Origin of the sequence: Flavobacterium sp. 22659 (genome assembly GCF_052044235.1) — a bacterium.
Taxonomy (GTDB): domain Bacteria; phylum Bacteroidota; class Bacteroidia; order Flavobacteriales; family Flavobacteriaceae; genus Flavobacterium; species Flavobacterium johnsoniae.
In genome coordinates, this window is record NZ_JBQEMU010000020.1 from 1 (window position 1) to 57,671 (window position 57,671).

At 36.5% G+C, this 57,671-nt stretch carries 58 protein-coding genes (1 of these 58 running past the window's edge); 28 read left to right on the plus strand and 30 right to left on the minus strand.

What is annotated here, in order from left to right:
• The 3 genes from ACTJIW_RS17990 to hemA form a co-directional block, all read left to right on the plus strand.
• Positions 1 to 442: hypothetical protein (locus ACTJIW_RS17990; RefSeq protein ID WP_440718462.1), on the plus strand; the 442-nt coding region annotated here is incomplete at its 5' end.
• 20 nt (positions 443 to 462) lie between these two features.
• A complete protein-coding gene (locus ACTJIW_RS17995) occupies positions 463 to 1,053 on the plus strand; it encodes a hypothetical protein (RefSeq protein ID WP_095955078.1) in 591 nt (196 codons plus the stop codon).
• 220 nt (positions 1,054 to 1,273) lie between these two features.
• Positions 1,274 to 2,578 (plus strand): glutamyl-tRNA reductase, encoded by a 1,305-nt coding sequence (hemA, locus tag ACTJIW_RS18000; RefSeq protein ID WP_440718464.1) that lies wholly within the window; start codon positions 1,274 to 1,276, stop codon positions 2,576 to 2,578.
• A gap of 382 nt (positions 2,579 to 2,960) precedes the next feature.
• Here the strand turns inward: hemA and ACTJIW_RS18005 are convergent, their stop codons facing one another.
• Positions 2,961 to 3,218, minus strand: coding sequence for a hypothetical protein (locus tag ACTJIW_RS18005; protein ID WP_123875748.1), 258 nt, complete (start codon positions 3,216 to 3,218; stop codon positions 2,961 to 2,963).
• Between the two features lie 81 nt (positions 3,219 to 3,299).
• Between ACTJIW_RS18005 and ACTJIW_RS18010 the strand changes: the two genes are divergently transcribed.
• The gene (locus ACTJIW_RS18010; protein WP_012025730.1) at positions 3,300 to 3,752 is read left to right on the plus strand and encodes an Hsp20/alpha crystallin family protein; all 453 of its coding nucleotides are present in this window, start codon (positions 3,300 to 3,302) and stop codon (positions 3,750 to 3,752) included.
• A gap of 295 nt (positions 3,753 to 4,047) precedes the next feature.
• On the opposite strand, the gene ACTJIW_RS18015 is transcribed toward ACTJIW_RS18010, so the two are convergent.
• The 5 genes from ACTJIW_RS18015 to ACTJIW_RS18035 form a co-directional block, all read right to left on the minus strand.
• Positions 4,048 to 4,599, minus strand: a complete 552-nt coding sequence (locus ACTJIW_RS18015) for a zinc ribbon domain-containing protein (RefSeq protein WP_012025729.1) — start codon at positions 4,597 to 4,599, stop codon at positions 4,048 to 4,050.
• Between the two features lie 493 nt (positions 4,600 to 5,092).
• Positions 5,093 to 5,911, minus strand: coding sequence for a helix-turn-helix domain-containing protein (locus tag ACTJIW_RS18020; RefSeq protein WP_012025728.1), 819 nt, complete (start codon positions 5,909 to 5,911; stop codon positions 5,093 to 5,095).
• A gap of 30 nt (positions 5,912 to 5,941) precedes the next feature.
• Positions 5,942 to 6,937, minus strand: coding sequence for an SDR family NAD(P)-dependent oxidoreductase (locus tag ACTJIW_RS18025; RefSeq protein WP_440716294.1), 996 nt, complete (start codon positions 6,935 to 6,937; stop codon positions 5,942 to 5,944).
• A gap of 465 nt (positions 6,938 to 7,402) precedes the next feature.
• Positions 7,403 to 7,795: a YidH family protein gene (locus tag ACTJIW_RS18030; RefSeq protein WP_440716295.1), complete on the minus strand. Its 393-nt coding sequence runs from the start codon at positions 7,793 to 7,795 to the stop codon at positions 7,403 to 7,405.
• A gap of 673 nt (positions 7,796 to 8,468) precedes the next feature.
• Positions 8,469 to 9,443: an alpha/beta fold hydrolase gene (locus ACTJIW_RS18035; RefSeq protein ID WP_440716296.1), complete on the minus strand. Its 975-nt coding sequence runs from the start codon at positions 9,441 to 9,443 to the stop codon at positions 8,469 to 8,471.
• 89 nt (positions 9,444 to 9,532) lie between these two features.
• Here ACTJIW_RS18035 and ACTJIW_RS18040 point away from each other — a divergent pair, with 89 nt between their 5' ends.
• Complete coding sequence (locus ACTJIW_RS18040; RefSeq protein ID WP_440716297.1) at positions 9,533 to 10,390, plus strand: LysR family transcriptional regulator; 858 nt, start codon at positions 9,533 to 9,535, stop codon at positions 10,388 to 10,390.
• 255 nt (positions 10,391 to 10,645) lie between these two features.
• Here the strand turns inward: ACTJIW_RS18040 and ACTJIW_RS18045 are convergent, their stop codons facing one another.
• The 7 genes from ACTJIW_RS18045 to ACTJIW_RS18075 form a co-directional block, all read right to left on the minus strand.
• Positions 10,646 to 11,128 (minus strand): CinA family protein, encoded by a 483-nt coding sequence (locus ACTJIW_RS18045; RefSeq protein ID WP_440716298.1) that lies wholly within the window; start codon positions 11,126 to 11,128, stop codon positions 10,646 to 10,648.
• A gap of 57 nt (positions 11,129 to 11,185) precedes the next feature.
• The gene (locus tag ACTJIW_RS18050) at positions 11,186 to 11,632 is read right to left on the minus strand and encodes an adenylyltransferase/cytidyltransferase family protein (RefSeq protein WP_253784710.1); all 447 of its coding nucleotides are present in this window, start codon (positions 11,630 to 11,632) and stop codon (positions 11,186 to 11,188) included.
• 11 nt (positions 11,633 to 11,643) lie between these two features.
• Positions 11,644 to 12,792: a hypothetical protein gene (locus tag ACTJIW_RS18055; protein ID WP_440716299.1), complete on the minus strand. Its 1,149-nt coding sequence runs from the start codon at positions 12,790 to 12,792 to the stop codon at positions 11,644 to 11,646.
• Entirely contained in the window at positions 12,792 to 13,931 is a 1,140-nt protein-coding gene (glf, locus tag ACTJIW_RS18060) for a UDP-galactopyranose mutase (RefSeq protein ID WP_440716300.1), read from the minus strand. The genes ACTJIW_RS18055 and glf overlap by 1 nt, the downstream gene beginning before the upstream one ends.
• Positions 13,928 to 15,073 carry a glycosyltransferase gene (locus tag ACTJIW_RS18065; protein ID WP_440716301.1) on the minus strand — a complete coding sequence of 382 codons (1,146 nt, stop codon included), beginning with the start codon at positions 15,071 to 15,073 and terminating at the stop codon, positions 13,928 to 13,930. Before ACTJIW_RS18065 ends, glf begins: the two co-directional genes overlap by 4 nt.
• A 353-nt stretch (positions 15,074 to 15,426) precedes the next feature.
• Positions 15,427 to 15,870 carry a hypothetical protein gene (locus ACTJIW_RS18070; RefSeq protein WP_440716302.1) on the minus strand — a complete coding sequence of 148 codons (444 nt, stop codon included), beginning with the start codon at positions 15,868 to 15,870 and terminating at the stop codon, positions 15,427 to 15,429.
• 12 nt (positions 15,871 to 15,882) lie between these two features.
• Positions 15,883 to 17,463, minus strand: a complete 1,581-nt coding sequence (locus ACTJIW_RS18075) for an FAD-dependent oxidoreductase (RefSeq protein WP_440716303.1) — start codon at positions 17,461 to 17,463, stop codon at positions 15,883 to 15,885.
• 206 nt (positions 17,464 to 17,669) lie between these two features.
• On the opposite strand from ACTJIW_RS18075, the gene ACTJIW_RS18080 reads away from it, so the two are divergent.
• The gene (locus tag ACTJIW_RS18080; RefSeq protein WP_440716304.1) at positions 17,670 to 18,839 is read left to right on the plus strand and encodes a zinc-dependent alcohol dehydrogenase; all 1,170 of its coding nucleotides are present in this window, start codon (positions 17,670 to 17,672) and stop codon (positions 18,837 to 18,839) included.
• Between the two features lie 115 nt (positions 18,840 to 18,954).
• Here the strand turns inward: ACTJIW_RS18080 and ACTJIW_RS18085 are convergent, their stop codons facing one another.
• Complete coding sequence (locus ACTJIW_RS18085) at positions 18,955 to 19,560, minus strand: YciE/YciF ferroxidase family protein (protein WP_440716305.1); 606 nt, start codon at positions 19,558 to 19,560, stop codon at positions 18,955 to 18,957.
• An 18-nt stretch (positions 19,561 to 19,578) separates the two neighbouring features.
• On the minus strand, positions 19,579 to 21,720 hold the full coding sequence (locus ACTJIW_RS18090; protein ID WP_440716306.1) for a catalase: 2,142 nt from the start codon (positions 21,718 to 21,720) through the stop codon (positions 19,579 to 19,581).
• A 318-nt stretch (positions 21,721 to 22,038) separates the two neighbouring features.
• Between ACTJIW_RS18090 and ACTJIW_RS18095 the strand changes: the two genes are divergently transcribed.
• The 7 genes from ACTJIW_RS18095 to ACTJIW_RS18125 all read left to right on the plus strand — a co-directional run bounded on the left by ACTJIW_RS18095 (position 22,039) and on the right by ACTJIW_RS18125 (position 28,656).
• Positions 22,039 to 22,206 (plus strand): hypothetical protein, encoded by a 168-nt coding sequence (locus tag ACTJIW_RS18095; RefSeq protein WP_440716307.1) that lies wholly within the window; start codon positions 22,039 to 22,041, stop codon positions 22,204 to 22,206.
• A 28-nt stretch (positions 22,207 to 22,234) separates the two neighbouring features.
• Entirely contained in the window at positions 22,235 to 23,743 is a 1,509-nt protein-coding gene (locus tag ACTJIW_RS18100) for a DEAD/DEAH box helicase (protein WP_440716308.1), read from the plus strand.
• A 102-nt stretch (positions 23,744 to 23,845) separates the two neighbouring features.
• Positions 23,846 to 24,502 (plus strand): DUF6766 family protein, encoded by a 657-nt coding sequence (locus ACTJIW_RS18105; RefSeq protein WP_440716309.1) that lies wholly within the window; start codon positions 23,846 to 23,848, stop codon positions 24,500 to 24,502.
• A gap of 57 nt (positions 24,503 to 24,559) precedes the next feature.
• Complete coding sequence (locus ACTJIW_RS18110; protein ID WP_440716310.1) at positions 24,560 to 26,752, plus strand: hypothetical protein; 2,193 nt, start codon at positions 24,560 to 24,562, stop codon at positions 26,750 to 26,752.
• A gap of 128 nt (positions 26,753 to 26,880) precedes the next feature.
• Entirely contained in the window at positions 26,881 to 27,171 is a 291-nt protein-coding gene (locus ACTJIW_RS18115) for a hypothetical protein (protein WP_440716311.1), read from the plus strand.
• 151 nt (positions 27,172 to 27,322) lie between these two features.
• On the plus strand, positions 27,323 to 27,901 hold the full coding sequence (locus tag ACTJIW_RS18120) for a flavodoxin family protein (protein WP_440716312.1): 579 nt from the start codon (positions 27,323 to 27,325) through the stop codon (positions 27,899 to 27,901).
• A gap of 305 nt (positions 27,902 to 28,206) precedes the next feature.
• Positions 28,207 to 28,656: a response regulator gene (locus ACTJIW_RS18125; RefSeq protein WP_440716313.1), complete on the plus strand. Its 450-nt coding sequence runs from the start codon at positions 28,207 to 28,209 to the stop codon at positions 28,654 to 28,656.
• Between the two features lie 180 nt (positions 28,657 to 28,836).
• Here the strand turns inward: ACTJIW_RS18125 and ACTJIW_RS18130 are convergent, their stop codons facing one another.
• Positions 28,837 to 29,184 carry a hypothetical protein gene (locus tag ACTJIW_RS18130; protein WP_440716314.1) on the minus strand — a complete coding sequence of 116 codons (348 nt, stop codon included), beginning with the start codon at positions 29,182 to 29,184 and terminating at the stop codon, positions 28,837 to 28,839.
• Between the two features lie 19 nt (positions 29,185 to 29,203).
• Positions 29,204 to 29,356: a hypothetical protein gene (locus ACTJIW_RS18135; protein WP_440716315.1), complete on the minus strand. Its 153-nt coding sequence runs from the start codon at positions 29,354 to 29,356 to the stop codon at positions 29,204 to 29,206.
• A 339-nt stretch (positions 29,357 to 29,695) separates the two neighbouring features.
• On the opposite strand from ACTJIW_RS18135, the gene ACTJIW_RS18140 reads away from it, so the two are divergent.
• Positions 29,696 to 30,280, plus strand: a complete 585-nt coding sequence (locus tag ACTJIW_RS18140; protein ID WP_440716316.1) for a YciE/YciF ferroxidase family protein — start codon at positions 29,696 to 29,698, stop codon at positions 30,278 to 30,280.
• A 254-nt stretch (positions 30,281 to 30,534) separates the two neighbouring features.
• Complete coding sequence (locus ACTJIW_RS18145; RefSeq protein ID WP_440716317.1) at positions 30,535 to 30,801, plus strand: hypothetical protein; 267 nt, start codon at positions 30,535 to 30,537, stop codon at positions 30,799 to 30,801.
• Between the two features lie 146 nt (positions 30,802 to 30,947).
• Here the strand turns inward: ACTJIW_RS18145 and ACTJIW_RS18150 are convergent, their stop codons facing one another.
• On the minus strand, positions 30,948 to 31,286 hold the full coding sequence (locus tag ACTJIW_RS18150; protein WP_440716318.1) for a hypothetical protein: 339 nt from the start codon (positions 31,284 to 31,286) through the stop codon (positions 30,948 to 30,950).
• 359 nt (positions 31,287 to 31,645) lie between these two features.
• Between ACTJIW_RS18150 and ACTJIW_RS18155 the strand changes: the two genes are divergently transcribed.
• Complete coding sequence (locus tag ACTJIW_RS18155) at positions 31,646 to 31,897, plus strand: hypothetical protein (RefSeq protein WP_440716319.1); 252 nt, start codon at positions 31,646 to 31,648, stop codon at positions 31,895 to 31,897.
• Between the two features lie 154 nt (positions 31,898 to 32,051).
• Here ACTJIW_RS18155 and ACTJIW_RS18160 read toward each other — a convergent pair whose 3' ends face one another.
• On the minus strand, positions 32,052 to 35,327 hold the full coding sequence (locus ACTJIW_RS18160; RefSeq protein WP_440716320.1) for a CheR family methyltransferase: 3,276 nt from the start codon (positions 35,325 to 35,327) through the stop codon (positions 32,052 to 32,054).
• An 827-nt stretch (positions 35,328 to 36,154) separates the two neighbouring features.
• Here ACTJIW_RS18160 and ACTJIW_RS18165 point away from each other — a divergent pair.
• Both ACTJIW_RS18165 and ACTJIW_RS18170 read left to right on the plus strand, forming a co-directional pair.
• The gene (locus ACTJIW_RS18165) at positions 36,155 to 36,541 is read left to right on the plus strand and encodes a response regulator (RefSeq protein ID WP_440716321.1); all 387 of its coding nucleotides are present in this window, start codon (positions 36,155 to 36,157) and stop codon (positions 36,539 to 36,541) included.
• A gap of 303 nt (positions 36,542 to 36,844) precedes the next feature.
• Complete coding sequence (locus tag ACTJIW_RS18170; protein ID WP_440716322.1) at positions 36,845 to 37,351, plus strand: response regulator; 507 nt, start codon at positions 36,845 to 36,847, stop codon at positions 37,349 to 37,351.
• 421 nt (positions 37,352 to 37,772) lie between these two features.
• On the opposite strand, the gene ACTJIW_RS18175 is transcribed toward ACTJIW_RS18170, so the two are convergent.
• The 6 genes from ACTJIW_RS18175 to ACTJIW_RS18200 form a co-directional block, all read right to left on the minus strand.
• Positions 37,773 to 39,263: a hypothetical protein gene (locus ACTJIW_RS18175; RefSeq protein ID WP_440716323.1), complete on the minus strand. Its 1,491-nt coding sequence runs from the start codon at positions 39,261 to 39,263 to the stop codon at positions 37,773 to 37,775.
• Between the two features lie 73 nt (positions 39,264 to 39,336).
• Entirely contained in the window at positions 39,337 to 39,957 is a 621-nt protein-coding gene (locus tag ACTJIW_RS18180; protein WP_440718465.1) for a T9SS type A sorting domain-containing protein, read from the minus strand.
• Positions 39,912 to 40,220 (minus strand): hypothetical protein, encoded by a 309-nt coding sequence (locus tag ACTJIW_RS18185; protein WP_440716325.1) that lies wholly within the window; start codon positions 40,218 to 40,220, stop codon positions 39,912 to 39,914. The genes ACTJIW_RS18180 and ACTJIW_RS18185 overlap by 46 nt, the downstream gene beginning before the upstream one ends.
• Before the next feature lie 378 nt (positions 40,221 to 40,598).
• Positions 40,599 to 41,042 carry a hypothetical protein gene (locus tag ACTJIW_RS18190; RefSeq protein WP_440716326.1) on the minus strand — a complete coding sequence of 148 codons (444 nt, stop codon included), beginning with the start codon at positions 41,040 to 41,042 and terminating at the stop codon, positions 40,599 to 40,601.
• Between the two features lie 127 nt (positions 41,043 to 41,169).
• On the minus strand, positions 41,170 to 41,346 hold the full coding sequence (locus ACTJIW_RS18195; protein WP_379813121.1) for a PID-CTERM protein-sorting domain-containing protein: 177 nt from the start codon (positions 41,344 to 41,346) through the stop codon (positions 41,170 to 41,172).
• A gap of 430 nt (positions 41,347 to 41,776) precedes the next feature.
• Positions 41,777 to 42,241, minus strand: coding sequence for a hypothetical protein (locus ACTJIW_RS18200; protein WP_440716327.1), 465 nt, complete (start codon positions 42,239 to 42,241; stop codon positions 41,777 to 41,779).
• 1,801 nt (positions 42,242 to 44,042) lie between these two features.
• Here ACTJIW_RS18200 and ACTJIW_RS18205 point away from each other — a divergent pair.
• The gene (locus tag ACTJIW_RS18205; protein WP_440716328.1) at positions 44,043 to 44,423 is read left to right on the plus strand and encodes a helix-turn-helix domain-containing protein; all 381 of its coding nucleotides are present in this window, start codon (positions 44,043 to 44,045) and stop codon (positions 44,421 to 44,423) included.
• A 750-nt stretch (positions 44,424 to 45,173) separates the two neighbouring features.
• Here the strand turns inward: ACTJIW_RS18205 and ACTJIW_RS18210 are convergent.
• The 3 genes from ACTJIW_RS18210 to ACTJIW_RS18220 form a co-directional block, all read right to left on the minus strand.
• On the minus strand, positions 45,174 to 45,626 hold the full coding sequence (locus ACTJIW_RS18210; protein WP_440716329.1) for a carboxymuconolactone decarboxylase family protein: 453 nt from the start codon (positions 45,624 to 45,626) through the stop codon (positions 45,174 to 45,176).
• A 68-nt stretch (positions 45,627 to 45,694) separates the two neighbouring features.
• Positions 45,695 to 46,270: a Crp/Fnr family transcriptional regulator gene (locus ACTJIW_RS18215; RefSeq protein ID WP_044048396.1), complete on the minus strand. Its 576-nt coding sequence runs from the start codon at positions 46,268 to 46,270 to the stop codon at positions 45,695 to 45,697.
• A gap of 123 nt (positions 46,271 to 46,393) precedes the next feature.
• The gene (locus ACTJIW_RS18220) at positions 46,394 to 46,618 is read right to left on the minus strand and encodes a DUF6965 family protein (protein ID WP_440716418.1); all 225 of its coding nucleotides are present in this window, start codon (positions 46,616 to 46,618) and stop codon (positions 46,394 to 46,396) included.
• A gap of 554 nt (positions 46,619 to 47,172) precedes the next feature.
• Between ACTJIW_RS18220 and ACTJIW_RS18225 the strand changes: the two genes are divergently transcribed.
• Together ACTJIW_RS18225 and ACTJIW_RS18230 are read left to right on the plus strand one after the other, a co-directional pair.
• Positions 47,173 to 48,525: a hypothetical protein gene (locus ACTJIW_RS18225; RefSeq protein ID WP_440716330.1), complete on the plus strand. Its 1,353-nt coding sequence runs from the start codon at positions 47,173 to 47,175 to the stop codon at positions 48,523 to 48,525.
• Positions 48,526 to 48,542: 17 nt separating this feature from the next.
• Positions 48,543 to 48,965 (plus strand): hypothetical protein, encoded by a 423-nt coding sequence (locus ACTJIW_RS18230; RefSeq protein ID WP_440716331.1) that lies wholly within the window; start codon positions 48,543 to 48,545, stop codon positions 48,963 to 48,965.
• A 542-nt stretch (positions 48,966 to 49,507) separates the two neighbouring features.
• On the opposite strand, the gene ACTJIW_RS18235 is transcribed toward ACTJIW_RS18230, so the two are convergent.
• Complete coding sequence (locus ACTJIW_RS18235) at positions 49,508 to 49,669, minus strand: hypothetical protein (protein ID WP_175556864.1); 162 nt, start codon at positions 49,667 to 49,669, stop codon at positions 49,508 to 49,510.
• Between the two features lie 4 nt (positions 49,670 to 49,673).
• Complete coding sequence (locus ACTJIW_RS18240; protein WP_440716332.1) at positions 49,674 to 50,201, minus strand: hypothetical protein; 528 nt, start codon at positions 50,199 to 50,201, stop codon at positions 49,674 to 49,676.
• Between the two features lie 541 nt (positions 50,202 to 50,742).
• On the opposite strand from ACTJIW_RS18240, the gene ACTJIW_RS18245 reads away from it, so the two are divergent.
• The 7 genes in view from ACTJIW_RS18245 to ACTJIW_RS18275 are tightly spaced (at most 52 nt apart) and all read left to right on the plus strand, a layout consistent with a single transcriptional unit that may run on beyond the window.
• Positions 50,743 to 51,408, plus strand: a complete 666-nt coding sequence (locus ACTJIW_RS18245; RefSeq protein WP_440716333.1) for a hypothetical protein — start codon at positions 50,743 to 50,745, stop codon at positions 51,406 to 51,408.
• Between the two features lie 37 nt (positions 51,409 to 51,445).
• The gene (locus ACTJIW_RS18250; RefSeq protein WP_012024744.1) at positions 51,446 to 51,955 is read left to right on the plus strand and encodes a phage tail protein; all 510 of its coding nucleotides are present in this window, start codon (positions 51,446 to 51,448) and stop codon (positions 51,953 to 51,955) included.
• Between the two features lie 23 nt (positions 51,956 to 51,978).
• Positions 51,979 to 52,500 (plus strand): phage tail protein, encoded by a 522-nt coding sequence (locus ACTJIW_RS18255; RefSeq protein ID WP_044047747.1) that lies wholly within the window; start codon positions 51,979 to 51,981, stop codon positions 52,498 to 52,500.
• Positions 52,501 to 52,552: 52 nt separating this feature from the next.
• A complete protein-coding gene (locus ACTJIW_RS18260; RefSeq protein WP_012024746.1) occupies positions 52,553 to 53,068 on the plus strand; it encodes a phage tail protein in 516 nt (171 codons plus the stop codon).
• Between the two features lie 11 nt (positions 53,069 to 53,079).
• Positions 53,080 to 53,580, plus strand: a complete 501-nt coding sequence (locus tag ACTJIW_RS18265) for a GNAT family N-acetyltransferase (RefSeq protein ID WP_012024747.1) — start codon at positions 53,080 to 53,082, stop codon at positions 53,578 to 53,580.
• Positions 53,581 to 53,596: 16 nt separating this feature from the next.
• On the plus strand, positions 53,597 to 53,896 hold the full coding sequence (locus ACTJIW_RS18270) for a DUF6916 family protein (protein ID WP_012024748.1): 300 nt from the start codon (positions 53,597 to 53,599) through the stop codon (positions 53,894 to 53,896).
• Positions 53,897 to 53,922: 26 nt separating this feature from the next.
• On the plus strand, positions 53,923 to 57,671 hold the 5' portion of the coding sequence (locus ACTJIW_RS18275) for an Ig-like domain-containing protein (protein WP_440718466.1). Its footprint extends 532 nt past the window's final position; only the first 3,749 of its 4,281 coding nucleotides appear in the window; the start codon lies at positions 53,923 to 53,925; its stop codon lies off the right edge, out of view.

A 57,671-nucleotide genomic window follows, 5' to 3' on the forward strand; every position in this document is an offset into this window, starting at 1 on the left:
AAAAATTATGAAAACTAATAAAATAATCAAAAAAGGACTTTTAATTCTCAGCGGAATATTTGTACTGTTTGCCGCGATTTTGCTTTTTCACATTATAACGGCCAAACCCCCAGTTTATGACACCCCAAATCTTCAGGTAAGCAGAATCGATTTTAAATCAGACATCGATTCTCTGCAGGCCAGAAAAATCTGTGCCGACCTGAGAAGCATAAAAGGCCTCACATCAGATTCTATCATCGTTAAAAGAAATGTTGTGGTGTACTTCCACAATAATAAAATTACAAACTCTGAGAAAGTTTTCAACGAGCTGATGGCTAAAGGACGTTACGATGCGCATCGTTATATTTTACCGGCAAATTTAGCAGACAAAGAAGTCTGCCCAATGAATCAAAATAGTTTGAGCTATAGACTGTCTCAAAAGATAAATCGTTTTTTTAATTAACCCTTTAATACTTTAAATTTATGAAAGTTTATTCAAAACTTACACTTAGTGTACTAATTGCTGCATCGGCAGCTATGATTTCCTGCAGCAGTAATGACGATGAAACCCCAGCACCGGTTAAGGCTTCTATCTACGAGAGATTAGGCGGAACTAAAATGGTTTCTGATCCTGATAATTCCGGCCAGATGATTGAGCAGGGACGTCTGAGTTTCCGCAAAGTGGTAAATTCAACTATCGGATTGATTGTTGCTGATATCCAATCCAACGCGTCAGGTAATCTGCAGGCACATTTTGCCCCTTTATTAGCAGAAACTGGAACTACCCAGTCTACCAATATTGCTAAATTATCAGATAACCTTACTGATTTCTTTTCGTTTAATACGGGAGGAACAAATGCTGTAAATACATATTCTGGTTTGAGTATGTCGGCTGCGCATGATCCTGCAAAAAATCCTCGTATGGGAACAAAATCAAGCAGTGCAGATTATACAAAATTTGAAGGATATGTTGGAGCTGCGGCCAATGCTAATGGCGTTGCTTCAAATACAGAACTTTATACTGATATTGTTGCTGTTTTGGAATCATTGAGAACTCCTATAGTTCAAAAATAAATTTCTTCTCAAAACGCTGCCTGAAAAAGGCAGCGTTTTATATTTCAATACTATTTGAAGTATATAAATATTTTTCAAAACCTGTCAGCTTTATGATACCTGGAAATTATATAAAACCGCAGTTTAATCCATTATTCCATAGTGATGTAAAAAGCACTTCCGGCGCTGTTATATAATTCTGCAGGCAATAATTTTTGAACCTTTTAAGGAAACCATAAATATGGAAAATTTTAATATGTCCAGATCCTCCACTTTTTATGCATTGGGGTTAAGCTACAAGAAAGCAGATGCGGTTATTAGAGGAAAATTTAGTCTAGATGCTAAAGCACAATCTGATTTATTGCTGCAGGCCAAAGCAGAAGGCATAGAATCACTCCTCGTTACTTCTACCTGCAATAGAACTGAAATTTATGGTTTTGCCCATCATCCTTATGAATTCATCAAACTGCTCTGCGAGAACAGCAATGGCTCTGTAGAAGAATTTCAGCAGGCTGCTTATATATATAAGAATGAAGAAGCTGTCAGCCATATGTTCCGGGTAGGAACAGGTTTGGACAGTCAGATTTTGGGTGATTTTGAAATCATCAGCCAGATTAAAACCGCTTTTAACAATAGTAAACAGGAAGGCTTGGTCAATACATTTCTGGACCGGTTGGTAAATACAGTTATTCAAGCCAGCAAAAAAGTTAAAACTGAGACGAAAATTTCTTCCGGGGCAACGTCAGTTTCTTTTGCATCAGTGCAGTATATAATCCGAAATGTGGCAGATATTGGAAGCAAAAATATTTTGTTATTCGGAACAGGGAAAATAGGAAGAAATACGTGCGAAAACTTAGTAAAACATACTAAAAACAGCCATATTGCCCTTATAAACAGAACAAAAAACAAAGCCGAATTACTGGCTGGCAAGCTGAATGTTATTGTAAAAGATTATGCTGATTTAAAACAGGAACTGCAGCAGGCTGATGTGCTGGTTGTAGCTACAGGAGCACAAAATCCGACTATTGACAAGACATTGCTTGCATTACAGAAACCCTTATTGATCTTGGATTTATCCGTCCCGCGAAATGTAGATATCACTGTAGAAGAAATCCCCGGTGTAACTTTGATACATCTGGATGATTTATCTCAAATTACTGATGACACGCTGGAAAAGAGAAAACAGCATATTCCTGCTGCAGAAGCCATTATTGATGATCTAAAATTAGAACTGAATATCTGGGTGAACGGCCGAAAATGTGCTCCGACTATTCATGCCTTAAAATCCAAGCTAAATGATATTGTATCAGCAGAATTTGCTTTTCAAAAAAAGAAAACAACCCATTTTGATGATGCACAGATGGATTTAATCAGTTCAAGGATTATTCAAAAATTAACAAACCATTTTGCCAGCCATTTAAAAAATGAAAACACTTCAGTGGATCAAAGTATTGAATTTATTGAAAAAATATTTCAGATCGGACAGCTTGCACCCAATAAGACTTCTTCACCAATAGCTGATAAATACAAAATCAATCTCTCATAAATACATAATTTACTATTAAATCGGAATAGTAAGTCCAGATATGATGAATTACGTTTTTTGAGTGGGCACAAAATAAAAAATGAATTTCGGAATATGGAAAGGCTGTGATTTAGAGGTATATTTTATGCAGGCTGAATTCTCACTGCTTCAACTATTATGGGGTTATGGAGTGTTTTTTAGGCATTTATTTTGTGCTTGTACTAAAAAAAGTGTTTTTGCTGCACTGGGCCAAAGGTTTATTTTACCCTGTTAAAAAATTGTTTTTTGTTTCAGAAAAAGAATATTTCCTAGGGAGACTTCTAAGGAATCTTCCCTGTCTTACCGGTCTGTTTTTTCTTGTGATACCGAGCAGCTATTTTTCATTTTCCTGCGCGGCAGTATCTTATTTTGCGGATCCTGCAGGGTAGGTAAGAGCTATGATGGTCTTTTCAAGAATGAATCTCTTATCTTCAAAGCGGCAGGTATTGGTTTTAGTGATAAACCGTTTCTCCATGGTTCTGACCCGGCAGTGTTCGGGGAATTTAGACCGGAAGATCTTACCCTTCTGATGTGAAGCTTTCCTTCCTCTATAAAGACAGGGTAAAACTGACAATTTTTCGCTTATGAAAACTGAAAAAATGTCATTTTTTTTCTCTGGCATAATTTTGGTTTTTTTTGTGACTGGCACTGCAAAAGCAGTGTATGTTCAAAAATATTGTATAACAATTAAAAGTAAAATGTTATGAATCTTATCAAAAGAAATGCAAACCAGCATCGTGCTTTGCCGCATACGTTCTTTGATGACGTTTTTGGCCGCGAGCTTTTCAATTGGGAAAACAAAAATTTTTCTACAACTAGTACCACCCTGCCATCGGTAAACATCAAAGAGACTGCAGAACATTATGAAGTCGAAGTGGCCGCCCCCGGCCTGGAGAAAGACGATTTCAAAGTGACCCTTGACGGAAACCTGCTGACTATTTCTTCGGAAAAAGAAAATAAGCAGACCATCGAGCAGGAGAATTTTACCCGCAGGGAATTCAGCTACCAGTCTTTCCAGAGAAGCTTTGAGCTGCCTAAAAATGTGGTCGACGAAGAAAACATCACTGCACGTTATGTGAATGGCCTGCTTCATCTGTCCATACCCAAAAAAGAGGAAGCCAAGCAGAAGCCGCCTAGAATGATTGAAATTGCCTGATTTCTAATCGATTATTTTAACCTTTTTTATTTTAAAGCTGTTCTCCGGGACAGCTTTAATTATTACAAAAAGCTATAGCCATCTTCTCTGCCCTGGCCGTGCTGTGCCGTTTACGGCAGTGCTGTTTTGCAAAATTTCAGCCGGCATTTGTAAATATAGGACGTCCCCCGGCAAGGGACCACTGGGCTGTAAAGGAGTCCGCTAGTAGTAGCTGTCTGATCTGGCCGGACTTTTGCCAGTTGTTAATTTGATGCTGCCACAATACTTGAAGGGTAATTCTGTACAGCTTATACAGCTATTTGTACATTTGCGGCGTCACAGTATATTTGGTAATAAAGGCGCCGGTCTTATCTGCGTAGGAGTAATTTAAAGTAATATCATTATCTCTGAAAAATTTCATATCAGGATGGGTTTTTGCATACTGGAGCACCTGAGGAAAAATATATTTTTTAACAGTATCCACCTGGACTTGCTCTTTTGTGATCCCGACCAGTACATAATTGTATTGAATGGTTTTATCCGGTAAAACCGAAATATTTTTCAAGGTAGTATACTGATCCACACTCATGGGACAGGTTTTATTAAATTCATTGGCAAATTCAGTGAGCTGCTTGTCCATGGATGGTTTAAAAAAGAATTGCGTAGCAGCAAACATGATCGCAAACCCGATGGTGAAACCTAAAAGTGTTTTCAAATCAAATTTTTTATCCGTTTTTGCTGCCTTTCGGGGTGCAGTCGCAGTGCTGCTGTTTTGATCTTCCGTGCCATGTAATTGATAACCGCAGGCAGAACAGTATTTCGCGTTTGTATTATTTTCATTCTCACAGTTCAAGCAGGTATTTTTCATGCATTCCTATTTTTTTATTTTTTAATGAGTCATCTGGTAGTAATCGAAAGTAAGTGTTGTATATAGAAATTTTAGTCTGATAAAATTACTGATGACGAATTTAAATAAAAACGATGCAGAAATGTTACGGGTTTCCACATTTTATAGGTTTTTAAATTGGTTGAGTTCCAAAGTTAGCGGTACGAGATCTTGGATTTCTACTTTTTGATGTAAGCAGCGCTTTAAAAATAGTTAGTTCTAGTAATCTTCTTTCTTTTAGGTTGATTTTATATTTTTGGAGAAATGGCTGAAGTGCAGCGGTATCGGTAAAATTTCAATAAAATGCAAAGGGGGCTGCTATTCAAAATAAATAGCGAAGAGTGTGATTTTAATCATTACGGCACATGTGAATAGTATGCGCCGCGATCCTGCCGCAAATTTTGAAACAGCAAATTAATTGTAAATTTGCCATAGCTTTTTGTATCGTTTTTAAAAAAGGCACTCAGAAAGAGCGCTAACAGTTCGTATTGCTTTTTTTCAGTTGAGTTGGCGGGTAGCCAAATTGTTTTTTGAATGCAAATGAAAAATGCGATAAATTCTCAAATCCTATCTCGTAAAAGATATCAACAGGGTTTTTATTATTTTCGGCAAGCTGGTAATGGGCTAATTCTAATCTTTTTTGGGTTAGCCAGCGTTGCGGTGTAGTATTGAAAGCCTTATGGAAATCGCGCTTAAAAGTGGTAAGACTCCGGCCTGTTAAATAGCCAAATTTTTCCAAAGGCATATTAAACATAAAGTTTTTCTCCATAAAAGCAGTTAAATCAATTTTATCAGGTTCTTCAAAGCTGGCCAGTACAGCATCAATAGCGGGATCAATGTTTCTAAGAATTGAAATTGCTTCAGTGATTTTCAATGAAGCGATATTCTCAGGAAAGTTGTCCTGCATGTCAAAATAGGGAATCAGCGAAGCCAGACAGCTTTCCAGCAGAGGATGTTTATGGAAACTGAAAATTTTTGGTACGGCAGTTTTTAATTTTGCATTTTGGTGATCGTAAAATTCACGAAGCCTGTCAGCCGATAGATGCATCGCAGCTGCTTTGTGGGGCAGTCCATCTTTTGGAATATTAATGATTGCCGCCAATTGGTTTCTGGGAATTAAAAAAGTACTGCCCGGGCCAAATACGAAAGTTTGATCTGCCTGGATAATTTTGGTTTCACCTGAAATTAACCACACAAGCAGATGGTCATTAAAGGCGGCTTCCGTTTTAAACAGCTTGCCGCTGTAATTGGAAAGTTTGATGTCCGGGTGTATGTAATTGACCTGATAATCCATAATTGCTTGTGTGGTATAAAGATACAAATATTAACTAAGATCGAAATGTATTCCGGTCATTTCCTGGCTTAATTTCCATAAACGTTTTGCATTTTTTTCATCTAATGAATAAGGTGCAACACCTCCAATAATTTTATCATTTGAATTTAAAGATGCTATATCTGCGTTTTCACAATACACACCGCCAATATTGTTAAGCGATTTGCTTGTCGCAGCCCAAAGGGTTGTGGCTGCACCTTGCGGGATCGTTTTTAATGACGCGGCAACTTCCGGCAGTATATTTCCTTCAGCATCACTGTAACCGAGTTTTTGGAACAAATCAGCTGGTGCTTCTCGAGCTAATTCTGTTTGCCCAACAGCACCCGGACATAAGCAATAACTTCTCACATTATATTTTTTTGCACGCGTGTCTAATTCCATAGAAAAGAGATTCACCGCTGTTTTTGACTGTCCATAGGCCTGTAAGGTCTCATACTCCCGATTTAGAAAATTAGGATCTTGAAAATTAAAATCTGAAAATTGATGCCCTCCTGAAGAAACATTGACCACCCTGGCGCCATCAGCTTTTTTTAGTGCAGGCCATAATCTTGCCGTAAGCTGAAACAGTGCCAGATAATTGGTGGCTAATTGTGATTCATAGCCTCGGGAATCCCTGCGCAGCGGCACCCACATAATCCCTGCATTGTTAATGAGCAGATCAAGCGGTCTTCCTGAATGCAGATACTTTTCAGCAAAAGCATCAAGAGAACCGGGATGCATTAAATCCATGTTTTCTATTATTACATTTGGAGTTCCCTCGAGATTTCTTTTCGCTTTCTCTGCATCTCTGGCCGGTACAATGACCGTTGCCCCTGACGCCGCAAGTGTTTTGGCCGTTTCCAGGCCAATGCCTGTGTTCCCTCCCGTTACAATGGCAGTTTTCCCTGTTAGGTCAATTCCTTTTATAATTTCCTTTGAGGTAGATTTTGCGCCAAATCCCGAACCTGTGGCTTTCTGTAATTTTCCTTGATAATTATTCTGTTCCATTTTTTTAATTTAAATTATTTTAACAAGACAAAATTAGAGGATGAAACAAGCAGCCGCTTTGTTTAAACGTCTTAATATGGTTTGTTTAAACGTCCAAATCAAAATAATGCCGGCCATCCTTTTTACTATTGCTTTATTATAGGTACAGCAAAGGAGCCGTTATTCCATACGCCTGAGGGCATTTTCCCCTGGCTGTGCTTTTCGGGTTGTGCTTTGTCAAATGTGCAGAGGATAACTACGATTTTTTTACAGAATAAGGATGTGCATTTATAAAAGAGCTGTCAGTTTATCAGACAGCAACGTGTAGTATTGTAAAGAAGCAGATCAGTGAGGATGCAAATAAATAGAGTGGAACTTTCCAATAAAAAAACAGTATCATGCCGTCTGGTCATATTCTGTTTTATTGTGGCAGCAGGATATTGTCTGTCTGGAGTTTGAGCAGATATGTAATTTATTTTTTATTCATTATTCTGTAGGAAAAGGATATGCAGTCATAATTAAATACGCTATTATGATGATACTCATCACAAAAATAACAACTGTCAAAACGGTCAATAATAAGGTAGAGTACAAATATTCGCCTTTTTGAAGCAGTCTATGAGTTTGTCTGTATTTCCAATACGATAATAAAATAGTAACGGCACCTGTGAAAACTAAAGCAATACCAAGAAATATAGTAAAACCATTTTTGGGAATACTAGCATCGTGGAAACTTGCGGGCAATTGATTGACAAATAATGAAAATTTAACGATAACGAATCCGAACACCATAATTCCTATGCCGGTTCGCACCCAGGAAAGAAATGTTCTTTCATTGGCCATATGCTCATTAATCATTTTTTTATTATTCTTCATCATAATTATTAGTTTATTTGGACTTATTAGTTTTTTGTTACTTGTATTGTACTTATTATCAAAAGTATAACGAGAGTTTCAATTTCGTTTATAGAATTGTTTTTGATATTTATACAATATTAATATCATACAAAAAATGCAGTTAAAAATACTGCAATCCAATTTTAAAAACAGCAATAAAATGTTGTAAATAGCTGATTATATGCAAACCTCTATTGCCGCGATTTTGCATTGTAACTCTAGTAATACGGTACTGGGAATGCTTACTTTTGTTAAGTTTCGTATTTATTATATGTTTTAGTTAGTTAGTTAGTTAGTTAGTTAGTTAGTTAGTTATGGTTTGTTTATGTTTTATGATCCTTTTTCTTTAGATTTTTACAATTGTTGTTTTGGCCTGATGGGGATGTTGGTTTGGAACAGGTTGTAAATTTAATATATCTAATAGAAGTAGTGGTATTATCTTGAGACGGGAATTTTTGAAAGTCTTTCTAAGCTTCAGCGAGAGTCTTATTAGGTTGTGATCGTAGGTTCGAAAGAGAGCAGGATTCGAACCTTAAGCTTGAAACCCGCATATTACCTTTGTTTTTTTGTAAACTAAATTAAACTCTATCAGGTACAATTTTACCTTAAAAAACAGCGGTCTTTTACAACCGCTATTTTAAAATATTTAGTCTAATTATTTAGGAAGTTTGGAAAGAAATAATAATATATCAGCTCCAATTTCTTTATAATGAGTTTCAAGGGCAAAATGGCCAGTTCTATAAAATTTTACAGAAGCATTTGGGTTATCACGTTTATAAGCTTCTGCTCCCGCTGGAAGAAAGTAAGGATCCTGACTGCCCCAAACAGCTAAAATCATAGGTTTTTGATCTCTAAAATAAGCTTGAAATTTAGGATACAGTGCTACATTAGTTCTGTAATCTTTTAATAAATCAAGCTGTATTTCAATATTTCGCGGGCGATCCAGAAAATGCTGATCTAATGTGTACGTTTCAGGTGCAATAAGCGAAGCATCTGAAGCGCCTTCATGATACTGAAACCAAGTAGATTCTTTAGAAACAAAATTCTTTAGTGCATCTCTGTTCACCTGAGAAGCATCTTTCCAGTATTTTTGGATAGGATTCCAGCCTGTACTTAATCCTTCTTCGTAAGCATTTCCGTTTTGTGATATGATTCCAGTAATTTTTTCCGGATTAGCAAGAGCAAGCCTGTACCCGGTTGGTGCGCCATAATCGAATACATAAAGAGCAAAACGTTTTAGTCCGAGTTTACCAATAACTCCCTGCATAGTGTTAGCCAGATTATCAAAAGTATATTCGAACTTAAGATGATCGGGTGCATCTGAAAAACCAAAACCGGGAAGATCTGGAGCTATTACATGATATTTTTTACTCAGAATAGGAATAAGATTTCTAAACATGTGAGACGATGTAGGATAACCATGCAGTAATAATACCGTTGGAGCATCTTTAGCTCCAGCTTCACGATAGAATATATTTAGTCCGTTGATCTTAATCGTGTTGTAGTGGTAAGGATGAATTTCAATGTTTTCTTTTGCAGGTAAAGTATTCTTTACTTGTGCTTTTGCAGTTGTTTGTTGGAGCATAATTGCAGCTAAAATTAGAGTTAATGATTTAATTGTGTTTTTCATATTTTCAATTGTTTAAAACAAAATTACATCCTATATTTGATACCTGAAAACGATTTATAATGATATGATTAATCACTAATTGTGATACTATGAACAGCAATGACCTGAAAATATTTGAAGCGGCAGCAACTCTGGGAAGTTTTACAAAAGCAGCAGAAGCAACCTTTACGGTACAATCTAATGTAACGGCTCGTATAAAAAATTTAGAAGATGAGTTTGGAGCTGAACTGTTTAGGAGAGTTTCCAGAAAAGTGGTTCTTACTGAGGCAGGCGAAACGCTTTTGCAATATGCTAAAAAAATAGGACGTTTATTAGATGATGCAAAAAGTGATATACAGAGTGCAGAAAAAATAGGAGGGACCATACGCATAGGATGTATAGAAACTACAATGGCACTTAAAGTACCTGAAATCATCAAAGGTTTTGCTGAACTTTACCCCAACGTAGAACTTGAATTCCAATCTTCTATGTTATCAGTACTAATACAAGATGTACTTAGTTATAAACTGGATGCTGCTTTTGTTGCTGCACCTATAAATATTCCGGGGCTGCAGCAGCTTGTTGTTCGCGATGAGCAGCTAGTAATAATTGCAGGAGGCGATGTTAAGAAGCTTTCAGTATTGTTAAAAGAAGAGCCTTTAAAAATTGTGGTTTTCGGGCAGGGCTGTTTTTTCAGGGCGAGACTTGAAACATGGCTTGGTTCAAAAGGAGTACTGCGCTATAAAAGTACAGTACTTAATTCAATAGAAGGTATTATTAATTTTGTCGAGGCAGGCCTGGGTATTAGTATACTTCCTGCTGAAGTGGTAAATCAGTACTATGGCAATAGAAATATAAAAACATTTCCTATAACTAATGAACTCGCTACAATGACTACACTATTGGTTTATAGAAATGATGAACTACCTTCTAAGGCTTTAAAAGCATTTTTAGATCAGTATCGATGATTTATTTTGATAAAATTATAGTTTTTCTAATTTTTCAGTTTTTTGAATTAATACAAAACCTATAGATAAAAAAAAAGGCGCCAATTGTCTTCAATTGACGCCATTTGGTTCCGCTCTCCGAAGAGTTCTTATAAAAAAGTTATGAAAATATCTCCTGATTTTGCACAAGTAAAATAATGATCTAAAATAAAAAAAGAGACTCGAAAGTCTCTTTTTTGTTTTAATATATCTTACACGAAGTCTAAATTGGTTTTACTACAAGCTCGCAATACTCTCAATAATAAGTTTGGCAGTTTCATCAATGGCCTGAATGATTATCTGCTCAGAATCTCCTTTAAATACTTTGCGCTTATTTATATTTTCAGAAGGAGTTATGATACTGAAAAAAAATGTTCCTACAGGTTTTTCAGGGGTTTCACTTCCGCCGGGTGTAGTAAGTCCGGTAACTGCTACCGTAACTTTTGCATTAAACAATTTTGACATTTGCTCGGCAAGCTTTTTTGTGACTTCTGCTGACTCAGGTGTATATTTTTCAATCATTGCATGCGGAACATTAAGAATTTGTTCTTTTACAAAAACTTCATAACAGGCTATGCCGCCGCGCAAAATTTTTCCGGATTCTTTAGTCATCGAAAATTCTGCGCTCATTCTTCCCGCAGTGGCACTTTCGGCAAAGGCAATATTCCATTCCTTTGCTGCTAAAACTTTACTGCATTTTGTTACAAATTCTGAAGGCATAATTGTAATTTTTAGAGGTTAAAGAATAAACTTTATAAGAGGTTAAATGAATAAAAGTTAACCATTTACAATCTTTAAGCTTTCACATTGATATACTTCTTTACGAAGCCCGCTGCTTGAAAAACGGTGATTCCGTTTATTGTAAACCAGTTCGATATTCATTCTTTCACAATATTCTCTTCCGGTAAAATCGACCTCTTTATATTCATCTCCTAGAATTCGAACATCGATTGACAGCGCCTGAAGAATATCTTCAAGATCCTGCTCCGTAGTGTAAGGAATAATCTCATCGACAAATTTGCAGGCTTTAAGCTGAATATATCTTTCTACAACAGATTGAGTAGGTTTATTTTTCTCTGGCCTGTCTATTGTCGGGTCTGTTTGTAAACCTACAATTAGATAATCACAATGCAGTTTAGCTTCCTCCAGCATTCTTACATGTCCGGCATGAAGCAAATCAAAAGCACTAAATGTAATTCCAGTTTTTGTCTTGGTAAGTTCCATTGTAATAAATTTTAGTTTTTAAAAAAGTTAAGTACAAAATCCAAGATTTTGTTCGTATTTGTAAACTGTGCATGGGCTTTTTCTACTGCATTTATATAGGGGATATTTGGCAGTCTGTTTCCATCAATATCAAGATCCCAAATCCCACAATTGCTGAAGATCGAAAGATCGTCCCAATCTGGTCTGTCGGTAACTGGATAAATACAGATACCATTAAGGTCTACACCACGTTTTTTTGCTGTTAGGCATTCCTGCGTAATTCCTTCAATCCATTCTACTCTTCCAGAACCAAAATGTCCCGTTTCGGAAATAAAAATCGGCTTTTCATATCTTTTGTAAGCCATCTGTAGCAGATCGGCAAGCGGTGTTCTTCGTTTTAATGTTTCCGGCCAGTCCAACGGAGTATCATCTATGTTCCATTGACAATTCCAATAATAATTAAAACCTAAAATATCCAGAAATTCTTCAGAACCTCCCAGTTCAGGACACATTCTGCCGGCGATAATATCCATTGCCTGAAACTGGTGCTCATTTAGTTCATGCATTTGTTCTGCATTTTCCTGAAGATTCCCATGAATTTTTATTAAGGGTTCGACCAAAATAATGACGCAGTCAGGATCTGCTTCCTTTAAAGCTTTTATACCTATAATTGCTGCTTTGCAGAGATAATATTTAATATCCCATCCGCTGTTTACCGCAAAGGGCACAGTTCCTCTTACATCACCGGAATGCCAGGAGAGAAAACTGATTTCATTTATGGGCACGACATACAATTCCTGCGTAGAATTTTCAGAATAAAACACTGCAAAAGCATGACACAAGGCAGCAAAACGTTCGCAGAAATTGGGATGTGTGGGATAAATTCCATCCGGATAGCCAAAATGAATCAAATCCCATATCTGTTGAATACCATATTCTTCTGCGGCCTGCATGCGGTTATAAACTTCTGAAAAATTAAATAAACCAGGCGATGTCTCAACTTCGCTCCAGCATATTCCCTCTCTTACCGTTTTAATGCCAATTGAAGAAAGCATTTTGTAATCTTGAGCAACTCTGAGATCATGCTGTGTTTCTTTCAAAAGATTAATGCGTTGTCCCGATCTGTTTATATGATCAGCACACTCATAACCGCCCATAAAAAAAGTATTGAATATTTTCATCAGCCTGCTGTCTTATAAGTGATTTTGTCTTTTTTCTCCAGAGAATCAAAAAGGTCAAGGGCATTTTTAAATGCTTGATCCATATTGAAATATTTATAATTCGCCAGTCTGCCCACAAAATGCACGTCAAGAAGTTTTTCGGCTTCATCCTTGTATTTTTTGTAAATTTCTGCATTTCTCGGATTTGGAACAGGATAATAAGGTTCACCTTCATCTACTGTATATTCTCTGACTACCGTTGTTTTTTCTGACTTTTGATTTCCAAAATGCTTGTATTCAATAATTCGGGTAAAATCTACTTCAGTTCCAGGATAATTGACGACTGAATTCTCCTGAAAAAATGCAGCATCAATAGTTTCACTCACAAAATTGATCGAACGGTATTCAAGCTTTTCCGTCAGACTATGTTTAAAATCAAAAAAACGATCCACGGGGCCTGTATAGAATAATTTTTCATATCCCGTATACTGTTCTTTTACATCGAAGTAATCCGTATCGAGTAAAATTTCGATATTGGGGTGCTTTATAATATTTTCAAATAATTGTGTATAACCGCCTTGTGGCAATGCCTGATAGGTATCCGAAAAATAACGGTTGTCATAATTATAACGAACCGGAATACGATCTAAAACAGATGCATCTAATTCAACAGGATATTTGTCCCATTGTTTTTTGGTGTAATGTTTGAACATTTTTTCATACAATACAGAACCAACACGGTTTAAAACTGCTTCTTCACCGTTTGCAGGTTTTTCTATTGGTGTACAGTTTTCTTCGAGCCAGCTGATCATTTGCTGCTCCGAATTAATATCTGTACCAAATAGTCTGTTAACCGTTGTAATATTTACTGGAATGGGAACCGTTTTATCATCGACTCTGGCAATTACCTTATGTTCCCAAGGATACCAATCAGAAAACTGATTTACATATTTCCAGACAATTTCATCATTGGTATGAAACAAATGTGCTCCATATTTTGAAACCAGAATATTGTTGTCATCCACATAATCATAACAGTTTCCTGCAATATGATTTCGTTTTTCGATAATAAGGACTTTTTTTCCTATAGAGGCATATCTTTCTGCTAATACCGATCCGGAAATTCCAGCACCGATTATTAAAATATCTACTTGTTTCATTTTGAAAATTCTTTAATAATTTCCTGCATTCTTGCAGCAGTACTATCCCAAGATGTATTTTTTAATATCTCGCTATATTTCAACGGAATCAATGCGCTTGCTCTCTTATCGAAAAGTAAGGTAATGGCATTACAGAAATCATCAGCGGTTTCGATAAGACTTACGCAATTGCTGTAATCTCTTACAACATCTGTTATTTTAGTGGAGATAATCGGTTTTCCAGCGGCCATATATTCCAGAGTTTTTGTCGGACTTATATATTTAGTCGCATCGTTTATTGCAAAGGGCATTATTGCAATGTCAAAACCTTTAATATAATTCGGGAGTTCATTATAAGATCGCATTCCCAAATAATAAATGTTTTCTTCTTTTGGAAGATCCGCTTCGTCAATTTTTGCCAATGGGCCAATCATCACAAAGGAAACTTTTGGCAGTTTTAAGGCAGTTTCATGCAGCAGTTTTAAATCGATACGCTCGTCGATGACGCCAAAGTAGCCCACAATTGGAGATTGTAAATTGGCAATATCTGCGGGAATTTCAATTCCGTTTAGTGCCTGTGCAAAATGCGTTTCATCTACAGAACTTGGAAAACAGTAAACATTAGAATGGTTTTGCTTTTTTGACTCATATAATGATTTTCCGCCTGTAAAAACAATATGTGCATTGGCCATTAAATATTTTTCCTGATGAATCAAATGTTCAGGAGCTCCTCTAAACAATGTTAATTCATCCATGCAATCGTATATGATCGTTTCAAATTCAAAGGATTCTATTAAAGGACTAAACGATGCTGAGTAAAACCATCCAGTTGAAACGTTTTTATTTTTAATGTACTGAGGTAATACGCTCGCAATGGCTTCAATACTATGAACACGAGGCTGCAAAATATGCAAGTTGTCATTGATAATAATAAGATTGGCTATGTTTTCCTGATGAGCATCAAAGGCAATTGGTTCTTCTATTAAAAGTACTTTCATGTTTTTAGACATTCTGCTGATTAAATGCTGCGGACGCTGGTAAACAAACTGCCATCTTAAATGGCAAAAAACAACCATATCGTAATTTTGAGGCGGTTCATTACTGCTTGTAGAAGAATTAGATTCTGTCACTTTATTTTTTGGGGTGTGTACATTTGTCTGCATGTCGATAATTTATTTTAAATGTGATTACTATTTGTTAAATGATCTTTTCTTGTAAAATTTAACGGATTCAAATGTAGACTTGTAAAACACGTGTTTTTTACAGAATTCTCCTGCTTTGTTACACAATTAAAGGCAAGTTTTTTTAAATTTTAACTTCAAGATTCAGTAAGGATATTTCTGTATTAACAGGGGGATGTTTAAATACTCTCAGCAAGCAGTAGAGTAAGGGAAACAACATATTTATTGTAGAATATTTTGCATGCGAAGTTTATAACAATCCAGAATATTGAACTTTGTTTTTGCTTCAAAAATCGGATTGAGTAGAGATTTTAATTGCTGTTAAGTTTTTATTATTAAAAAAGAATATAAACTGCATAAGCAATAAAACCAAAAATAATATGTGCTGCAAAAAGCTGTAAATAGTACCCCTTAAAGTCAATGTTGGGTTTTTGAGGTACCATTTTAAATAAAACGAACCACGTAATTATGCCAATAATACCACTAATTGCTCCTAAAAGAATACCAATTGGCCATGTTAGCTCGAGAACTTTATAAATCCATAAAAAATGGTAAGCAATTACAAAAACAAAACCAATTGTATAATGTAAAATCCACGCCAGTATATTTTTTACATTAGGTGATAATTCTAAATGAAGATGGCTTAAAATATAGCTCAATAGTACAGGTTCTTTGTAGAGTTCTCTGGCAGTTGCCGATACTGCATAACTAAACAAAGTCATGGCAGAAGTAGCAGCAATTGACGAGACTAAAATTTGAATCAATGTGTAAAAGTCCATAGATGAAATTTTTTATTTAATTTGTATTGGATTAAGATCAGTTTGTGCCGGACCATTGATCACGGTGCCGTCTGTAGAAAATCTTGAACCGTGGCAAGGACAATCGAAAGATTTTTCGTCAGTGTTCCAATGAACAATACAGCCTAAGTGGGGACATACTGCAGAGAAGGCTTTTAAAGTATCGTCGTAATCGCGATAAACCGCAATTTTTTTTAGTCCAGAAGAGAGTACACCACCTTCGCCAGCAGGTAAATCAGCTGTGTTTTTTAAGTCAGAACCTTTGATCCAGTCTAGGTATTGTGAGGCCATATTTCCGGCTTCTTTTAAAAAGTCTCCCGTAGATTTTAGCGTAATTCTTGAAGGGCTGTATAAATCCTCCCATTGATTTTTGTTTCCTAATATAAGGTCGCTGATAATCATAGCGCCAATAGTGGCATGTGTCATTCCGTTTCCAGAATCGCCTGTGATAATATAAATATTGTTGTCACCGGGATTTTTTCCCATAAAACCTAAACCGTCTACAGGTTCCATAATCTGGCCTGACCATCGATAAGAGATATCTTCAAGCATAGGAAAATAACTTCTTGTCCAGCTTTCGAGCCTTTCATAACGTTCAGCTGCCGAAATATTTTCCTGATCTTCCTGGCCTGTTTTATGATCTTCGCCTCCCGAAATAAGCAGATCATACTGATCGTCAAAATTTTCTAATCGAACATAATGATACGGTTCTGCAACCCATTCCGAATTAGCGTCCCCAGTATCCCACCATAGAGAATAAGGTAGTAACCCTTTAGGTATTTTCCCCGCAATAACATAAGTTCTATAAGCAGCTTGTTTAGTATGCATAGTTAACGTATCATTAATAGGAGAGTTGGTAGCCACCAAAATATGATCTGCCGAAAAGGTAAAACCATTTACTTGTGCACCATGTTTGGTTATATTTTCGGCACGCGCTTCTGTGTAAATAATGCCTCCTAACTTTGTAATGGCATCGGCAAGACCCTTCAAATAATGTAAAATATGAAATTGGGCCTGATTATGAAATACAATAGAATGTGTTTTTTCTCCGCCTGTTATGGCTGGTGTGGCGTTTAGAAATGTGGTATTAATTCCAGCGGTTCTGGTAGCCTCATATTCCTTTTCTAAATTCTCCGGTTTGTCACTAGGATGCAGGAATAAATATCCGTTGACTCTTCTGAAGGAACAGCCTATATTTAGGTCAGTTACATTTGTTTCAATTTCATCTATTGCCTTGCTGTGACTTTCTGCGGCTAATTTTGCGACTTCTTTACCAAAAGTACTTTCCAGATAATAGTATCGGTCATCAAGGGCACAGGTTAGGTGTGCTGTAGTACGACCCGTTTCGCCGCTACCAATAAACCCGTCTTCAACGACAACTACTTTTTTACCTGCTTTTAATAATTTATATGCAGTACTAAGACCAGCGATTCCGCCTCCAATAACGAGTACTTCGGCACCACAATTTTGATCTGGGGTATTATACGCAATCGGTGAAGTAGAATCAATCCAAAACGATACATTTTCTCCCGATGAAATACTTCCATTATTTATTTGATCTGAAATCTTATTCATGATTTATTTATTTAGTTAGTTGACAAAGTTTTTTTCAAGTTTTCAACCAAATTTAATAGACGTTTATATATCAAATTTACATGGTAAAATTTTAAGTTTATATCATTGCCATTGTGTATGTTATATAATAATTTATCATAATGCTGTAAGAATAAGTGCTTTATTAATAGTTGATTAGCTTTCTATTAATCTTTAAAATAAGAATTATGAAAGCAGCAGTTATACACGGTCCGGGATCTATTAAATATGATACAGTAGATGATCCGATTTTAAAAGCAAAAGATGATATTATACTTAAAGTAACTTCAACAGCCATATGCGGATCTGATCTACACATTTATTCGGGAGGGTTTCCGCAGCCTAGACCTATGGTTTTAGGGCATGAATTTATGGGAATAGTAGAAGAAGTTGGATCTGAGGTTACCCATTTAAAAAGAGGAGACAGAGTAGTGGTTCCTTTTCCGATTGCCTGCGGGAATTGTTTTTTCTGCAATCATGATGTTCCCGGAAATTGTGAACACAGTAATCCCGAGCATTATGGACCAGAAGGAGGAATAGCGACAGAAAAAGGCGGTGCACTTTTTGGCTATACTGATTTGTATGGAGGTTATGATGGAGGCCAGTCGCAATATGTAAGAGTTCCGTATGCTAATTATGGGCCAAGAATTGTTCCTGAAGATCTTAGTGATGAGCAGGTTCTATTTCTAACTGATATTTTTCCAACAGGATATACAGGAGTGGACTGGGGAGAAGTGAAAGGCGGCGAAACGGTAGCCATTTTTGGTTCTGGCCCAGTTGGAATTATGGCAGCTAAAAGTGCTGTTTTACGAGGGGCGGCACAAGTTATTGTAGTGGACACGCTGCAGTACAGACTAGACAAAGCAAAGCTTAGCACGGGCTGTACTACCATTTTGTGGGAAGACGGACCGAAAGATGTAGTGGAACAAATTCGTTCTTTAACTCATGGACGTGGCGCCGATGTGTGCATTGATGCTGTAGGTTTTGAGCCAGACCGAAATTTAGGGGACAGAATCAAAGCCACCATTAATTTTGAAAAGGGATCTATTAAAGTTTTAGAAGCGTGTATGAGCGCTGTACGAAGAAGTGGAATAGTTGCAGTTTTAGGTGTATATCCTGTTAATTATGACAATTTTCCATTAGGGCAATTTTTTGACAAAGGAATAGTCTTAAAAGGAGGACAAGCTCCGGCTCATAAACATATTGATAAGTTGTTGGAATATGTGGTGCAGGGAAAAGTAAAACTCGATGATATTATCACGCATAGACTGCCATTGTCGGAAATTGCACATGCTTATGATATTTTCAAAAAACGTGAAGACGGCTGTGTGAAAGTAGTGCTGGATCCTTGGAAGTAGATCAGAGAATCTTTTTCATCAACAAAATTAAATGAAATTTCAAGATATGGTAAACCCGACAGCTTTTTTAGAAACTGTCGGGTTTATTTTAATATAAAAATCTATGAATTATTTACTACTCGTATTCAGCAGCTATTGTATTCACGGTATTCAAAGCAACGTCATTTAAAATACAATCTGCTTCTTTTTCTTCGGCAAGAGTTTGAGTCAGCAGTTTTGCAGCATCATTTTCTCCCAGAGTTTTTGCAAAAGCCGCAAGAGTTCCGTATGTTGCAATTTCATAATGCTCAATTTTTTGCGAAGCCGCAATAATTCCGGCATCTCTGACAGGACCGGGAGTTGTTTCCGAAAGAATAGCATCACCTTCTTCTAATAATCCCGCCATTGCTGCGCATTTTTTACCTTCTGGGTTTTGTCCTATCAGATCAAAAATCTGCTCTAATCTTTTTACCTGAAGTTTAGTGATATCAAGATGTTCTAAAATTGCGCCTGCAAGTCCTGGCGATGTGGCATTTGCTGCCATTTTCGGCAGTGCGCCGACTAATGCATTTTCTGCCCAGTAAATATCTTTAAGACTATCAACAAAAAGTTCGTTTAAATCTTTTGCAGCATCAGATGCTGGCTCAACTATATTAATTTTGGCGTCGTTCTTTACAGCATTTGTTTCAGCTTCCTTTGATTGAGGCGCGTTGGTCTGACCTTTCTTTTCTGAATTTTTCATGTTTGATTTTTTTTTTGATTATAAGTATAGGTTTGGTTCACGCTTCCAAAAACGGTGTAAACCCATTGCGTCAATAAATTCCCGAGCAAATGCTTCAGATGCAACATCGCTCGTTACAATAATTCCGGCGTCATCATTGCTTAGTTTTGAAGCAAAAGTGGTCCCGCTCAGCAATTCTGATGCCTGGCCGTCGGCTCCAATTACTTTACAGTGTTTGTAAGCATCATTTAAATATTCCAGGGCATCATCACTTTCTGCCAAGACATTTAGGCCTAATCCGTGGGGTACATAAACTGCATCGAATAAAACAGAAGATGCTGTTAGAAAACTAAAATCAGCCTTAAGAGCTCCATCAGAATCTGTAAGAACAGCACCTAAATGCGGTGCAATCACAAAACCTTTAGCATCTGCTTTTTTAAGTGCGTTTTTCATATTCTTTACCGCTGCCTTAGAAACGCCGTCAGAACAAAGGATGGCTACTTTTCTGGATTCGATTGTTGGGGTATTGGTTGGATTTTTTAGCATGCTTAATGCATTAGATGAACTGACAGATTGTTCCACTGTTTTAGGTTCCTGATCGCCGCCTTCATTTTCTGGAGAAACGCCTTTGTTAACTGAAAATTCAAGTTTGCTTGGTACAGCTGCTCCAAGCCCAATCGCTACTTTTTCCGCAAGTTCTGTATCAACCTGAGATAACAATCCCAGCATCCTCACACGAATAGCAGTGGTTTCTACTTTTCCCAATTCAAAACGAAGCGCTTTTACAATATGGCTTTTTTCTTCCGGGGTCTGGCTATTAAAGAATAATTTTGCCTGTCCGAAATGATCAGAGAAACTTTCACTTCTTTCTCGTACTTTATGCGCTTCAATACGTTCTGGGAAACTATTAAATCCTCCTTCGCTGATTTGTGCCTGATAGGGACATCCTCCTCCTAAAGAATTTGGGTGATAACTTACACGGCCTTTATTGATTTCCTGACGCATATGCCCGTCACGCTGGTTATTATGAGTCGGAGCTATACTGCGGTTAATTGGAATCTCATGAAAATTTGGACTTCCTAATCTTGTAAGCTGCGTATCGGTATAGGAGAACAATCTTCCCTGTAATAATGGGTCATTGGAGAAATCAATTCCAGGAACAACATGTCCGGGATGAAAAGCAATCTGCTCCGTTTCTGCAAAGAAATTATCAGGATTTCTGTTCAAAACCATTCTTCCTACAATCGTTACGGGAACCAATTCTTCCGGAACTATCTTTGTTGGATCAAGGAGATCAAATTCGTATTTGTTTTCGTCTTCGCTTGGAATTACCTGAACTCCTAATTCCCATTCGGGAAAATTCCCCATTTCGATCGCTTCCCAAAGGTCTTGCCTGTGAAAATCTGGGTTTTTACCAGAAATTTTCTGCGCCTCGTCCCAAGCCACCGCATGAGTTCCTAATTTGGGTTTCCAATGCAATTTTACAAAAGAAGATTTGCCAGCTTCATTTATGAATCGAAACGTATGTACTCCAAAACCTTCCATCATGCGATAACTTCTGGGAATGGCGCGGTCAGACATAACCCACATGATCATATGCATGGATTCCGGCATTAAGGAAATAAAATCCCAAAAGGTATCGTGTGCTGATGCAGCCTGCGGAATTTCATTATGTGGCTCTGGTTTTACAGCATGAACAAGATCTGGAAATTTAGAAGCATCCTGAATAAAAAATACAGGAATATTATTTCCCACAAAATCATAAATACCTTCCTGCGTATAAAATTTTACCGAAAATCCTCTGACATCACGTGCAAGATCTGTAGAGCCACGCGATCCTGCTACAGTAGAGAATCGTGCAAAAACGGGTGTAGTTTGTCCCATTTCCTGCAAAAAACCAGCTTTTGTTAATTCCGGAATCGGATTTGTTACTTCAAAAAAACCATGTGCTCCTGAACCACGCGCATGAACTACTCGTTCAGGGATTCTTTCGTGGTCAAAATGTGTAATTTTTTCTCTCAAAATAAAGTCTTCTAATAAAGAAGGACCTCTATCGCCCGCCTTCAGCGTATTATTGTCGTCATTAATTTTAATTCCCTGGTTCGTGGTCAGGAATTTATTAGTGCCGTCAGATTTGTTGACCGACAGATCTCTCTGTTTATCATCCTGCGAATTTTTCATAGTGTATAGTATTAATGGTTAAAATCAAGTCCTGATGTAGATTTCTGATTTTCAGGCATCTCAAATGTAATGGTACAAGAAGATTGGTTTTTACACAATTAGGGTTGGCTCTTACAGAATTTTCATTTTGCACTTATTTATAAATGTCTTATCTCCAGATTTTTACTAATGAAATAATAATATAAAATCTTTATATAATAATGTAAATAGCAAACCTTTCCGAACGGTAATTTTACAATATTAAAAATGAAGATGGAGTTCGGTAATACCTGATTGATACAAAAAAGAAATCAAATAACAATCTAAATGCGAGATATTATGTTTAAAAAAGGCCAGAAAGTACAGCAGGAGTTTGGTAACCAGATTATGGAAGTTATAGGTTTCGAACCAGAATTGATTGAGAACATCATTACGCAATGGGAAGATGAAGAAGGTACAATTGTAACTGGAAAATTTATGGAATCACAATTGTCGCCGGCGGAATAAAGAGTAAAGAATAAATAATTAGATCAAAATGAAAACTAATACAAAGCCTAAAAAAGCATTTTATGCTTATCAGGAAAAAGATATCGAAACAATTTTTGATCATATCAAAAGTGAAAATAACGGCAAACTCTTATACCAGTTACCTACGGGTGGGGGAAAAACTATAATCTTTTCTGAAATTGCCAGAAGGTTTATAGAAGAATTTGATAAAACAGTTATTATCCTGACGCATCGCAAAGAATTATCTACACAGACTTCTTCGACATTAAAAAAAAATGGAATTAATAACCATATTATCAGCAGTAAAAGCCTAGACTTTAAACCTGATTTTGATTGTTATGTTGCCATGGTAGAAACGCTGCGTAACCGAATAAAAGCTAAAAAAATAAAAACCAATAACGTTGGTCTTGTAATTGTAGATGAAGCGCATCACAATTCATTCAGGAAATTAATGAGCAGTTTTAAAAATGCTTTTGTTATTGGAGTTACCGCAACACCTTTTAGTTCTGATATATCTAAACCAATGAAAAAGCATTACAAATCGTTGGTAATGGGTGAGAATATTTCAGAGCTTATTGCGCAGGGTTTTCTCGCTAAACCACAATCTTATATTTATGAGGTTGAATTAAATTCGCTAAAAACAGGAATACATGGCGATTATACGGTAAGTTCTTCTAATGAATTATATAGTTCACCACCAATGCTGGAATTATTGCTAAAAGCGCACAGTGAAAATGGTGCAGGAAAAAAAACGCTGATTTTTAATAACGGAATTGCGGCTTCTCAAAAAGTATATGAAACTTTTACTGAAGCAGGAATTGCGATCAAACATCTTGATAATAAAACACCTGATAAAGAGCGTAAAGAAATTCTAAAATGGTTTAAGAAAACCAAAGATGCAGTTCTGACTTCGGTTTCGATTTTAACCACTGGTTTTGATGAACCCAAGGTACAAAATGTAATTTTGAACCGCGCCACAACTTCGATAACACTTTACCATCAAATGGTGGGTCGCGGATCAAGAAGACTTCCGTCTAAAAAAACGTTTACGATTACTGATCTGGGGAATAATATCCAGCGTTTCGGTGCCTGGGAAGAACCTGTAGACTGGAAATATGTTTTTGAACGTCCAGAGGAATTTGCTAAACAACTGCATTTTCAATGTAACGGAAGTTCATCTTTACAATCTCACGGACTTTCTGCCGAATTACGCGCTCAATTTCCTAATACTTTGGAGATGACATTTGATATCGAAGGACATTATCAGGAAGCTATTGATACTGATAGAAAACCAAAAACCGTCATTCAGCAATCTATAAGGCAGCATGCCAAAATGTGTATGGATAATGCAGAAACACTGTCGCAGGCAATCGCATTGGCAGAAGCTTTGCAGCCAGAAATAGAATGGCGTGTAAAACAATATGTAAAATGTTTGGATAATGCCAGTAGAAACTATAAGGCTTGGCTGTTGGAAGATTATCAAAACAGACTTAAAGGTTTGATAATTAAGTTATATCCCAAAGTTACTGCAGCATAAATTTTTAAATTGAAGATTAAGTTTAAAACTGCAACATAACACGAAAATTATGTAAAAAAATGTCATTAAATCAATTCACCTTTATTTCCAAAATATTAAATCATGAAAACTTTTTTACGCAATAACGGACTTTCCGTTTGTTTTTTTCTGCTGTTTGTAGTAGCAATGGCAGGACAAATTATTTTTGGGTTTGAGGAATATAATAAAGACTTGATTGAAGAAGGCGCTTCTGTGGCACCATTATCTTCTTATTTTACAACAGGACATTTTATAGAATCTACTTTTGAAAACTGGGAAAGTGAGTTTTTACAAATGGGACTTTTAGTAGTGCTGACCATTTTTTTACAGCAGAAAGGCTCATCAGAATCTAAAGATTTTGAGAAGGACGAAGAAGTAGACAGAGAACCTTCAGCTTCCCGAAAAGGCGCTCCCGGACCTGTTAAAAAAGGCGGCTGGATTTTAGTGCTTTACAAACATTCTCTAACTATTGCACTTTTCCTTTTATTTGCTTTATCTTTTTTATTGCATTTTTATGGAAGTTTAAAAGATGAAAATGAACAGCTTTCGTTAAAGGGAAAAGCTTTAGAAACTGCCCCGCAATATATTACAGATTCGAGATTTTGGTTTGAATCTTTTCAGAATTGGCAGAGTGAATTTCTCTCGATTTTCGCCATTATTGTTCTTTCTATTTATCTGCGCCAGATAGGTTCTTCGCAGTCTAAACCAGTAGATGCGCCACATATGGAAACTGGAGAATAAACAGTTTTCAGATATAATTTCTGTATTAAAAAAATATTCTTTTAAACCCCATCACTTATGCATACAATTTCACCTTGGGCCGCAACCGTACACGCCGATTTAGAAAACAGCGCCGTAATTTGGGAGAAGGAATTCCAAAAATATACGTTTCAGGTATTTAATACCGGCGATTCAATATGGATCGTGGTGACATGGCCAAATAAAGGACAAATGGCTTTTCGTCCTGCTTTTGGTATGAACAGCTGCTTTGAAGTCACCAATTTATTTGATGACGGACAGTTACTTGTAATCAATTTACAAACAAGGCTGGGGCAGTACGAAGTTCAGATTTCCTTTCCTGACGATAACGCTCCGCTGCTACATTATACGACATCATTTAAAACAAATCAGCCTTTAATGATTCCTTTCTGGCCGCGTGACATTATTCCGCTTACCCAAAATGGAAGTGTTGAAAATACGAATGGTAAAATTTACATGAATCAAATCGGTGCTCGATCTGGTATACTTTTCGCTAGTATGACCAAACCTAAAGCAGGTTCTTTTTTCTATTTTCAGGATTTGGGTTCTATGAGTGCCTATTGTGAAGCTACAGAAACCTCGTTGGCAGAAACTGTAGGCGGGTCATGGCCGGAAATAGGATTTAAATTACCCATATTAGAAAATAAACCGCTTCCGTCAGACCAATCTTATACAATTTCTGATGCTTATGTTCTTTTTTCAGCGGATGCTGTTGAAAATGAAATGCAGCAGACCACGAAATTTTTAGACAATCTTGCAGAGGTGTATCGTTTTTTACCTCATCCCGAAGTGGAGTATCATAATTGGCCTGAAATTACAGAAAATTGTCTGCAGGATATTTTTACGAACAAAGGGTGCTGGACCCAGACAAAAGGAATTCCATATCTCAATGCTTATTTATGCGATTATGATACGCCTGCAGAAATTATGGTGCAGCTCGCGATATTAGTTCCTTTAGATGAGTTAAAAAACTGGACTTGTACAGAAACTGATCCAGTGTATAATAATCTGCTTAACGGATTGGATGCCTTTTATGATCCACGATTAAAAACTTTAAACCGCTGGCTTCCTCAGTTAAAAGACGATCTTGATAAATCGGAAGAGCAAAAAAAGGAAATGGTTATGGATTCGTGGTATTTGCATCATCCCCTTATGAACCTTGCAAGACTTGCACTCACGGGTGAAAAAAAAGCAAAAGAACTGGTTTTACAGTCAATTGAATATGCCATTAAAGTAGCGCATCATTTTGATTACGAATGGCCAGTTTTCTATAAGATGGATACCTTAGAAGTTATAAAAGAAGAAACGGCTCCAGGGAAAGGCGGAGAAAAAGATGTTCCAGGATCTTATGCGCATTTAATGCTGCTGCTGTATCGACTAACAAATGAAAAACGCTATTTTAATGAAGCGGAAAAATCAGTTAAAAAGCTTGTGGGAAAAGGATTTGCTATTTTTTACCAAGCCAATATTACGGCTTTTTCTGCAGGAGCACTTTTAGAATTGTGCAAAATTACGAACAAACAAGAATATTTAGATTTAAGTTATGCCTGTCTGGCAGGGCTTTTCAAAAATATGCAGATTTGGGATTGCCAGTACGGATACGGCAAAAATTATCGTAATTACTTTTCTATATTTCCACTCAATGAAGCGCCCTACACCGCTGCTTATGAAGAAATGGAAGTATATGCCGCGCTTTCTGAATATTTGATACAGTCGGAATCTGTAGAAATACTGCCGTCATTAAAAATTTTAATTCCTGAATTTCTAAAATATGCCGTGAGCCGATTACCGTATTATTATCCGACAATGCTTCCCGAGGAAATGCTTTCTGATGACGTTAAAACCGGTGAAATTGTGAAAGATTTATGGATTCCGCTTGAGGATCTTTATACGGGATGGGAGAAGAGCGGGCAGGTGGGGCAGGAGGTTTACGGTGCCGGACTTGGATTTGGCGTAATGACCAGACAATATCATAAAGTGAAGGATGAAGATTTTTTATTATTTGCCGATTATCCATTAGTAAATTATAAAAAATCAAAAAATACTGTACGGTTTACTGTTTTAGGCAGTGCCGAATTTGACTGTAATTTCAAAATACTATTTCCTGAGAATAGCAGTAAAATCAAAATAGATGTCTTACAAAATAAAAAACGCATTCTGCCTGTGTCAAAAAGTAAAATTTTACTAGAGTATAAAATTACAGGAGATAGTATAGTGAAAATTACTTGGTAATTAACCTTAAAAATATTTATTCAATTTAGATAACTGTATCGAAAAGTGTAAGATTTTAGATTAATTGTGTAAAAATAGCTTTAGCTACAAGGGTATATTTGAAAATATACAAACTAAAAATTAATATTATGAAAAAGCTATTTAAAACCACAATGCTGATTGCGTTGTTTGCAACTATTCTTTCTTGTAAAAAGAATGAATCATCTGCTGAGAATGATTACAATAGCACTGCAGATTCTACTTCTACAACAGTAGACACCGTTGGCCCAGGTACAGACAGCACAACAGTTAATGGTGCGGGAACAACCGGAGCAACAGGAGAAGGTTCAACCGGATCTGGAGCCGCGGGTACACAGCAAAAAGGAACAGAAACGGTTAAAACCGATTCCACAGCATCAAGTAATAGTAAAGACAGATAATAACTGCCTTGGTTGATTATTTATTTTTTGTAAACCTGCGGCATTTGCTGGCTACAGGTTTATTTTTTTTAGAACAAAGAGAAGAACTGAATTAAAGACAATGCATTTCAAACTTTCAGCATATAACCATTACTCATAACCCACAAAATCTATGAAAGCTATAATCCTGTTAGCAACTCTTAAAAAGAAAGGGAGTTCTAACACTGAAACACTTACAGAATTTCTGGGAACTTATCTGGAAAATCAAAATATTGATTATGAAGTTGTCAAACTAGCGGAGAATCATATTCTTCCCGGAACTTACACAAAAATGGAAAATAAAGATGATTGGCCCGAAATCTACCAGAAAATTCTGGATGCCGATATTTTACTTTTTGCAACTCCTTTGTGGTGGAACAATCATTCGTCTGAACTTCAAAGATGCATCGAACGACTTGATGAAGTTTACGATAAAATTCTGGCGGGTGAAGATTCGCCGCTGGACGGTAAAATTGGTGGCGTCATTATTACTGGAGATTCAGACGGTGTTGAGCATGTGACTGGAAATATTGCCAATTTTTTCTGCAGCCTTGGTGTTACTTTTGCTCCTTATGCGTCATTAGGAGTCATTTGGGACGGTCATGCGAAAGGCGAAAATAGAACAAAATCACAGCTTCTTAATTACTATAAGCGGAATTATGCAAAAGATGCCAAAGCAATGGCAGAATCACTATTTAAGGCAGTGAAATAGCTGCAATATTCTTAAATCAATGTTCTTAAATCAATGTTCTTAAATTGTTTTTATAAGATTTTTTTCTATAAAATATGTTGTTTATGTTTTAATAGGTAAAATACTAACGCGGATCATACATTTAAGTTAGAAAATAAACTTTTTATGTGTTTTTTCTTAAGTTAAATAAGTATCTTTAACTATTATTAACCGTTTCACGGATGTAATTCGATCGTTTATCGATTCTCAGACGCTTATATTTATATAAACATTTGCAGATTTCTAAATTCTTGTCTTATGTTTTTGCGATATAAAATATTAAGCAATTGAAAGCACAGACCTCACAATTACAAAGGAATATTTATTTAGCAGATGATGACGAAGATGACAGGCTGATGTTTCTTGAAGCGCTGCTTGAAGTGAATAGTAATGTAATTTTAACTCAGGCGGAAGATGGTAAACAGTTACTGGATATTCTTTCTAAAAATCCGAAACCATTACCCGAATTTATTTTTCTGGATATTAATATGCCTAAAATAGGTGGTTTTGAATGCCTCGTACAAATAAAGAAAAATAGGAAATTAAATAAATTGCTGATTATAATGCTTTCTACCAGCAGTGATCCTCTCACAATTTTCAAAGCGCAAGAACTTGGAGCTAATTTTTATGCTGTAAAGCCCGCTACTTTTGACGATATCAAAATATTGATAAAAAATGTTTTGCAGATGGATTGGCTTTCCGTTCAAAATGACAGGAAGAAATTTAGATTAACTTAAATTTTGAAATATAATCCCGGTTCTGCGAATTTCTCAGATTGGCATGCATTACTCCAGATTCTGTTATAAGATCTAATAACACCTTCTTGTTCAATACATAAGTACTGCCGCATCTCCCGTGTTTACTCTGTTGAAAAATAAAAAAAAACCGTCTGAACTTCAGACGGTTTAAGCAGTGTTTTAAAGCGATTTGTTGATGTCACTTTGGGTGTAGTCATTGTCCGAGTCCAACTCCGAATCATCTTCATCACTGGAAATTAAATCATCTTCGTCTTCCAGATCATCTTCATCTTCGAGATCATTCTCATCCTCTAACTCATTAGAATCATATTCTTTCTGATCATCATCCAGACTATCTATTTTATTATAATCATCTTGTTGATTAAAATCAGGATCCTTATTTTGCAGTTCATCGTTAGATTCAGTACTATCTAAAGAAGTAGTATACTCTTCATTTCCAGTTCTTGTTTCGTCTTCTTGAGAATACGAGTCACTTTGACCGTAGTTTTCTCTCTCATCTAAACTCATACTCGTTTTTTTTTTAATATTATTTTTTATCTGTTCCCTTTTTATTGTCTGCTGTGTCTTTTTTAGTATCAGCAGCCTTATCTGTGCTTTTTGAAGCAGTTTCTTTTTTATCAGTTTTTTTATCTGATGCTTTTGCACTACCAGTGCTTTTTTTATTGTTTGAAGTACTCATAATAATATAGTTTTAATAATTAATATATTGGTAAATGTAAGGGTGTGATACAGCTCTATTTTACACTAAAGCTTTTTGTAATTGTATAATTACCAGTTTGTTATTAATATGTACATTACTTTCCGTGCTTCAATGTTTAATCTACTCAAATACTTCATTCCGCTGAACCCATTTTTAAAGTCTGATGATAAAGCTTACTTTTTATAATCTATAAATTCGCCGATATTTGTAAAATGATTCATGTAATGATGCTAATCTTACAAATACCCGCCATAATTATGTAAAAATCGCCCTATGTCTTCAGCTAGTTTTGAAATCGTTAATTAAAAAAAAAACATTATGAAAGCGACAAACACAAAGGGTACTGCTAAAAAAGCAACGACCACAGCATCTAAAGGAAAAACGGTAAAAGCTAAATCGTCTGCAGCCGAAGGATTGAGAGATTTATTTGTAGATTCTTTAAAAGATATTTATTGGGCAGAAAAAGCATTAACAAAAGCGTTACCTAAGATGGCTAAAAATGCAACTTCTGAAAATCTAATTACGGCGATCAATGAACACTTGGCTGTAACAGAAGAACAAGTAAGCCGATTGGAACAAGTCTTTGAAATAATTGGAGAAAAAGCTGCTGCAAAAAAATGCGATGCTATGGAAGGTCTAATTAAGGAAGGAGAAAGTATTATGGAAGAAACGCAGGAAGGTCCAGTAAGAGATGCAGGAATTATTGCGGCTTCGCAAAAAATCGAACACTACGAGATTGCAACTTACGGAACTTTGGCAGCGTTTGCAACAACTTTGGGAGAAGAGCAAGCCGCAGCATTATTGCAGCAGACATTAGAAGAAGAAAAAGAAGCAGATACTATTTTAACGGAAGCTGCTTATAATACTATTAACTTTGATGCGTCTGAAGAAGATGAGGAATAAATATTTCAAAAAATAAGTAAAAAACCTGTAATCTATAAAAGAATATTACAGGTTTTTTTTATGCTAATTATAATTCGATAAGTAAAACTATTTGTTTAAAAACTCTTCTGTATACATTTGTTTTGCAAGTAAATGGTAATCATGTAATTAATGCATAAGGTTTTATAAATAACTGAATACTAAGTGTGCAACATTTGCAAGAGAACAAAAAGCTTTTTGTTTCTCTATCAAATTATTATTTAAACTATTGAATTATGAAAAATTTATTTTTAACCTGTTGTATGGCATTATCATTTGTATATGCATCAGCGCAGACCACTCCTGCGAAAACAAAGTCAACGACTAAAACAGATTCTACTTACAACAAGAAAAGTAAGCATGGTTCTGAGCACAAATCGGGTAATACAAAAACAGACACGATTACTAAACAGCGTTCTAACAAAAAGAAAGGTACTACTCCTAAAACAGAAACGTCAACTCCTGCACGTAGAGATACGATCAACGGAACAACAAGACCATAATATATCTTTGTTGATTGTTTAATTTAAAAGCCTATTTTTTGAAAAAAAATAGGCTTTTATTTTTAATGCAATTGAGACAGGAAATCGTAAATAATAATTTATAATTTTTCATAAAAAAACCGCCTAAAAAGACGGTTCTAAAATAGCTAGAAGCTACTATCACGATTGGTTTCTTCATCAAGACCTTCGTTATCTAGATCTTCCGTGCCGAATTCATCATTGTCTTCGGTTTCAAATGCATCTCTGTCAAGTTCCTCATTATTGAATTCATCATCTCCCAGGTTTTCATTACCCAAGTTTTCATTACCAAGTTCATCAGTTTTGAATTCTTCGCTGCTAAACTCATTTCCATAATCTGGTTCAGCATTATCGGTTATAGAATGATCTACTGAAGAGGTTTCATTTTCCTGTCCTTCGTTTCTTAATTCATTATTCTGAAAACCCTGATCTTTCTGACCGTAATCTTCTGTTTTACTTAAATTCATAATACAATTTTTTAAATTAAATTTTACTATGATGCCTTACTATTCGTAAATTATCTATTCGTTTCCTGAAGCATCATTTGTAAATGTAAAAGAGCAATCCAGATGAATTTTATAGTCTGAACATTTATAGTTGTATAATTTTCATAGTTTATGTTTTAAATCAGAAAGAAACAAATTTTAATGCTTTATAAAGTACCTGATTAAAATCTTGCAAGCTCTTTGTGGAATTTTAAAAATACTTGTAATTGTTTGATAATAAATTATTTGCTAGTCAATGTTGTAATATTAGAGTTTAATTCTGTAAAAACCCTCTGTACTGATGTTCTACTTTTCCAATTATTAATTTTAAATAAAATATTATGTCATTTGAAAATCAAAACACAGAAGGAGCTACGGCAAAAGCGATCGAAGAACAAACTTCAAAACTGCCATCAGATTTATTTTTATACGCCGCACTTGCTGCAATGAGAACGTCATTGACCTTAAAATGTTTGGGAAGAAAGCATACTGCACTATTTGTAGGGCAATGGGCATCACCATTTTTATTGCTTGGAGTTTACAATAAGCTTGTTAAGCTGGAAGGACATGATTCTGAAGACAAAACTGTATAGAAAAAAAGGTAAATTTATGAAAGAGCCTAGTAAGCCCTTTAAAATTTCTTATTTAAAATGATAAAGCTGCCTTAACTTATGTAAAGGCAGCTTTATTTTTTTACTTAAATTTAATTATTTATCAATATAAATACAAATCTGCATTTTAGAGCTTTTAATCCCGCACGTAAGAATCAGCTGATGATTTCTCTAAAGGCAGGCCCAAATATAATGTTGTGCCTTTACCAGGTTCGCTGGAAGCTCTTACAAAACCGTTATGGTTCGAAATAATGGTTTGCACCAACGCCAGCCCAAGTCCGCTGCCGTATTGCTCATCATTGCTCTGCAGACGGAAAAAAGGATCAAAGACGCGATTTTCAAATTCTTTTTTAAAGCCAATTCCATTATCGCTTATCGAGAGTATTATATAATCTGTTTTAGAATCAGCATTAAACGTGTCAAATATTTCCTGATTTGGATAATGTATCCCAATTTTAATATGAGGAGCTGTATCCTGCTGGGCAAACTTTATTGCGTTAGAGATTACATTTACAAACAGCATATGAAATTGAGATGCTATAATTTTCATCGGAGGCAGCGGCTCTACTGTAATGATGGCTTTATGCTCTGTAATCACTTTTTTAAGATCGTTTAAGGCTTTTTTAATTATTAAATTAAGATCTGCATTTTTGAATCTTTTTTCCGCAAAATTAAGTTGGGAATAGGTAACTAAATCTTCGATGAGCTGGTTTGTATTGATGGCCGAATGGAGCAGGCGTCTTACATTATGTTTGGAAGATGTCGATAATTCAGGATCTTGATCAATAATTTTTTTGCCGAACATATACATTTTTCGAATCGGCTCCAAGAGCTGCTCGCCGGCCGCAGCGGTAAACGATTCCAGCTGTATGCTTCTTTTTAGCAGTTCGTTATTTTTTAGCAGTAAATCTCCATTGCTTTTTTCCAAATCTGTAATATCTTCAAGAGCGATCAAAATCAAGCCCTCAGGCATAGAGTCAGTAATTGGTGCAGCATTAATAATCATTACTTTTTTCACGGCTGGATTTTCACTGAATTGTATTCTGGCATTCAAAACTGGTTGATCCCTGCTTATTTTTTTCAGCACTAATTCTTGAAATTCAACTGTATTCCAAAGGGCATTTCCTATTTCAGAAATCGAAATTCCTTCAATAAGTTCTTCAGTCGTTTTAAAATAGCTGTAAAAGGAAGGATTGGCGCTGTGGACGATAAGATTGCGGTCTATTATTAAAAGCGGCTCCCGAATTGTTTTAACAATCGATTCGTAGAAATTTCTCATTGAATGGAGCTGCTTCCTATGATTCTGAAGCTCATCATTTGTACAGGAGAGCTCTTCATTGTTAGAATGAAGCTCCTCTATAGAAGTTTGTAACTCTTCATTTAGATATTGAAGTTCTTCAGTTCTATGGAGAAGCTCTTCATTAGAGGTGCGAAGCTCTTCAAAATAGACCTGTTGTTCTTCTGTCAAATATTTAAAGTCATTCTGAAGCTGAAACAGCTGTAATTCCATCTCTTTTTGTTCTGATGTATTGTCATTCTGTACGGCCTTTTCTCCTGAAATTGGTTTTCTATGAAAAATAATAAGCAGCAATTCAATATTCGAAGGAAGATATACAGCTTCAAAAGAAATGCTGAAAGTCTGATTTTTTATTGTAATAGGTCCTCCAATACAATTTCTTTTATCATTTCGGGCTTTTAAAATCGCATTTTTAAGTGAAAAACGAATTTCATGAGAAACCATATTCATGATATTAAAGCTGGGCTCACCAGCAGAAGGCTGCAAAAAAGCACTCGTGTCACCATGAAAATGGACGATTTCGAAATCATCGTTAATTACAACAGCAGCAGGCGAATATTGTTCAAGAAGCATATCTGTTGCAATTTTTTTATAATTCGTAACTGTATTTGCAGGAATATCTATTTTACTGACTGATTTTTCAGCAGTATAACCCGGCATTTCAGAGGTAAAGCGAAAGTCTGCTTTTCTGCGTCGGTATATTTTTCCCTGTCTTTCCACAGCTGTAAATAACTGTTCGACCCGTGCGGCAGATTCAGACTTTCCTAAGAAAAGATAACCTTGGTCTCGAAGAGCATAATGAAAAGAAGAAAGCACCTTATTCTGCATATCAGCATTAAAATAGATCAATACATTACGGCAGGTTATAAAATCAATTTTAGAAAAAGGAAAATCCTTTGTAAGATCATGTATAGCGAAAATACAGCTGTCACGGATTGACTTGCTGATATGATAACCGCTTTCCTTTTTCGTAAAATATTTTGCCAGTCTTTCCCCGCTTATATTCTTCACATCCTGATGCGTATATATGCCAAGACGGGCTTTTTCAATACATTTTTCGGATAAGTCAGAAGCAAATATTTTGATGATGATCTCGCTGTTATTGGTTTGTTCGAGATATTCAGTAATTGAAATTGCTAATGAATAAGCTTCTTCACCAGTAGAGCATCCTGCTGACCATATTCTTAATTCTTTTCCTCTAAGTGATTCTACAAGAGAGGGAAAAATTACTTTTGGCAGACTATCAAAGAAAAGCTGATCTCTAAAAAAATAGGTTACAGGAATAAGAATATCGTTAAATAATAAATCCTGTTCAGTCGTTTTACTTTTTAGTAAGGTAAGATAGCTTTCCGCGCTTTCTTGTCTGGTAATTACCATTCTTTTGGCAATCCTCCTTCGAATGGTCTGTTCTTTATAATGATGAAAATCAGTACCGGATTTTGCAGCTACGAGATCAATGATTTGTCTTAAGAATTCGTCCTGTTCTGCTGATGCTTCCTTTTCCTCGTAGGCTCGATTGATTAAATAACTTTCTCTAATCTCCAGCAGCTTAGCGGCAGTTTGTAGGGGGGCTGTAAAGTAATCAATAAACTCAGCATTAGCCTTATTAAGTTCAAAACCGCTTTTTGTGACTGCAGAAACCGATGCACCGCCTTGTTCTCTGATATTTTTAAGTCCTGCCGCTCCATCTATAGAAGACTGGCAAGCCAGCAGTCCTATGGCATAACTCTCGTATTTTTGTGCCAGAGCATTGTAAAAAATATCCAGACAGTTATTAGTCCTGCTGCCTCGAATGGCCGGTTTTAGCTTTAAAATTTCATTTTCAAGTATAAGAAAGTTTTTCTCGGGTATGACGTATATATGATCCGGCTTTAATTCTACGGTATTTACTATTTCATAAACCGGCATTTTAACACAATCCGCAAGCTGCTGGGTGAGATCCGCATTCTGGCGGGACTCTAAATTCTCCATAACCAGAAATGCCATACCGGAATTTGGAGTAATACCAGAAAGGATTTGTTTAACAGTATCTATTTCAGAGCCTTCCGCAGTAATTCCAACGACGGGAAAGGAGGGAAGGTTAATTTGATTTTTTTCAAGTGCAGCAGTTTCCATAAGCATTCGTTTGATTTAGCAGTGCATTTCACTTTTGCTTTAATTAATGCAGTTTCCTGCTGGGGTAACTGCACCATGCAGTTACCCCAAAATCAAATTACGAATTGAAAATATAAAGTTTAAAAAATAGGTGACCTCCTGCGTGTTTAACTTGGATGCATCATATATAAAAATAACAGTTGTAAGATCAAGATAAAATATGTTGAGAATGCCAAGGTATATAAAAGATTAAAATCGTTTAATAGAATGGATCTGCGGCAGTTTGATATAATTATTAATAAATTTCATAAAATTTTAAATAAAGCAGTTTGATAGGATAGCAAAGGTAGCAGATTTTTAGTAGGCATTGTTATATAATTACCATTTTCAATATTTTGATTTACAGTGAATTGTGGTCGTTTTTTTAAGTCTTTTATGAAAAAATCATATAAGTTATTTTACAAGCAGGAAGTTTTTAATAAAATTGGATAATTCTCATTTCTTATTGAATGCTTTTTATGTAAAGTTTTGATATAAAGATTTTTATGTTTGAATCCTGTAATAGCTAAATAGTATTGTGTAAGATGTAGCAGTAAGACTGGTGTAATTTTGGAAATAGTCAAATTGAAATATTCTGACACCTGCTGCCAAAAAACGAACGGCTTCATGAATTATAAAAAACAAAAATCTCCATTAAATTTTCTAAGTGATTAAGTTCTGTTTTGTATCTGAATTTATTGGAACAGTTCTCTTTAAAATAATACTACTTAAAAAAAATGCCAAAATTAATTTTTCTTATGTAGTGAAATTAAAAACGGTTAGATAAGAACTATAAATAATTATACGCCATGTTATATAAAAATATACTGTTGATTGACGATGATAGTGATGATGCCGATGTGTTTATCGAAGCCATCAATTCTCTGGATAAAAATGTTACCTGCCTGGCAGAAACAAATTCCATTAAAGCTTTAGAGTTTTTGAAAAGTACAAAAATCCTGCCTGATCTTATTTTTTTAGATTATAATATGCCTGTTTTAAATGGGAATGAATTTATAGAAAAAATGAGAGCTGTCCAAAAGCTCAAACCCATTCCGGTAATTCTATATTCCAGCTATTCCGAAAATGCTGCTGCACAATTGTCGATTATTCATGAAACGGAGCGGTTTATTAGTAAACCCAATACTTTTACAGAGCTGACGGCACTGCTGAAAAATATACTGGAGGAGCTATAAAATCTGTACTGGAAAATTTCAATTTTACTTTAGGCAGTACGGCAAATAGTAAAAGCACTATTGATCTTTTCACTTCGAGTATATCTAAGATTATTTGGATAAAGTTGTTTTGTCTGTTTTCAAAAACATTTACCTGCTATGAGCGTTATGAGCGAATAAAAATAACCTCAAACGGTCTTTTAAGACTTCACCATTTTGCAGGTCTGGATCGGATAATAATCTGTTACTGTTTTAAAGAATATTGCTTTATTGAAATCTTTTAAGCATTTATATAGTACTTTTGAACTCGTAAAACCCTTCAAGATGATAAGTTCTGATAATTCCCTCCCAGCCGCTGAAGGCTTAAATGAAAAAGAGCCTGTAAAAATTATACTGGCAGAAGATGATAAAGACGATCAGGAATTATTCATCGACGCCCTGGATGAGGCGCAGGTCTCCTCTGAGGTAACGACCGTTGAAAACGGGCAGCAACTCTTGGATACTCTCAGAGATCAGTCCGAACCCAATCCCGATATTATTTTTATCGATGTCAATATGCCTGTTAAAGGCGGGAAGAAGGCGCTGGAAGAAATAAAAAGCGATAAAGAGCTTCGGGACATCCCGGCCGTTATGCTCTCCACTTGGAGCCACCCGGCAGATATTGAAGATTCATTTGATAAGGGAGCGGACCTGTACGTGCAGAAGCCGAATTCTTTTGCCGGCTTTGTATTGCTGCTAAAGAAAGTCTTCTTTCTTCATTGGACAAAAGCTTTATTGAGACCTGTTATAAGTTTATTTTTTGTTTCGGAAAAGAATATTGGCAAAGACTAAAGAATCCTTTTTAGTCTGCGTATTTTAATCAGGCGTACTTATATAATTGATTTGGCTAATTTAGTTTCAGGCTGCTGCTCAGGAACTTTATAAAACTACGGGCTGTCGAAAACGCGGTCTATAGTATCCAGGGGCAATTTTATATAATATTTTTTTTGGAGCTCTTCCCGATCCTCAAGAAGTTTTTCAAATTCATCCAGTTTTATTTTCTGACAATTTAGGGTTGATTCATTGCAGAGCTTATTTGCGTTTTCCATAAATTGAAGTTTACCTGGCTGAATTTTTCAGGCACCACCGGCACAATTAGCTGTTTTTTTTCAGGGTATAACAAGTATTGCAACTGAATAAAAAAATTATCCGCGGAGTAACTTTTTTATTCAGCTTTTACAAAGAGGCACTGGATGTACTTTTTCTAAGAGTTCTATTTGATGGTTAATGTCAAATTCGGCACCACTATGTTTCCATTGCTTCCTGTGTAGCGCTGTGCGAAAACCTCAATTTGATCGTTGGTAATCATTTCGGTTGTAGCGTTCAGCGGAAGAACCACGATATCATTTGTGGAGGCCCCCCTGCCGTAGATCTTGTATTGTGTCAGCATGGTTCCATTTTTGGCAATATAAATGATGTAAGTGCCTGCAGCTGGAACCTGAAATGAAATAGATCCCGAAATTTGGAAAATCCTTTTCTTTTTACCGACATATCGCAGACGATTAGCAGCGTCGGTGGAAAATCGGAATAAATTGGAGTAAACAGTAGAGGGTGTGCCAGATCCTACTTTTACAATATCACTGGGATTTAAGTTGTTAGTAAAAGCTACCGCTAGCCCGCTTCCGACTGCATAGTCCATTGCAAAATCGCCTGTTGCGTTCGCATCGGTTTCTGTCGGGATACCCGCCGCCCTGACATTCCAGCTGTTGCTAAAGTTATATCCCGAATAAGTTCCTGAAGCGTAAGGACGAACGTAATTGGCAGGTGTAGGGCCGATAAATACCACCGACTCCAAAACAGCATCGCTTAAAATGGATATACCAGCGGCCGATACGTCAAATCCATAAGCTCCTGATGCAACATTCGAGAAACCGCCCTGCTTTGATACCAAGTTAAAGGTACCGGTCAATTTTTCATAGGTGCCGCCATTATTGCTGAACCATGCCTGATTGCTCAGCAGCAGCTGTCCGATATTGCTGTATGTTATTCCGTTTGTATTTCCGGAAAAATTAACTATGCTGGCAAAAACAAGTCCAAATCCCGATATAGTTCCCACGCTTCCTGAATTGGCAATGATAGAGTCCCTAAACAAAAAAGTGGCAGTTGATGATGATGCATTTAGGTTGAATACAGTTGCCCCGGGAGCTGTAATGGTCACACTTCTGATACTTCCTCCTGTGGTACCGTCGAAAAGAGTACCCGAGGTTTTTGCTATAATGTCTTCATTGGCATCCAGCCCCTGAATGTAGGCATTGTTTAGTTCAATAGGTAGATTGAAGGTCACTGTGCCGTTTATTTCGTATAAAGTATTGGAAGTTAAAACATATTTCGCTCCTCCGCCGGCAGCAAGTTCGGCAGCCAGCACCACAGCCAAATTATCTGTCGAACGTATGCGTTTAAAGTTAAGTCTTGAATTGGACGCGTTATTGATAAGGATCCAGGATGATGCAGTGGCGGCGTAATAATAAAAAGCCCTTTGATCAGTATCATAGACAATAAGACCGTCAGCAGGGGCTGTTATCGCGTTTCGCTGCACAGTGGTCATTCTCGGCATCAGAAGACCCTGCGTGGTGGAGGTGATGTCCAAAACCGAGCTTGCATTCGGCGTGACAGTCCCAATTCCAATTTGTGCGTGGGAAGCATAGGTAAGTAAAATGCACAAAATCGATAGGCAGTACTTTTTTGTAAGTTTAGATGCTGTCATAGTGGTAGTAATTTATTTTGAATAATAGTTTGGCATTCAAAAGTATTTTTGAGTAAAGCGTTTTGATCCTGATTTAGCCGCCCGAATTGAAAATTATGATTTTCTGGGTGATTTTTTCATTTTCATCGGTTAGGAAAACAGCTATGTAAACGCCGGAACTTAAACCTGCCGTTGAAAAACTGTAGACTTGTTTCTGGGGCAGTTCTTTCTTGGTCAGTACTGTTTTCCCTGTCATATCATAGAGATTAAAAGAACGAAATTTAAGAAGGTTGGGATTTAAAGCTTTCAATGTCCTGCTTTTATTTTCCTGATAGAGGGTCAGACTGCTTTTTGATCCAACCTCAGTGCCTAATGTCTGGCTGTCGAAAGCTATTTTAAAGCGGTCGATATAAATGCCGGCTGCGACACTCACCTGATAGCTTCCGCTTTTAATGTCATTATAGGATGAATCAAATTCATCCAGCAAATACACTTTCTGGGAAGCATCAAAGTCAATAGTTTCCGGTATATAAAACTTTAAGGTGCAGGCCTTGTCAGCGTGTACGGCAAGCGGTATTTTTTTAGAAGGGTCAAAATTTACCCCCTGAATCACATACCTGTTGTTGTCCAGCCAAAATGAAATGTCAGCAGGCAGGGCCTCATCCATGTTCAGTGCGTCAAGACCAGGATCAACGCCGTCTGTAGCTTCCGGCATAAGGCAAGGGCAAGCTGTCTGGTGAAAGCGTTATTGATGATCGTATTTATTTTGATGTGTGAAATCTGCTTGTTTTCCTGCGCTTTCTGTGTGTCTGTGGTTTTTGAATTTTTAGCAAATTGAGATAAGGCGCCCCCTTCCTGATAAAATGCCCTGTGGGCATTCTTTAAGGTAACCTGTCCGTTAGAATTTCCGTTTATTAGAAATCCCTGTCCTATAGGACTGTATTTCCGCTGGATTACTAAACCGGATGATGTTCCCACTGTGTTGAGTGTCCCGTCGCTGTTGTAACTGTTAGATGTTGCAGGGACGTAAATTCCATTGCTTCCCAGCGAACCTGGTGAATACGTGCCATAGCCTCCCCTGTATGCTGAGAGGTAATGAGAATCCACTGTCTTGTCCTGTTCCCAAAAATAAGCTACGCGGGTACAGGCGCTGTTGGAGGGATCCATCAGAAAAGCATTTAGATCAAGTGCAGAAGGATAGGGGTTGCCTGTAAGTGTCGCCGCATTGCCGGTTCCTACTGAAACTAAAATGTTTCCATCATTGGGCCTGCCCCGGAAATCATAACGCTGTCTGCCGCTGCCGTTATTATTAACAACTCCCGTTGCTTCAGGGTCTGCAGGGTCAGATCCGCTGGTTCATTTCATTGTAAATCCTTCTCCGGGCGCTATTGAAGATGCTGCCCCGACAAAAGTCCACTGGGAGTAACTGCCTGCATTTGTAAGCTTGTAAATCCAATTAGAGGCTATACTTAGAGGAAGTGCGGTTCCGTTATAATTTCCTGCGGGAAGTATTGTTACCGGTGCAGCATTAATTGAGGTGACAGGGCGATTAAGTAAAGTAATTCCGAAATTTGAACTGCCTGCCGCACCATTTGCCGCACCGACCGGAGAACACCAATAATTGTATTCGAAATTATCAGAGGTGCCTTCCTGATAAACCGAAACAGTACCTGCACCCGAATTTGTGGATGCTGCTGCTGTGCCTTGCAGCAGCTGGGAATTGTTCCTTAAATAAAGATTGGACCCCGATGCCAGATTTATGTTTCCCGTTACGTATAGGACCTGGTTTTTGACGTACATAGGTGTTGAGGCACCAATATGAATCTGAGCGAAACAGTCCACATAAATAAAAATACATAGTAAAGATAATTTTTTTATCATAGTATCAATTTATATTTTATTGCAAATGATAATAAGTTAACATATTTTATTTCCTTTTAGAAATAGTATAAATGCCAAATACGGTGCCTGCTGCCAACAAAACATAAATCAATGAATCAATTGGAACGACAACTGGATCGTCAGGAAGACCAGGAGGAGGAGGATTTGCAGAAAAGGTGATGGTCTGGACTAGTAGAAATGTACCTGTAAGTATTTTTTTCATGTGAAATTTTTTTAAAAAAAATGAATTTTATACATATCCAGATAGGAAGGGTACATTGAACTTGGTTTGTAATATTAAAATTATTAAATCTTACAAAATCAAATGGCTGCAAATTTATATTATCGTGTTTTTATAATTCTAAGTTAAAATTTACATAATTTCAATGTTTAAAATATATATGATTGGCATTTTCCAATTATGTATTCCATATTAACTGATAATAGTAAGACGTTACTTGATTCTGCGGGGATTTATTTCTTAAATGCATATGTACCACCGCTCTGGCAGCAAAACTTAGACCATGAAGTATTCTAAAAAGGGGGACTTAACTTTTTCTGACGAAATTTGGGGTAACTTCTATATTTGTACGTCATGATGTCACCACTACTTTACAACGAAAAAAAAAGAGGCCTTTTGAGCCTCTTTTTTATTAGTGTTTTCCGTTACCCTTGCCATTTCCGTGTCCCCTGCCATTTCCGTTATCTTTTCCCTGTTTTTTGTTGCCTTTTCCGGGTTTTTGTCCAATTGTTTTTTGAGGTTTTCCTTTATAACCTTTTCCGTATTTTACTTTATGGGTTTTAAAATTGTCATACGGATCATTTCCCCTGTAATCTGTAAGTACTACTTTGTATTCGCTGTAAAGATCATAATTTCTATAAGCAGCAGGCAGTGTTCTTGCTCTTACCCATTTCCCGTTGCTGATATAAATATAATTCGATGTGCTTACGTCATAATAGGTTTCAAGATCTGGCAGATAATAATATCTTGCATCAGTATAGCCAACTGGTCCCCAGGCCGGCGGTGTTCCAATATTGACATTTACATTAACCTGCGCGTTTGAAAAATTTACTGCTGCCAGAAGTAATCCGACCAATAAAAATTTTAATGATTTCATAATTTCAATCTTTTAATTGTTAATAATAGTAAAAAAACAAAAAGCGTACCTAAATGTTGTATGGCTGGTTTTAAATGCCGGCTGCTTTAATGATTATTCTCAAAACAGCTGCTATGATCATACGATGCTTCTGCTGATTTTTTTATGTAAAGTAAAGAAAAATAGCTGAAACAGCTATCATAATGACAGGGACATCTATACTATTTCTTTTGGCAATAACAATTAGAGATCCTGTTAAGGCACCAACTGCGGCTGCAGTAATTCCATCCATTTAAATGGTCACTATTCATCACAATAAGTTACCTTCTTGTTTGTAAATAAGAATTGCATATAAATCCAAATTCAAAGTGTCATTTTTTTCCTTGAAATGTGCAAGGTTTAAAATTGCACTATTTTCTAGCTGAATTCACCTTAGATTTATTTTGCAAAAACAGCCGCCGCTCCATAAAGAAAAAAGGTTATTAAAATGGCTGATTTTTAAGTTATAAGCAGTATGGCTTGTTCTCCTGTGTAAAGGTCATTAGAAAACTTCTCCGGAGTATTTAATTTAGGTGAACGGGCAAAATGAGTCGTTGAATCGGAATCTTTATCTTTTCAGAAAAGCCTCTTTAAGTAATTGCACAATTTTGAGGTCTATGTTTTTTACAACTTTTGCTAGTTAGTCTTGGTTTGTTTTTTCTTTTTTTTCGAGATTGTTTTTAGTATTATTTTGGCTGCCGATAGGCAAGTTAGCTGGAGTGGAGCTTTAATTTAAAAGTCTGGTTCAGATCATAGCGGGAAAAATAGAGATTCAGCATTAGTGTTAGATTGTGAAGTTGTACTGTATTCTATTCTTTTTTGTGTGCAGCTAGCCAATATAAGGCACCAGAAAAGTGCCCCAAAGATAGATCTTGGTTTTCATAATTATGTAGTTTTTAATTAGAATGGATTACTCTCTCAAAATCACTATTTATATATCAATAGTATTACATGATAGAAAAGGTTATGGGTTGCAAATTATAATTTGCAACCAAATTTAGTGAGATGAAACATTTATACTTCAACAAGAATAATTAAGTTTGTAAGATAATAACTACTATGATCTGCTGAAAGATTATCAATGAAATTTAAAATCTTTATATATATATCCTATTAATTTAAATACCAGCCTGCAGATAGGGATTTTGTCAGCCTTCTGCTTTTTTTCCATCGGCATCTCCGCGCAAGATGCTTCACCTTCTCAGACCAGCGCACAAGAGCTCGCCGATAAACTGGCCAATCCCGTTGCCAGCCTGATTAGTGTGCCGCTGCAGAACAATTTTAATTATGGCATTGGTGCTTTTAACGGATCCAAATACACGATCAATATCCAGCCTGTGATACCATTTAAACTTACCGAAAATCTGAATCTGATTACACGATATATATTTCCCGTAGTGGATCAAAGAGACATTACTGGTTGTAGATTATAATTTGCAACATTAAAAAGTTTGATTTTAAATTATTGGCGGTGTTGATGTGCTAATTTTAGTGCAATAGTAATATGGTAATTATAAAAAAAAACACCTTTTAAATAGTTTTAACTAGTGTATTGCTGGTGTTAATTTTCAACACAGAAGCCTAGTCGATGATACTGGATGGGGTGACTTGGAGTGTCTGGCGGCATGCATATATCGAAACTGAGTTTATCGGGTATAGATATGATGGTTATCCGGGAAATTCTTCCAGTTTGGAGTTAGATTAGGATCTTGAGGGTATTGGCCAATGTAGGATCTCTCTGATTAGCAGTATTAAATTGAAATAATTTAAAAAAAATAAACATATGGGCAATACGTTTGGCAGATTAACAAAGGAAGAAAAAGAAGAGTGCTTGGTAAGAATAGAATTTATCACGAATTCCAAAAAGCTTTTTTTAAATAAAGATTTTTGCCTGGCTCATCTCTCGGAAGAAACTGCCATGACCGGGCATAAAATTTCTTATCTCATTAATTCTGAATTGGGGCTGAATTTTAATGCGTATATAAATTTAAAAAGAATTCAATACCTGCTGGAAAATCTAAAAGACCCTGTATTCAGGAATCTATCTATTGAAAAAATGTCACTAATCTGCGGATTTGGATCCCGGGCAAACTGTTTTAGGGCATTACGTAAACATAAAGGCAAATCTTTGCGGCATTTTAAAATAAGCTCCCAAGTCACATAAAATTTATTTGATTAAGTTAGATCAGCAATGAATCAATTATAAGACACCGCGGCACGGCCATAAAACTAACTGCTCAGTTGATTTGTAAACTGTTTCATGGAAAAAGAATTCTTTGTATATAATTCTAAGCTGCGAACGATTTTATTATTTTATTAGATGCCCCTAAAGAAGTTTGTTAATCGGAATAATGCATACCGGTTAAAAACAGCCTTCGTGCTGTTTTTTTTTTTATTTTGACCAGTGAAGGGGAGGTTGGCTGAAAGGGAGGAGTATTTGAAGAATTGGTCGCAGGCTATAGGTCCGATTTAATATACTCGAATTTAGTCTTTTTAAGTATTGATTTTATTTAGTATATCCTATTCAGAATTCGATGTGCGATGATTGTACCACAAAACGTTCCTCACTGAAAAAAACTGTAAATTCGCCTCAAATGTTTGTGGCATACATGGTATCAACTCCACATAGTCAATATGGCTTTTTGAGTCTATTTATAAGGGATTTTTTAGATATGCTTTAATTGGGTTGTTGAAAGGCCGAGCTAAAAGGCAGTTTTTAGAAGAAATCTTTTTTTATTTTATTCATATGCTGCCGGGGGCTGAGTTCTTATTTTTGAACTGTGATGCTGCTGATTGGCTTTGGTATTCATGAAAAAGAAATGAGCCCGTAACAAACGGGCTCATTATTATCAGGCCTGATTATAATTCTAAGGTTTTGTATGGAGTCTTTTTAAGCCCGCATTAGCTTGCAGTTTTATGCCAGACTTTGTCCTATAGGCAGTCGGGTGCTCAGTACAACCCTGTTCCAAAGATTGATGGTAATTACGGCAGTTATGATATCTGCAATCTGTTTTTCGCTGAAAAGATGCACGGCGCTTGAATAGGTCTGGTCTGATAATCCCTGTTGATGTATTAATGTTATTTCTTCCGTTATCGCCAGCACTGCTTTTTCTTCTTCTGTAAAAATATCCCCCGCTTCCCTCCAGGCGCTCAGAAGAAAAATGCGCTGGTTTGTCTCGCCGTTTTTAACCGCGTCCTGGGTATGGATGTTGATGCAGTAGGCGCAGCCGTTGATCTGCGAGGCGCGGATCTTTATGAGTTCTTTGGCTGTCTTGGAGATGGAAATCTTTGAAAGATAGCTTTCAAGGCCGATCATCGCTTTCAGTGCATCAGGGGCGGCCTGTTTGATGTCTAGTCGTTTTTGCATGGTATTGTTCTTTTAAAATTCTTCAATGCAAAATTGCAGGATAAGAAAATGAAAAAACTTAAACCAGTTTAAGAAAGAAGCCTTCTTCGGATCTCGCTCAAATATTCGGGGGTGAATCCCAGATAGGAAGCGATCAGGTACTGGGGAACACGCTGAATGAATTCAGGGTGGTTGCGGACTGCCTGAAAATAAAATTCTTCTTTTGAGAACGAGAAAAGGAATTTGATGCGTTTCTGGGCCGCAGCATAAGCCCGCTGGTAGACAAAACGGAAATAGCGCTCCATCACCGGAAACTCCTCCAGCAGCTTCTGCCGCTTCTCGGGAGTGATGCAGAGCAGTGTGGATTTTTCCACTGCCTGAATATAAAACTCTGTCGCGAGCTGGTTCTCGTAGGCAAAGTTATCGGTTAGCCACCAGGTTTCTATCGCAAATTCAGTGGTCTGCTCGGTGCCTTTCTCGTTGATGTAGAATTTTCTGAGCAGCCCCTCCAAAACAAAATAATGGTGCCGGCAGATCTGTCCCTCTTCTAGCAGGTTTTCTTTTTTGGCCGCTTTCTTGATGTCGAAGAATTTGATGATCTGCTCGAATTCATCGTCAGTGACCTGTGCGAACTTGGCTATATGGTTTTTGAATATATCATGCATTGGAGTTAATGGCTTATTGGTTTTGACTCTTGGCCTGCTTCTATAATCCGAACGGCGCTGTTGCATCCTTTTTGGTCTTGGTGCAGCCTGCAGGCTTTTTAGGCAAATATAGCAATAATATGCCTAGGTCTTTTCTCCATGAAGATCCGATGTCTGCCCGGGCTGGGGGTTTTCTTTACAGGCGGGGGACATTTCCAACGGTCCGCTGAAAGTCCTGATTCCTGTATAGCAGTTTTTTAAAAAAAGCTGGGAATCGGTAATCTTTGCCCAAGGTTTCCAATCGACCTGTAAAGGAGGAGGCGTATTGTCAAAATATCGTTTAATTTCTTCGGGATTCGTAAGGCAAATTTAGGCAAAAATCCCTGTCCTGTCAAGGGGTGCCGGATTTTGGAGGTATTTGTGCGCAGTTTCTTCAAGGGGGTCTGCCACTCACAGGACTGGATGTCTGTTTATTAAAGTTTTTATATGATGTTATTTTTTAGGGCTGGTTTTAGATTTGGTTTTTTAGGTTGGTTTTAGATTTAGTTTTTTGGAGCTTTTTCCTAGTTAGTTAGTTAGTTAGTTAGTTAGTTAGTTCTAAGACTTCTTTTTATTTTGATTTTGGCCGCTGAAAGGGATGATGGTTGAAGTGGGATGCTGATTTGAAGGGGGGGATTTTTATGGGGAGTAATAAAATTAGTAAATGGAATTAGCGAATTAGTCTTGCATAATGTGCTGTGATATCTAACGAAAGAGTGAATAGGTGAATTATTTTTGATACTCATCATCTGTTTTCGCGATAGAAAAAGTAACAAGTTTAATTTCCGTGTTAAAGAATTTTATCATAAAAAAGATTTTTAACTTTGATAAAGTAAGATTAATTTTATATTTGCGCCAGCAAATTTTAATCTTAAAACGTACTTATGACGATAAATTTAAAGCAGTTCCATCTATTCGTATTTAATTTGAAGTTCCGGAATAGAGGAATTTTCTTTGTTTTATGGGCACTTTTTTTAGTTGGATGCCAAGCAGACACAAATGAAGTAGAACCGCAAAATTCTTCTTTGGGTGCTGTAAAAGAATGGTTTGAAAGTAAAAACCATCATTTGGAGGTTTTACCTTTTACAGAAAAGATAAATTGGGAGAGAGCTGTTGTTTCAAATATCGAAGGAGAACAGATTATTGAAGTGCCTCTTGTATTAAAGGAAAACACAAGAACTAATGTTGTTGATGATGCTAGTTACAGAAACTATATGTCATTGCTTTTTATAGGAGATAAAACAGGAATAAACAGGGAATACACTATTGTTTACACAACTAAGGATACTGATTTTGATCAAAAAAGAGAAAGTTTTGACCTTTATAAATTAAACCCTGAGTACTCGGGTTATATTACTTTTCAAAATGCGGATAACAAAATTGTTTATTCTGGAGAATATGAAAAAGGACAGCAGGTAAGACTGCATAACTACTCAGATACAAATACCGCTTCAAGATTTGAATGCGCGTATTATGTTACAGTTGGACCAATTACTACCTGCAGCAGCTGGAGATGGGTGCCTGATGAGGTACCTAATCCGGGTGTACCCGGTTTTCCCGGAGGACCGCTGTATGTTCCGCCTTATAAGGATCTAGATCCCTGTGCCCATGCAACAGACATGAGTACACTTTCATTGAATCCTACATTTCAATCAGCTAAAAATAGAATACTTAATGCTGATCCCAATATTGAACACAGTATTACTTTGACACACTCTGCTAGTGGGGCATATTATGAAGAACAAATGGTAAATGGTACACGATATAATGTTGAAGCTAAAGTTACAGGTATAGGAGATTTTGCTGTTATGCATAACCATCCTGATAATACGCCCCCATCATCTGGAGATGTATATGCCATTTTGCAGATGTATCTTAAAAATAATCTTATCAGGACAAACTATATTTTTACAGGAGGTGAAACCTATGCAATAGTACTTGTAAATCCTAATCAGGCCAAAGCATTTGTTGCCAATTATCCAGCTGATGTAAGACCAGGTTATTCTCCCGAATTTCCTGAGCCTTTATTTGACTTAGTAGATACTGGGAAAGTGAGAGGATTTGGCGAATCAAACGAAGGAAAATCTACAGCAATGAACTATATGCTGGAAAAATATAATGCCGGAATAACTATTATGAAAGAAAAAAATGGAAAATTTACACCGCTAAAAGGATCAGAATATATAGATGAACAAGGTGTAACCCGTTATAGATTTGAACCATCACCTTGTAATTAATTAAAAAATTAAACGATATGAAAAATATATTTAAAATTACGCCACTATTATTAATACTACTAATTATAAATACAAGCTGTAAAGCGCAGCAAATGGTTCAAACTCCAAATGATGTAAATAAACTCCAAGAAAATGAACAGCAGTTTATTAATAAACCTTTAAAAAATCTGCTGAAAGAAATTAAACCAGAGATAAAATTATTTAGAGCAGAAATAGATCAGCATTCTTATTTTTCTTTCTATTTTATATCACACAATGAATTGCTTCGACTTCCAACAGACAGTATTCCATTGGGATTTTATGTTTATATAAAAGAATCTATCGACTGGGATTTTGCTAAAAGACCTAAAGAAACACAGTATGTGTGGACAAAAGAAGATTTGGAAAAATACGGAAATCTTACCGTTACCAGAATAAAAATAAGAGGAAAAGTCAAATAAGATTTTAAAATTCATTTTTAAGCCTTTAATCAAATTGTGATTAAGGGCTTTTTTTTGACGCTGTCTCATATAATTCAAATTTTTTTGCAGCGTTTGTTATTAGTAGTTAGTTAGTTAGTTAGTTAGTTAGTTAGTTAGTTATGTGTTTTCTTTTTTATTCATGATTGTTTTTAGTAATTATTTTGGCCGTGAAGGGAAAGTTTTAGTTGGAGTGGGAAGTTGCTTTTAGTGGCAGATGTATTTGATAGCTATTTGATTACTCATGGTTTAGTGAGATTTCCAACACTGGTTTGAGGCCTGTTCTTTGCACTATGAAATTGAAAAGCCTGACAGTGTAACTTCTCAGGCTTTTTTTGCGGTTTAGAAATTTATTTGAATCTTGTTTTATTTTTAAAACAACGTTCTGATACCAAAGCTATGGAAATCAATTAAGCCTATTCTATTCTTCGACTTGCAAACTGAGATAAAGGACAGGCAAAGCAAAAACGCTTTCCCATTAAGCTAATTTCTCAAATCCATTACTGATGTTATGTGATCGGCTTCTATTTTTTTATCGTAATTTTTCCTTTTGCAATTTTTTTCGCAACATTTTTTTTAGATTTTCTGCTTGCGATAAAATCGCTGATTTCTTTGCGTTCTTGTTCAGTTAATGGGGGACTTTGAATTATAAAATCGACCCCTTTAGGTTCTTTTATTAAGTTCATCTCTCTAAGATTTAAAATATTTTTTTACTAACTTTTTTGATGCTTCAGTTTCAATAATCATTCTCTGATTTTTAAAATGAAAAGCACCTAAATTTTCTTCGTAATGTTTAATTAAGTTTGTTTTAGCTGTAAATGCGACAAAACCATCAAAGCCTTTTTGGAAAGAAACTTTACAAGCATAAGCCACTAAATTTCCAGCAACACCCTCATAAAGTTTTTCTCTACCAATATTAAACGGAGAACTTTCAAGTAAATTCATATAAATGTGGTCTTGTTCAACAGTGATACTTAAAAGGCCCTGCAAAATTGATGGGTTGTTTACTATTGTTAGTTTATAAACTTCTTTCTGTAAATCTTTGAATTCTAATTTCCAGTCAAAATTCCAGCCATTCTTTTTGGTTACATTTTTCAAGTCAGCTGTAGTCATTCTGCTGACTTCTGTTTGAAAACTGTCTCCAGAAATTGTGTTTAAAATGGAATCTGTTAATTTGTCAATTATGAAATCTTGTTCTATTTGAATTTTAGTACTCATACTTCAAAAATACGAAATAATTTGATTTTTATGAAATAGAATTTCTGCTGTAAATTTCGGTTCGCTACCTCAAGCGGCCTTAGTTAGTTATTTATTTATTTATTTAGTTAGTTAGTTTTCTTTTGTTGCTTTTTTGTTTTGGCCGGCGATGGGGAAACTGGTAAGGCAGTGTAGTGTATTTAAAAAGTGTTCTTTAAATAATGAAAGGAGAAAGAGGACTAGTACTTAGCTGCTAATAGCTTTACAAATAAGCGCCGGATGTTTATAGCTTATAAAATTTATGGTCAGCTAAAGGGGCAGCTCGGTGAGTTGATTTGAATTATTGCGTTAAAACTACAACTGAAAATTAAATGCAGAATTTAAAACATAGACTAAGATACGAGTAAGTCTTACTCTGTATATCTATCCTTATAAGTGTTTTCTTTAAAAAAGAATAAATTAACGCGCTAATGTGATTTTTATTGTGTTATTTAACAAAAAATTATCATTTAATATTTCCTTTTATTATTTTTACTGGGAATTTAACAAATAGAAGGAAATTATGATCAATTTAGCGCGAAGAAATTTTATAAAAAATGTCGGATTTGTTGGTGCAGCAACTCTTTTCTGCGGCTCTATGGCTGCTCAGAGCACTTTAGGAAATTTTTCTATCTTGGAAAACGATGAAGATAATATTCTAGCCACATTCTCAAAAATAACTTTTTTTGACGCTTTCCTTTTAGATCAGTCTCTTGCGGACTGCTATAAAAAATCTATTTTAAATTGGGAAAAAATAGGATACGCCTGCTCAGGAAATTATTGTTTCAGTTCTTCTGACGGACTTTTAAAAATGTTTCCCATGCATCTCCAAACTGAGGCTGCTGGAAAAGTGGATGATGTTTTGCTATGCTTTGGAAAAGATTCAGATGGCAGCTGGAAATCTGTAAGATCTTTATCTGGATTTGATTTGGAGGCTATTACTGTAGCAATGCGTGATTTAAATATATATCGCAATAAGGTTAATTTATCCCATTATTTATTTCCTGCGCCAACGCAAAAATTAAATCCGTATGGATATGATACCAGAAAAGGCAGTATTTCTCTTCAAACTAACTTAGCGGCAGAGCACACCGTAACAAAAATTATCATAAAAGAAGGCACTTCTATTGTATACCAAAAAGAAATAATTTCAAAGCATAATTTTGCCACTGATTCTTTTGTGGCCTAATATAATTGCTTGAATAACTTAATAAATAGTCAAAATTATGGCAACACCTTATTTAGGAGAAATACGTATCGTGTCTTTTAACTTTGCTCCGAAAGGCTGGGCTTTATGTAATGGGCAGTTTTTGCCTATAAATCAAAATCAAGCTTTGTTTTCTCTATTGGGAACTATGTATGGCGGCAATGGACAAACAACATTTGCTTTGCCGAATTTAAGAGGAAGGACTCCCATTCATTTTGGAAATGGGCATACAATAGGAGAAAAAGGCGGAGAAGAAGCCCATACTTTAAGCATATCAGAGCTGCCTGAGCATACCCATGTACTTCAGGCGAAAACAGATACGGCAAGTACCAATATACCCAGCTCTTCAAATTTTGTGGCTAATACCGCTCCTAATTTAGTTTATAGCGGCCAAAGTCAAAATTTTACTTCGATGAACTCGGGATCTCTTACCAGTGTCGGCGGAAACCAGCCCCATTTAAACATGCAGCCATTCCTTACCTTGAATTTTTGCATTGCTCTAATAGGCGCTTTTCCTTCTCAAAATTAATATTAACTTTAAAAAGTAAAGATATGGCGCAACCTTACGTTGGGGAAATCAGAATGTTTGGAGGAAACTTTGCTCCTGCAGGATGGATGTTCTGTGAAGGGCAGATTCTTTCCATTTCTGAGAATGAAACATTATTTCAATTGATAGGCACTACTTATGGAGGTGATGGCCAAAGCACTTTTGCTTTACCGGATTTGCGCGGAAGAGTTCCCATTCACTCTGGTACATCCTCCAGCGGTACAACCTACACATTGGCCGAAACAGGTGGGGCAGAAGATAGTACGCTAACGGCCAATCAAATTCCTGCCCACACTCACAATTTAATGGCAACTTCAGATTTGGCAGATACTGCAAGTCCGTCCAACGCGATATTTAGCACAAATCCCCCGGGAAGCAAAATGTTTTCTAGTGCCGCGCCGACAGCAGCTTTAAATCTCTCATCGATTGCAAGTGCCGGGGGCAGCCAGCCCCACACTAATTTTCAGCCTTATCTGTGCGTCAGTTTTATTATTTCATTGTTTGGAGTGTTTCCTTCTCAGACCTAGAATTTTAAAAATTTGCGATTCCTTTTCTAATAAAAATAAAAACATTATATCTATGGATCAATTTGTTGCCGAGATACGTCTTTTTCCATTCAATTTTGCACCTCTAGGATGGGCTATGTGCAATGGACAAATATTGCCTATATCTCAAAATACGGCGCTTTTTTCTTTGCTGGGAACCACCTATGGAGGAGATGGGAAAAGCACTTTTGCCCTGCCGGATTTACAGGGTCGCGTTCCTATGCATCCAGGACAGGGACCCGGATTATCTTTGCATGATCTGGGAGAAACAAGCGGAAGCGAAAGTGTCAGTCTGCTTGAATCTGAAATTCCATCCCACAGCCATACCTTAATGGCTGCGACTTTAAACTCACAATCCACATCTCCAACTAATAATAGTTTAGGGCGCGGAAATCCTGTGAGAATTTACAATCAGACAGGAACCAATGCCAATATGAGTTTAAACTCCGTATCTACAGCTGGCTCAGGATTGCCGCACAATAATATGATGCCTTATTTGACAATGAATTTTTGTATCGCTCTTCAAGGGATTTATCCGTCAAGAGGTTAATTTGAGAGGATTTGAATTTAGAAATAAAAGATATTAGCTTTAGAGATATTCAGGAAAGAGATAAAACGCTTCTCCGTGAAATATACGGCAGTACCCGTGAAGAAGAACTGGATAAGGGCACTAATTGGAATGATGAACAAAAAAGACTTTTCATTGACCAGCAATTTTCAGTACAGCATGAATATTATCAGAAGAATTTTTCAGATGCAAAATTTTATATAATTGAAAAAGAGAAAGTTCCGATTGGAAGATTATATATTGATTTTTCTGAAAATGAACCGGTCAGAATTATAGATATTACAATATTGCCTGAATGGAGAAACAAAAATATTGGCAGCTCCATTTTAAATGAAATCCTTAAAAAAGCGCGCAGCAATAATTTAAATGTCTCGATACATGTTGAAGCTTTTAACCCTGCAATGAATTTATATAAAAGATTAGGATTTAGGAAAATAAGTGAAACAAATGGCATTTACCATTTAATGGAATGGAATTACAATAACCGATATTAACGATTAACAAAATTATATGGATATAACTTTACTCTCTGCAGATAACTTTAATTCTCTGCTTAATGCAGTATTCACGATCAAATTTTCCGAAGAAATCCAGCTTGACGCGGAGTTGATTTCGGTAACTGAATTTAATAGTTATTCTCCATTGCAAAGAACTCCATTCTCTCTCGTTTTTCGTACCCAGCAAAAAAACGAATATTACCAGCAGGGCATCTTTACTGTTATACACCCTGAAGAAGGCAATTTAGAATTATTTCTTACACCGCTAGGTTTTGATGAAGCGGGAATGAAATATGAAGCAGTATTTTCTTAATTAAGCTAATTAAAAGCAAAAAAAAAATGAAAAATAACAAACTCTTAGCTGTAATAATACTAGTTGGATTTCTAAGTTTTGGAATGAAATACAATACTATTATTAAGAATAATTTTGTTGCTCCTATAGTTGAACGTTTTGTAAAAGCTGAAAAAACTTTTATTGATGAGAAAAAAGAAAATAAAGATAAAAAAGCTGAAATTAAAGAAGACAAAACAAATACATCTACTGTAGCTGCGACAGTTACTGTAGCAAACGCTGTAGCGGTTAATGGAGGTGGGAACGCGCAGCCTGGTTCTCAGCTTGATTTTACTATAACTATAACAAATACAGGTACAGATGATGCTTTAGGAATGAATTTTCAGGATATTTTAGATTCTAATCTAACCTTAGTTCCAAACTCTTTTAAAGCAACGCCAATAGCAAACAACAATTCGTATTCCTGCATTGGAAACGTTGGAATTAGTGTGGATGCGGCAGGTGGTGTTTTAACAAACGATGTCAGTCCGGATGGAACTGCTTTATCGGCTTCTTTATTAACAGGAGCAGCAAATGGAACCGCAGTTCTGAATGCGAACGGTTCTTTTATTTATAATCCAAATGCAGGATATTCTGGTTCAGATAGTTTTACTTATACTTTGACCACTGCCAGCGGCAAGACCTCAACTGCAACAGTAAATATTACTGTAAGCACTCCTATAATATTTGTTAATAGTGCAGCGGCTGCTGCAGGAAACGGAACTCTAGCATCACCTTATAAAACTTTAAACAGTATTACAGGAAGTAATGCCTTTCCTGTTTTTATTTATACGGGAACAGTTACTGGACTTTTAACCTTAAATGATAATCAAAAAGTAATTGGTCAGGGGGCAGCTGCAAGTCTGACTTCGATATTAAGTCTTGCTGTGCCGGCCTATAGTAATGTTTTGCCCGCTACCGGAGGAACAAATCCGACTATTGCCGGTGTCAATTTAAAAGCAAATAACGATATCCAAGCTGTTGCATTGACAGGAACTCTATCTGGTTCGAACGTTGGAGCTTTGAAAATAAGAAATACAACTATTAATACAACAAATTTACAAGCTGTTAATATTACTGGCGGCGGCGCTTTAGACTGTATTTTTACCAGTATTTCTGCCAGCGGCGTCTCTAAGGGAATTTCAGTAAGCGGCGCGCAGGGAAGTTTTCAGGTGACAGGAACAGGATCTACGGCCGGATCTGGCGGGACAATTCAAAATATATCTTTAAGAGGTGCTGAGTTTATTTCGTGCGCCAATGTTACACTTAAGAACATGAATTTTACCAATGCAAATAACTCTTCGACAGTAATGAGTGATGCCGAAGATGACAACACCAATTCTTACGGCGCACTGCATTTTAAAACTGTCTCTGGAGGCGTTAATTTAGATAATATTTTGATCACCGGCACTACAAACTCTGTTGGAATAAATTTAAATGATGTTAATAATTTCGTATTATCCAATAGTACAATTACAGGATGCGGAAGTGCAAATGGAGGAAATGCAAATGTGGGAGGAATATTTGCATTAAATTTAAGAGGAACAAGTTCAATCACAAACACAAATGTTAATGATTCCTGGGGAAGAGGTTTTTTTGGATTTAACGGCCAGCTTTCTCAAAATCCTACGCTTAATTTGACAGTAACCGGCTCTCAATTTAAAAACTCTTTTAATAAATCAAACGGAGACAGTAATTTTATTTTTCAGGCTAAAGGGACTACAAACAATACATTGGTTTTTAAAAAGAATGATTTTTCTAATTCAAAAACGACCGGTTTAGCATTGAATTTTAGCGGATCTTCTATAAATACCGTCCAAATAGGAGGAACTAATGCATCTACAGATGCTAATACTATAAATGCCGCAGCTTCAAGTCCTGGAAGTAATGGTTTGTCTTTACAAGTAACAGGCAATGCAGCTGTGAACTACAATATTATAAATAACACTTTAAAGTCAAGCTACAATGCTCTTTATGCATGCAGTGTCGGAAATCAGGGTTCGGGAACGATAAAAGGACGTATAAATAATAATACCATTGATGGTGGCGGCTCAACTTCTTCCAGCAATGGAATCAGTGTTGCTGCTTATGGTAATGCCAAACATATTACTGAGATAGCCAATAATATAATCACTAATGCCGCCAATTACGGCATTTTCTCTGAAGCAAATGATAATGCCGTATTAAGTGCAGGAAGAATTGATGCTTCCATCACCAATAATAATATTAGCGTTGCAAATAATGCCTACACTCATATTGGAGTAGTGGCCTATGCAGATAATGCCTCCAGCACGATGATCAGTGCTGCAAAGGTTACTGGTAACATAGTTAACTCTGCAAGCGGATTAGCAGCAGGGAATTTTGATGTACTCTCTCAGGGACCTAGTTGTAAGGTAATTTTACAGGGTAATACCACATACGTTTCAGGAACTGGAAACAGAAGTGCGGCATTGACAAATTTCTGGAATAGCAATAATCCTAATACTCCAACAGGAGCAGGACTGGATGAAGGCGGTACTGGAACCATAATTTCGGGAACTGTCACTATTCCTGACAATGCAAGCGCATCAAAAATGGTCATCCAGAAAGAAACGCCGCAAGAAGAGGCCGACCCTGCGGCAGCTGTCAATAATACTGTACCTGATAATGCAGTAACTGCTAAAGCTGTTGCGGCAAATGCTGTTAATGAAACCCTTACTGCCGGACCATTTGCTCTGGCTGCAGGAAAAAGCACTGTGATTACTTTTAGTGCGACAATCAATGCAGCAGGCACGTTACCGCAAAACACCTGTTCGGTTACCAATCAGGCTACCGTTAGCGGTTCTAATTTTACAACTGTAAATTCTAATATTACAACAACATCAATTAAGCCAGCAATTGCAACAGTAACGGCGGACACAGAGAATATCCCTTGTTTAGGAAGCACGGCCGTTACATTAAACGCTGCTTGCCCGCTTGGTACAACTGCGACCTGGTATACCGCAATGAGCGGGGGAACCAGTTTTGCAACCGGAAATTCGGTTTCTGCAACTCCTATGGCAAATAATACGACGTATTGTGTTGCTTGTGAGACAGCTTATTGCGCAAGTGACAGGGTTCTTGTTAAAACTGTGACGGGAACTCCTTCAACAACGTCGACCCCAGTTACCGTAACCGAATGTGATTCTTATACCTGGAGTGTTAACGGAACAACTTATACTAGTTCTGGAACATACACTGCTGTTGTTGGATGTGATACCAAAACTCTAAATTTAACAATAACTCCGTCTGCAACTTCAACACCTGAAACCATAACGGCTTGTGATTCTTACACATGGAGTGCCAATGGAACAACTTATACCACCTCTGGAACATACACAGCAGTTGTAGGATGTGATACTAAGACTCTAAACTTAACAATCAATCCTTCAACCTCATCAGCAACTGAAACTGTTTCCAGATGCGACAGCTATACCTGGCCGGTAAATGGCACAACTTATACAGCTACTGGAAATTATACCCATACGATAGGATGTGATACCAAAACTTTAGCGTTAACGATTACCAATTCTACGAGTTCTACCCAGGCTGAAACGGCTTGCGACAGCTATACCTGGCCGGTGAATGGCACCACTTATACCGCTTCGGGAAATTACACGTATTCTTTGGGATGTGATACCAAAACTTTAGCGTTAACGATTACCAATTCTACGAGTTCTACCCAGGCTGAAACGGCTTGCGACAGCTATACCTGGCCGGTGAATGGCACCACTTATAC

Coding starts and splice junctions, on each gene's coding strand:
- ACTJIW_RS17995 (WP_095955078.1), top strand. CDS start 463: ATGAAAGTTTATTCAAAACTTACACTTAGTGTACTAATTGCTGCATCG.
- hemA (WP_440718464.1), top strand. CDS start 1,274: ATGGAAAATTTTAATATGTCCAGATCCTCCACTTTTTATGCATTGGGG.
- ACTJIW_RS18005 (WP_123875748.1), bottom strand. CDS start 3,218: ATGCCAGAGAAAAAAAATGACATTTTTTCAGTTTTCATAAGCGAAAAA.
- ACTJIW_RS18010 (WP_012025730.1), top strand. CDS start 3,300: ATGAATCTTATCAAAAGAAATGCAAACCAGCATCGTGCTTTGCCGCAT.
- ACTJIW_RS18015 (WP_012025729.1), bottom strand. CDS start 4,599: ATGAAAAATACCTGCTTGAACTGTGAGAATGAAAATAATACAAACGCG.
- ACTJIW_RS18020 (WP_012025728.1), bottom strand. CDS start 5,911: ATGGATTATCAGGTCAATTACATACACCCGGACATCAAACTTTCCAAT.
- ACTJIW_RS18025 (WP_440716294.1), bottom strand. CDS start 6,937: ATGGAACAGAATAATTATCAAGGAAAATTACAGAAAGCCACAGGTTCG.
- ACTJIW_RS18030 (WP_440716295.1), bottom strand. CDS start 7,795: ATGATGAAGAATAATAAAAAAATGATTAATGAGCATATGGCCAATGAA.
- ACTJIW_RS18035 (WP_440716296.1), bottom strand. CDS start 9,443: ATGAAAAACACAATTAAATCATTAACTCTAATTTTAGCTGCAATTATG.
- ACTJIW_RS18040 (WP_440716297.1), top strand. CDS start 9,533: ATGAACAGCAATGACCTGAAAATATTTGAAGCGGCAGCAACTCTGGGA.
- ACTJIW_RS18045 (WP_440716298.1), bottom strand. CDS start 11,128: ATGCCTTCAGAATTTGTAACAAAATGCAGTAAAGTTTTAGCAGCAAAG.
- ACTJIW_RS18050 (WP_253784710.1), bottom strand. CDS start 11,632: ATGGAACTTACCAAGACAAAAACTGGAATTACATTTAGTGCTTTTGAT.
- ACTJIW_RS18055 (WP_440716299.1), bottom strand. CDS start 12,792: ATGAAAATATTCAATACTTTTTTTATGGGCGGTTATGAGTGTGCTGAT.
- glf (WP_440716300.1), bottom strand. CDS start 13,931: ATGAAACAAGTAGATATTTTAATAATCGGTGCTGGAATTTCCGGATCG.
- ACTJIW_RS18065 (WP_440716301.1), bottom strand. CDS start 15,073: ATGCAGACAAATGTACACACCCCAAAAAATAAAGTGACAGAATCTAAT.
- ACTJIW_RS18070 (WP_440716302.1), bottom strand. CDS start 15,870: ATGGACTTTTACACATTGATTCAAATTTTAGTCTCGTCAATTGCTGCT.
- ACTJIW_RS18075 (WP_440716303.1), bottom strand. CDS start 17,463: ATGAATAAGATTTCAGATCAAATAAATAATGGAAGTATTTCATCGGGA.
- ACTJIW_RS18080 (WP_440716304.1), top strand. CDS start 17,670: ATGAAAGCAGCAGTTATACACGGTCCGGGATCTATTAAATATGATACA.
- ACTJIW_RS18085 (WP_440716305.1), bottom strand. CDS start 19,560: ATGAAAAATTCAGAAAAGAAAGGTCAGACCAACGCGCCTCAATCAAAG.
- ACTJIW_RS18090 (WP_440716306.1), bottom strand. CDS start 21,720: ATGAAAAATTCGCAGGATGATAAACAGAGAGATCTGTCGGTCAACAAA.
- ACTJIW_RS18095 (WP_440716307.1), top strand. CDS start 22,039: ATGTTTAAAAAAGGCCAGAAAGTACAGCAGGAGTTTGGTAACCAGATT.
- ACTJIW_RS18100 (WP_440716308.1), top strand. CDS start 22,235: ATGAAAACTAATACAAAGCCTAAAAAAGCATTTTATGCTTATCAGGAA.
- ACTJIW_RS18105 (WP_440716309.1), top strand. CDS start 23,846: ATGAAAACTTTTTTACGCAATAACGGACTTTCCGTTTGTTTTTTTCTG.
- ACTJIW_RS18110 (WP_440716310.1), top strand. CDS start 24,560: ATGCATACAATTTCACCTTGGGCCGCAACCGTACACGCCGATTTAGAA.
- ACTJIW_RS18115 (WP_440716311.1), top strand. CDS start 26,881: ATGAAAAAGCTATTTAAAACCACAATGCTGATTGCGTTGTTTGCAACT.
- ACTJIW_RS18120 (WP_440716312.1), top strand. CDS start 27,323: ATGAAAGCTATAATCCTGTTAGCAACTCTTAAAAAGAAAGGGAGTTCT.
- ACTJIW_RS18130 (WP_440716314.1), bottom strand. CDS start 29,184: ATGAGTTTAGATGAGAGAGAAAACTACGGTCAAAGTGACTCGTATTCT.
- ACTJIW_RS18135 (WP_440716315.1), bottom strand. CDS start 29,356: ATGAGTACTTCAAACAATAAAAAAAGCACTGGTAGTGCAAAAGCATCA.
- ACTJIW_RS18140 (WP_440716316.1), top strand. CDS start 29,696: ATGAAAGCGACAAACACAAAGGGTACTGCTAAAAAAGCAACGACCACA.
- ACTJIW_RS18145 (WP_440716317.1), top strand. CDS start 30,535: ATGAAAAATTTATTTTTAACCTGTTGTATGGCATTATCATTTGTATAT.
- ACTJIW_RS18150 (WP_440716318.1), bottom strand. CDS start 31,286: ATGAATTTAAGTAAAACAGAAGATTACGGTCAGAAAGATCAGGGTTTT.
- ACTJIW_RS18155 (WP_440716319.1), top strand. CDS start 31,646: ATGTCATTTGAAAATCAAAACACAGAAGGAGCTACGGCAAAAGCGATC.
- ACTJIW_RS18160 (WP_440716320.1), bottom strand. CDS start 35,327: ATGGAAACTGCTGCACTTGAAAAAAATCAAATTAACCTTCCCTCCTTT.
- ACTJIW_RS18165 (WP_440716321.1), top strand. CDS start 36,155: ATGTTATATAAAAATATACTGTTGATTGACGATGATAGTGATGATGCC.
- ACTJIW_RS18170 (WP_440716322.1), top strand. CDS start 36,845: ATGATAAGTTCTGATAATTCCCTCCCAGCCGCTGAAGGCTTAAATGAA.
- ACTJIW_RS18175 (WP_440716323.1), bottom strand. CDS start 39,263: ATGACAGCATCTAAACTTACAAAAAAGTACTGCCTATCGATTTTGTGC.
- ACTJIW_RS18180 (WP_440718465.1), bottom strand. CDS start 39,957: ATGCCGGAAGCTACAGACGGCGTTGATCCTGGTCTTGACGCACTGAAC.
- ACTJIW_RS18190 (WP_440716326.1), bottom strand. CDS start 41,042: ATGTACGTCAAAAACCAGGTCCTATACGTAACGGGAAACATAAATCTG.
- ACTJIW_RS18195 (WP_379813121.1), bottom strand. CDS start 41,346: ATGAAAAAAATACTTACAGGTACATTTCTACTAGTCCAGACCATCACC.
- ACTJIW_RS18200 (WP_440716327.1), bottom strand. CDS start 42,241: ATGAAATCATTAAAATTTTTATTGGTCGGATTACTTCTGGCAGCAGTA.
- ACTJIW_RS18205 (WP_440716328.1), top strand. CDS start 44,043: ATGGGCAATACGTTTGGCAGATTAACAAAGGAAGAAAAAGAAGAGTGC.
- ACTJIW_RS18210 (WP_440716329.1), bottom strand. CDS start 45,626: ATGCAAAAACGACTAGACATCAAACAGGCCGCCCCTGATGCACTGAAA.
- ACTJIW_RS18215 (WP_044048396.1), bottom strand. CDS start 46,270: ATGCATGATATATTCAAAAACCATATAGCCAAGTTCGCACAGGTCACT.
- ACTJIW_RS18225 (WP_440716330.1), top strand. CDS start 47,173: ATGACGATAAATTTAAAGCAGTTCCATCTATTCGTATTTAATTTGAAG.
- ACTJIW_RS18230 (WP_440716331.1), top strand. CDS start 48,543: ATGAAAAATATATTTAAAATTACGCCACTATTATTAATACTACTAATT.
- ACTJIW_RS18235 (WP_175556864.1), bottom strand. CDS start 49,669: ATGAACTTAATAAAAGAACCTAAAGGGGTCGATTTTATAATTCAAAGT.
- ACTJIW_RS18240 (WP_440716332.1), bottom strand. CDS start 50,201: ATGAGTACTAAAATTCAAATAGAACAAGATTTCATAATTGACAAATTA.
- ACTJIW_RS18245 (WP_440716333.1), top strand. CDS start 50,743: ATGATCAATTTAGCGCGAAGAAATTTTATAAAAAATGTCGGATTTGTT.
- ACTJIW_RS18250 (WP_012024744.1), top strand. CDS start 51,446: ATGGCAACACCTTATTTAGGAGAAATACGTATCGTGTCTTTTAACTTT.
- ACTJIW_RS18255 (WP_044047747.1), top strand. CDS start 51,979: ATGGCGCAACCTTACGTTGGGGAAATCAGAATGTTTGGAGGAAACTTT.
- ACTJIW_RS18260 (WP_012024746.1), top strand. CDS start 52,553: ATGGATCAATTTGTTGCCGAGATACGTCTTTTTCCATTCAATTTTGCA.
- ACTJIW_RS18270 (WP_012024748.1), top strand. CDS start 53,597: ATGGATATAACTTTACTCTCTGCAGATAACTTTAATTCTCTGCTTAAT.